Here is a 57,671-nt window from a genome sequence, read left to right as displayed (position 1 = left end):
CCAGGACATAACGGTGGATACACGTTATTAAACAATTTTATTGAGGCTCCTCTTTTTTTTGATTTTGAAGAGCAAACTTCACTATTTCACGCTGCTGTTTTTGCAGAAGAAGCCGGATATTATGGAGGTGAAGCATTAAATAGGGCCATTTCAAAACTAAGTAAATACTCAAATCAAGAGCAGGAAGCAAAGATAAACCGACATTTAAGTAGTCTAGAAGTAATAAGTCGATTTAGTTCATCCTCTATGGAACATTTTTTGAAGGAGTTGGAGCAGGCCGTAACTGATGGGTATTCAGTAAAAATTCTTTATTATAAAAGTGGGAAAAAGCAATTAAATTATAGATTGGTCGATCCGTACAGAATTATCTATTGGAATAATAAGTGGTATGTGATTGGATTTTGTCATCTTAGGAATGATATCCGTAGTTTTAGGGTAGATCGAATTGAAAATTTAATGCTAACCGAAAATAAGTTTAACCGGCCAGAAAATTTTTCAGCACGTGACTTTTTTATAAAAAATCTTCTTCCAACTATAGAAGATAAGGAAGGGATTATTTCTTTGGTTATTAGTGGGGATAAAAGTGTATTGGCTGATATTTGCCAACATTGGTTTTTAGGACATTATTTACAAGTGCGGACTTCAAATCAAGCAGTTTTTCTTCTTGAAAAAGATATGATACATACATATGTACCTTATTTACTTTTACCGTACAATAAATCTATTAAAGTTATTGAGCCAATAAGTCTTAAGAAAAGACTTATTGAAGTTCTGTCGGAATTAATAAAATTTCATGAAGTATGATAACTTCCCTGACGTTAACTGTCAGGGAAGTTATATTATAATATCCATATCAATTGTGATTGGAGTGATATGGGATACAAACAAAAAAAGTTTTTCTATATGTATTTAATACAATGTCGGACTGGGAATATGGATATTTAATTACCGAACTAAATTCAGGAAGATATTTTAAAAAAGATTTAGTACCTTTAAAAGTAATTACAGTAGGAGCTAATAAAGAAATGATTACTACTATGGGGGGACTGAGCATAAAACCAGATATTTCCCTTGATGAATGTACTCTTGAGAGTAAAGATCTTTTAATTTTACCAGGAGGGACTACTTGGAGTGAAGAAATTCATCAATCTATTTTAGAAAGAATTGGCCAAGCTTTAAAGATTGGCACTATTGTTGCTGCAATTTGTGGTGCAACTGATGCCCTAGCGAATATGGGATACTTGGATACTAGAAAGCATACAAGTAATAACTTAGAATATACTAAAATGGTATGTCCTAACTATAAAGGAGAAAAGTTTTATGAGTTGGTATCTGCGGTATCTGATGCAAATTTAGTTACTGCATCAGGGATAGCTCCTCTGGAATTTGCAATGGAGGTACTGAAAAAATTAGATGTATTTGCACCAGATACATTACATTCATGGTATAACCTAAATAAAACTCACAAACCTGAATACTTCTTCCAGTTAATGAATTCAATAAATTGCTGAACTAAAAAATCAACTAAGCAGATTTATATTTGTTTAAAAAATAACCATGCTCTAGACAATGTCAAAGCATGGTTATTGAATATAACTTAAAAATGGGTATAAAGTAATGAAAATTCCTTAACGTTGTATATTCGTATCTTCCTGACGTTACCTCTATAAAAGGAAATATGATAACAATCATATACCGAAAGTGATAGAACTGAGTTATAAAAAGTAGAAGAAAAGTGTTATGTTAATACTTTTTAGAGCACCCAATTGTTGAGTGCTCTTTTTGTTTAGGACATAATTGTTTCAAATGGAAATAAACTACCAATAGATGATATCTTTAAAGTATAGCATTTATTTTGAATGGGAGTTATTGGTTTACTCGCTTGTTATTTCTTAAAATACTATGTAGGTGTTGAGCATGTGGATGTTGTTGAGCCAAATAAAAATAGAAGAGAATTTGCAAAGAAGTTTGGTGCGAAAAACCTCTTTGATTCAGAAAAACAAATAATAGAAACATATAATTACGGTTTGGAATGTTCTGCTACAAATAGAGGGTTTCACACATTACAAAAGGCTATTAATAGTAATAGAGCGATATGTATTCTTTCTGATGGTAATATAGAAGACTTAACATTAACCGCCGAATTTTATCGAAAAGAATTGAAAATCATTGGTTCAAGTGATGGATATGGTTACCAAAAACATGCAGATTGGTTTTTTAGTCAAATAGAACAGACGCCATGGATAGAAGAGATTTTTCAATATGAAATTCATTATACTGCACTTGAAAAATGTTTTGAGGAATTAAGTCAAGGAATAATTACTCCTTTAAAAGTATTTGTCTCATATGAATAAAATGACAACGTACTTGTCACGTAGCTTACATATATTTTGTCATTAATATGATAATAAAACGAGGAGTAGCATGTACGTGTTAATTTTTAATAGGCACAACGGGTTGTTGCTCTTTCATTATGTACAAATCGTATATTATCTTTCTCAATGTACATATTAAGTAAAGTATTTAATATCACGTACATAAAAGGCGGGGTAATATGGATGGAAATAAGAAAAATGAAGAATTGAGTAAATTTAAGAAACAATGGTTTAATGAAGATAATCAACCAGTAGCTGGTATAGAGCTAGCTTTACCGCCTGATATAGGCAGCATGTTAGAATTGAAATCAGTTGATGATAAAAGTGGAGAAAGTAATAATGAATAAGTTTAATCTATAAGCATCCATTTGGGTGCTTTTGTTTTTTTGACAATAGAAAATAGATCATCAAATTCTTATTGAAAAAAGGTGGATCTAAATAGATCCATTTTCTATATATGTAAGTTTTAATTTTCACCAAAAAGTTTAAAGTGCATCTAGAATGCTAATAACATTTACCATTAAAGGATTGGGCTATTATGCATATTATTGTTGAAAGCATTACTTTAATTCTCACTGGGATTCTTGCATTAAAAATGACAGGTAGTAAATCTGTTAGCCAAATGACAAGAGTTGAAATCATTATAGTAGTATCAATTGCGCGTATTATTGTAGAGCCTGTATTAAGTAGGAAAGTAGTCCCATCTATATTCGCGGCCATCATATTTGCAAGCATACTACTTATCATTCATTTCTTTGAATTGAAATCAAGGGAGGTGGAACAATTTCTAAATGGAAGTAGCATTGGCTTTTTTTATTTTCTACAAGCGTAAGGATTAATAAAATAGGGTGGATTTTAAACCAGTCATTATAATAGATATAGACTTATAATTATGCTATATTCAATGGACCTAAAGTGAATGTGGTAAAAAATTAATTTGGCATAGGTAGCCGCAGTGTAAAAGTTGATAAGTTTTTAATGTGATACTAAAAATGAGATGAAAACAAGGAGATAGAAACATAATGGAATTTTGGGAATCAAGTTTTATTGAGAAACAAACAATGTGGGGATTTGAACCTACAGAATCTGCAATTTTGACAAAAGATTTTTTTCTAGAAAAGAACATTAAGGACATATTAGTTCCCGGTATTGGATATGGTAGAAACGCAAAGGTATTTATCGAAAATAGTATAAATGTAACAGGTATTGAAATTTCGAAAACAGCGATCGATTTAGCAAGAGAAAACGGACTAGAAGATGTTAGTATGTATCACGGTTCAGTAAACGAAATGCCTTTTGATAATAAACTGTATGATGGGATATTTAGTCATGCACTTCTTCATTTGTTGAATGGACAGGAAAGAGAAAAATTTATTGAAGATTGTTATAATCAGTTAAAACCAGGTGGATATATGGTTTTTACAACTGTTTCTAAAAAAGCTCCCATGTACGGAAAAGGAAAACAGTTGGATAAAGATTATTATGAGATAATGGAAGGTGTAAAAATGTTCTTCTATGATTCTGAATCTATAAAAAAAGATTTTAATCAATATGGATTAGTACAAGTTTCGGAAATTGATGAACCAAATAAGAACATAGTAAATAAACCTTCAATCAATTTCTTAATGATAAAATGTAAGAAAGAACGATAACTAAAAGTTATTAAGAATGATTAAAGATGTTTATATATTGATTATGCACAAATAAAAAGGACAAGCATATAATATAAATACCTTTTAACTTTAAGTAACCTTAACTTTCGTTAATAGGGTATCTCAAAATCCCCAAAAGAGCACTTGCGGAAACAAGTGCTCTTTTATTTTTTTGTTTCATAAATATTTATACTTGCAAATTTCGTGCAATAAAAATAAATCTGAGAGAAATAACCATATCTTTATTATACGATTATTTCTGAACTACAAACGTTATAGCATTTGTTTTTAATTGAATGTGTCTTTCATTACGAACTATATTATAAGCTAATTCTTTTATTTCAACTTTTACTTCTTTCCATCCTTTATAAATGCTTTTTAATAGACGTATCATTTCTTCGGTTGGGAGATTAATTTCAATTAAAGCTTTTACTTCTTCATTCGTTTTTAAAACAATTTCTTGTATGTTAGAGTTAATAATTAAACAATTAATACCGCCGTTTTTTGTCCCTTGTTTCATAGAATGGAGCACTTTTTTAAAAGCTTCTTTTGATTTAACATGCTCTAAACTTGATACTGCAACGATATAATCATAAGCGTTAGAGTCAATATGATAGTTTTCAATTTCTGCTTGTTCTGTTTTTATAACCTCGAATACATCATGTTCTTTACTATAAATTTTTAGCTTTGTTAAAGCGGAATCAAGTAAATCAACACATGTAACAGTGCCATTATAATTTTTTATTATTTGTGCAATTGGAATGCTATTTCTACCGACGCCAGATCCAAGGTCAAGTACTTGTAATTTGTTTTGCCCTTCAAAGTAGTTCATTAAGTCCATAACTGTTTTAACCGGTTTATAAAGCCAAGAGCCAGCTTCAAACAATTTATATTGTTCATAGCAACGATCGTGATATTTCTTTTCTTCTTGTCTTATGTAATCGATACGGTTCATATTGTTTCAGTTCCAATATTTTTATTACAAAATGAATAGGTGGGGCAGCCTTTAACATTTGTTTGAATTCGAAAAATACCACCAGCATGTGGATACTCTTTTAATTCGTCATCAGTCATTCTTGTTCTTGCTGTGGTGATATATAAATCTGTTAAATTAGGTCCTCCAAATGTACATGATGTTACATATAACGCAGGAATTGGAATGCTTAATATTTGTTCTCCAGTAGATGGATTCCATCTAGTTATTTTTGAACCTCCCCAATGTGCAATCCATAAACAACCTTCTTCGTCAATTGTCATACCATCAGGTAGACCATCATTTTCAGAGAAAATGATTACATCACTTGGATTATGAATTTCTCCAGTACGTATATTATATTGATAGCGAACCACTTTTTTAGTAGGTGTATCTATAAAGTAAAAGTATGTATGATCAGGTGACCAAGCAATTCCATTTGATGTATTTACATGTGAAACTTTTTTCTCTACACTTAAATTATGATGTAAACAATACAAGGAACCTACAGCATTCATACCGTATGTATCTGTAGAACCTGCCCAGAAACGACCAGCTGGATCACATTTTCCATCATTGAAACGATTTTCTATTAAATGTGGTTCAGGGTCAAAAATATGTGTCAGTTTTTCGGTATTTACATTAATAGAATAAAAGCCTTTTTCCATAGCTAAGAGTAGTACATCCTCTAAATATGGAACAACACAGCCAATTTTTTGATTGAGTGCAATTACTCGGTTCGTATTAGCGGTAGGATTGTATATGCATAATTTTCTCTCCATAATATCAACCCAATATAAAAGTTGCTTTTTTTCATTCCAACATGGTCCTTCAGCTAAACTTGCTTTAGCATCTAAAACTAATTCTATATCACTGAACAAGATGTTCACCTCGCGTTATAAGATATTAATATAATTCGATAAGAATAGAGGTAAACCTTTTAGTCAGAGGATATTAAGATTTATACTGTAGAAAAATGACCTTCTCACAAGTGATTAAAAAAGTGTATAAACAAGGAGAGGAAAATGCATATGATGTTTTACAAAATTGTTTGCTTTTCTTGTAAAAATATATTTCGTGTTTACGAAGGTAGTGAAAAATATAAGCGATTTAAAGAAAAACCAAAAGGGGTATATTGTTGTGATGAGTGTAGTCACAAAATTCAATTAGAAGCGATAAAGAATTTTTTTAGGTAATTAAACTAAAATTCCGGAAATCATAACTTAATTTTTATTTTAGAAGATTTTTTAAGAATAATGTCTAAATATAGAATGTAAATAAAGATGAAGTATACACAAAACAATTCGTTTAATCGATAAGTATATATTATGAAAATTGAGTTATAAAAAAAACGGCAAGCTAGAATTCGCTTGCCGTTTTTTTATAGTTTTGTATGTATTTGTATACCTTTTGCTTTTTCTTTTTCGTTCTTTACGCGTACAATTAAATTATAAGATCCAGATTTTGGTGCTTCAAAAGAAAGTAAACCTTCTTTTTGAGAGGTGACTTCTTCTTCGTAAATGACCTTATCGTCTTTAGTGATTTGTAATAAAATTGTACCCTCTTCAACGGTTGCATCAAAAGGGAATTGTACATTTCCTTGTTCAGTTTTGATCGTTTGTACATCGTAATACCCTTTCAGGGAGCCAATGTTTAAAGTTGTTTCGCCGTTTTTTGAACCTTGGTGACTTTTACTGCTGTATTACCACATGCGCTTAATAATACAACAAGAGTTAGAATGAGAAATAAACGTAGTAATTTCATAGTGATCCCCTTTTTATCATTATAAAATTTTTCCAATGCGTAAATTAGTTTATCATTTTTTTATAAACAAATATATATATTAAAACTAAAAGTTGTTATTTAGTGATAATCTCTTATATACCATTTGGTTTCTATTAGTCTAAGAAACTTCAGTACATGTTGAATATTCAATTAATAAAATGTTATAGGAGTTAAATATTTTATCTTACTATTAGATTACTTGAATAAAAAGAAAACACCGAAAGTATATATAAAAGCAGGTACTTTCAGTGTTTTCTTTTTTACTATTGTGAATACATTTTCGGACATTCATCACCACTTGGTTCATAAAAACAATGGCTTTTAAACTGTCCTACAAATGGCTGGTTATACCATTCAGGTGAACAAGCTCCAACTGGACGGAAATACCAAAGTGCCCATCGTGCGGGCCAGCGCCATTCACCTTGCAAAACTTTTCGTGCGATTTCTTTTTCTGATTCACGAGCGCGTTGGTAAAAATACCCGTATTGTACTGCTTCGAATCCGCCGGGGCTTTGATATACAGCGTCGCGTACGGTACGGAGTTGTTTGAAATCTAAGCAATCACAAAATACACGGTTTACTACAACGCATCCAACTAACTCCTCACCTTGGCGACCTTCGCCTTCAGCTTCAGCACGAATTAAACGAGCTAGTAAATCAACATCACTTTCGTTGTATGGAATAAGGGGCATAGCAATACCACCTTTCTGTTATAGTAAAGATTGTATGTTATAAAACAATCTGCGTGCTTTTTTACATAAAAATAATATTAACTTTAAGAGGAGCTTGTATAAAAAAAGCTAATTAGTAGTAGATAAATATAAAAGGGAGAGGTATTATGTATCGAATTCATAAAGACCATATCATTTACTCAATGTCACCAGATAATCAGCCTTGTATCGAAGTAGAAATAGGGAGTCGTCTTGTATTTGAAACATATGATTGCTTTGAAAATCAAATTGATTCTGAAGATGTTGCGTTTCAAGAATTAGATTGGAACCGAATTAATCCAGCGACTGGTCCAGTATTTATTAATGGTGCAGAACCTGGTGATATATTAGTCGTAACGATTGAAAAAATTAAAATTGCAGAGCAGGGCGTTTTAACTACAGGTGCAAACCTTGGTGTAATGGGGGATGAGTTAAATGAAAATACAGTGAAAATTGTCCCAATACATAACGAACATGTTTTGTTTTCAAGTGAACTACAAATCCCGATTAATCCAATGATTGGTGTTATTGGTACTGCGCCGAAAGAAGAGAGCATTTCATGTGGCACCCCGCATGATCATGGTGGAAATATGGATTGTAAAGAGATAAAAGAAGGGACGACATTGCTATTACCTGTAAATGTTCCTGGTGCTCTATTAGCATTAGGCGATTTACACGCAGCGATGGGGGATGGTGAAATTGGTGTTAGTGGTGTAGAGGTTGCTGGTGAGGTAACTGTAACAGTTCAAATTATAAAAGAAAAGAAATGGCCGTTACCAATGGCTATTCAAAAAGAAAAAATGATGACGATTGCTTCAGAGAAATTGTTAGATGATGCAGCAAGTCGTGCTGTACATAATATGGTGACATTTTTACATGAAGAATTAGCAATGTCTAAAGCTGATGCAACTCTTTTATTATCGGCAGCAGGTAATTTAAAAGTTTGCCAAGTTGTGGACCCGTTGAAAACGGCGCGTATGGAATTAGGGATGGATTATGTGGAGAAACTAGGATTTACTTTTAGTAAATTTCATATTAAATAGATAAGGGACGAAAAAGGATACTTTTGTATAAAAGCATCCTTTTTTTAATTTACGGATTTTGTGAAAAGAGGTAGTATTTATTTTATATAAGTATATTTGAGATTGTGCATTAAAAAGGAGTTCAATAATGGTCAAAATTATGATTGTAGAAGACGATATGAAAATTGCAGAACTATTATCAACATATGTTGCGAAATATGGTTATCAAGGAGTTATTGTATCGGACTTTCAAAATGTATTAGACATTTTTTTAGATGAACAACCAGAGTTAGTTTTATTAGATATTAATTTACCGAGTTTTGATGGTTACTTTTGGTGTCGTCAAATTCGTGGTGTTTCTACATGTCCGATACTATTCATTTCGGCTCGTGAAGGTACGATGGATCAAGTTATGGCGTTAGAAAACGGTGGCGATGATTTTATTCCGAAGCCTTTTCATTATGAAGTTGTAGTGGCGAAAATTCGTAGTCATTTAAGACGTGCATATGGAGATTATGCACCGAAACTAGAAGAGCGAATGGTTGAGCAAAAAGGCCTTTGTTTATATCCTGAAAGACTTGTATTGAAACTTAGAAACGAAGAGATTGATATAACGAGAAACGAAGCTATTTTATTAGAGACATTAATGAAAAATTATCCGCGTGTTGTGAGTAGGGAAGTGTTGTTAAATAAATTATGGGATAGCGAATCTTATGTTGATGATAATACATTAAGTGTAAATACAACACGTGTGCGTAAAAAGTTACAAACGTTACATATAGAAGGTGCGATTGAAACGATTCGTAGTGTTGGATATAGATTGCATATTACTTGGGATACTGGTATAGAAAAATGATAAGGTTGTTTATACGTGATCATATACCACTTATTTGCTTTACTATAATTCAACTACTAGCTATATTTCTCGTATATTGGTTTGATGGGCATAATCACATTACAACGGCGTTATATGCAATGTTTCTAGGGGTTTTCTTTATAGGAAGTTATTTAGTGTTTCGTTATTTTACACATCGTTCTTTTTATGAGCGCTTAGCAAACCCGATGCAATCTTTGGATGAATCTGTTCAAAAATCTGATTTTGCAGCTGTATCGGCTGCTCTTCAAGAACTACTTGAGGTGCAATATCGACATTATCAAAATCAGCTGCAAATGCAAGAGAGAAAAAATAATGACCATTTAACCTTTATGAATCAGTGGATCCATCAAATGAAAACACCTTTATCTGTAATAGAATTAATTACACAGGATGAAGTAGATTCACGTTTTGAAAGTATAAATGAGGAAACTGATCGATTAAAAAAGGGATTAGAAATGGCTCTGTATGTCGCACGTTTAGAAGCATTTACACAAGATTTTTATGTAGAAAGAGTACAACTACATAAAATAGTGAATGATTCGGTACATGAGCATAAACGGTTCTTTATCCGGAATTTTGTATATCCAGAGCTTGAAATTGATAAAGGCATTACTGTAGAAAGTGATGTGAAATGGTTACAATTTTTAATTGGGCAAATACTATCGAATGCGATTAAATATTCATCAGGAAGTAGAGAAAAGATTAAAGTGAAAGCTTGTAAGGAAGGTAATACCGTTATACTTGAAATTGCTGATAATGGCGTAGGTATACCGAAGCAAGATTTACCAAGAGTCTTCAAACCTTTCTTTACAGGAGAAAACGGTAGAGGTTTTAAAGAATCAACAGGAATGGGGCTATATCTTGTATATGAAATTACAAAACAATTAGGTCATAGTGTAGAGATTCATTCAGAAGTTGATAAAGGTACGGCAGTACGAGTAATATTTTTTAATGTGTAAAAATTGATCAAGGCTAAAGAACTTTGGAGATAAGTTTTTTAGCCTTGTTTTGTATTTTTTTTAAAGTTTTCATATGAATAAACGATACAAATTAGTAAAAATTAAAGATACGAGCACATGAAATTGTAGAAATGAAAAATAATGGTTTTTGTAGTACAAATAATAATATTTACGCATACAGTATTATCATGGTACAATATGGTTACTAATGACGGAAAGGAATGATGGGTGGACGATGATTAACTAATCTTATTTTTAAATGTTGAAATTCAATAAATTTCAATTTCTAAAAAATAGGATTAGTCTGCCCAATTTCCATAGAACGGTATTGCTATTTATGTTACGTAATAGCTTATTTGGGTGTAAATATTTTAACGACTAATCCTGCCAAATTTATTTGGGAGGATTTTTTTATTCTCCCTTAATGAAAGGGATCGGTATTATGAAAGAACTATTAAAATTAAATGATGTTTATGTTGAAATAAAAGAAAATATGTTGTTAGAGAAAATGAATGTGACAGTAAAACAAGGGGATGTTATCGGACTAATTGGTAAAAACGGTGCTGGTAAATCAACGTTACTTCAATTAATAAATGGAAAGATTGAGCCTTCAAAAGGGATTGTTGAATGGCAGCAAATGAATATGACAACCGCATATGTTGAGCAAGAAATAGAATCTTTTATTAGTAATGATGTAATTGCAAAAGAAGCAGAACTTCTTGCGAAATGGGGTGTGCCAACGAACGATTTTCATACTTTAAGTGGTGGTGAAAAGCTGAAAATTCGATTAGCAAAAGGATTTGCTGAAAATCCTAATGTCTTAATATTAGACGAACCGACAAATCATTTAGATGAGATCAGTACGGGATTTCTCATTAAACAAATAAAAAACATGAAAGGTACAGTTATTGTTGTATCGCATGATCGATATTTTTTAGATGTTGTCGCAACAAAAATATGGTCAATTGAGGACAAAAAATTAATTGAGCATAGTGGTAATTATACGAGCTACATGAAAGCACGTGAGCAAAGAAGGAAGTCGCAGCAGCGTGAATATGAAAAGCAGCAAAAAAAGATAGAACAAGTAGAAACACATATAAAAGAATTGAGTTCATGGTCACAAAAGGCACACGCGCAGTCTACAAAACAAGAAGGTGTGAAAGAATTCTATCGTGTAAAAGCGAAGCGAATGGATGCACAAGTGAAGTCAAAACGAAAACGACTCGAAAAAGAGCTGGAGAAAACGAAAGTAGAACGTGTGAAAGAAGAGTATTCAGTTGAGTTTTCTATTCAAGCGAACAAAAAAGTAGGAAAACGATTTTTAGAAGTAAAGCAATTAAAAAAAGACTTTCATGGGAAAGTATTATTTGAAAACGTTAATTTTACAATTCAGCACGGTGAGAAAGTTGCGATTGTTGGACCAAACGGTAGTGGGAAAACAACATTACTGAAGATGATTATGGGAACGGAAACTGCTGAAGGAGAAATATGGATTTCACCTTCAGCAAACATCGGCTATTTAACACAAGAAGTTTTTGATTTACCGCTTGATAAAACACCAGAAAATTTATTTTTTAAAGAGACGTTTGAAGAAAGAGGAAAAGTCCAAAATTTAATGAAACATTTAGGATTCCAAGCGTCTCAATGGAAAGAGCCGATTGAGCATATGAGTATGGGAGAAAGAGTAAAGTGTAAGCTAATGGCTTATATTTTAGATGAAAAAGATGTACTCATTTTAGACGAACCGACGAATCACTTGGATCTACCTTCACGTGAACAACTTGAAAATACATTAGCTGAGTATAACGGAACATTAGTAATTGTATCTCACGATCGATATTTTCTGGAGAAAACAACTAACACAAAACTCGTGTTTTCAAACAATACGATACAAAAGCAGCTAGAAGAACCTACTAAAACAAGAGATGATATTGAAGAGCTACGTTTAACGTTAGAAACAGAGAGACAAGAAGTATTAGGAAAATTAAGCTTTTTAACTTCTAAAGACAAAGAATATAAAGCACTGGATGAACGGTTTATTGAACTTACGAAGCAGATTAAGGAGCTATAACGTAAGTAAGGGGGATTAACATGGGAGAAGAGAGATTCACTAAGTTATTTAAAATAGATTGTAGAGATATATACTTGCAAGAGTTTACTGTCAAAGATGCAGAGAGTATTTATAAAATAGCAAATCAACCGGAAATAGCAAAATTTTTACCAGACTGGAAATCAACGAAAGAACAAAGGGTGGATTGGATTGCAGATTATGAAATACCAGCAAACAAAGCATTTCTTGATGCAGTGAAAACTACGAATAACATAGATAATCATATGTTAAAGCTAGGAATATTTAAGAAAGCTACAAATCAACTCATTGGATGGTGCTGCACAGGTATGAAAGAAGAACTCGCTTCACCAAACAGAGAGATAATGTATGCTATCTCAAATGAATATCAAAATCATGGCCATGCTACAAAAGCGACTAAAGGTTTAATTGACTAATTGTTTAAAGAAACAAATTTAAATGTCCTTAACGCAATTGCTTTAATTAACAATGTAGCATCAAATAAAGTTATTGAAAAATGCGGGTTTATTTATAAGAGCCAACAGAGGATAGAAAATCAAATATATAATCATTATATATTGAGAAAATCTGAGTGGATAAAAATATAACGTTTGGTAGTAAAAGACCGATAGCAATCGGTCTTTTCTCATTTATATAATAAAGATTTATTATATATTATATTTCCTACTACTATACAATTATTATAAGATAGTTATGCGTTAATTTTAGTTTGAAATAATTATGTTGTCAGTTTTTTTAGAAATCTTACAAGCGTGTAAGGTAAATGAAAGGTGAATCAATATGAGCTGTAAGATAATTCATTTACACTTTATAGTGAGCAGTGGAAATGAAGGGAGAATATACATGGAAATTTTACAGGCTAAAAGTATTAGTAAAGTATATAAAGGGAAAGTACCTTATAAAGCATTAGTAGATATTGATTTATCAATTCAAGAAGGTGAATTTGTAGGAATTATGGGTCCATCAGGTAGTGGGAAAACAACGTTATTAAATATGGTATCTACTATTGATTCTCCATCATCGGGAGAAATATTTATTAATGGCACAAATCCTTTTCAATTATCATCAGAAGAATTAGCGTTATTCCGCAGAAAACAATTAGGATTTGTTTTTCAATCATTTAATCTTCTTAGCACACTTACTGTAAAAGAAAACATCGTATTGCCGATGACTTTAGATGGTGTTTCCGTGCAAGAAATGAACAAGCGATTGGAAGAGATTGCAGAGAAGTTAAATATTACAGATATATTGAATAAAAGAACGTTTGAAATATCAGGGGGACAAGCTCAAAGAACAGCAATCGCTCGTGCGATCGTTCATAAGCCGCAATTATTACTTGCAGATGAACCAACAGGGAACTTGGACTCTAAATCTTCAAATGATGTAATGGAGATGCTGGATACTCTAAATAAAGAAGAAAAAGCAACGATGATGTTAGTTACACATGATCCGTATGCAGCGAGCTTTTGCAGCCGAGTAATCTTTATTAAAGATGGTCAACTATATAACGAAATTTATTGTGGTGAAAGTAGGCAAACTTTTTATCAAAAGATTATGGATGTCCTTTCTTTGTTAGGAGGGAAAAGGCATGACTTTTCGTCAGTTCGCATTTAATAATATTTTTCGTAATAAGCGTACATATGCTGCCCATTTTTTAAGTAGTGCATTTTCTATTATGATTTTCTTTACGTATGCTCTTTTATTATTTCATCCTGATTTACAAGGTGAGTTGAAATCGACAAGTGCAACAATAAGTGCATTTGGTACATTGGGATTTTCAGTTTCGCAAGGATTGATTTTTGTATTTTCATTTTTCTTCATTTTATATTCAGTTAGTTCGTTTTTAAAAACGCGTAAGAAAGAATTTGGCGTTTTATTGATGCAAGGTATGTCAATGAGACAGCTTAAGAAATTATTATTAATTGAAAATATGTTGATTGGACTTGGTTCAATTTGTATAGGGATTTTCATTGGACTCATATTTTCTAAACTAGTCTTATTGATAAGTGCAAGTGTATTAATGATTAATAATGGTTTACCTTTTTATATACCAGTGCGGGCTGTATTATTAACAGTTATCACATTTCTTTTCTTGTTTTTAATTGTTTCATTATTTACATTTAAAATGATAAAAGTAACGGAACTTGTGGAACTTATTCGAGCAGAGGAAAAGCCAAAACCTGAACCGAAATCTTCAGTTTTATTATCGCTACTTTCTTTAATTAGTATAGGGTATGGATATTTTTCAGTATTTCGCTTCATACCAAGTACCAATTTTATTACGCTTGGAATAGGTGTGCTCCTAGTAATTATAGGAACGTACTTTTTATATACACAGTGTAGCGTGTATATATTGCGCCTTGCTAAAAGGAGGGACTCTTTCTTTTTAAAGAGAACAAATATATTAACATTTTCTGAATTAATTTACCGTATGAAAGATAATGCAACGATGTTTTTTATAGTATCTATTGTTTCAGCAGTTGCATTTACAGCAATTGGTACAACAGCCGCAATTGGAAATAGGGATTTGGTAAGGATGACAAATCCGTATACATTTTTGTATGGAAGTCTTGAAAATGACAAAGTATTGAATAAAAATCTTTCTATTATAAAAAAGCACCTTTCTGATGCTAATATTCCGTATCGAATGGCTTCATCTTCATATATATACACAGAAAATGGCGTAAATGTAATGAAGTTAAGTGAATACAACGATCTTGCTAAAGCACTAGGTTATCAACAAGAAACAATTGAAAAAGAAGATGAAATTTTATTAATTCCTGGAGTCGTATCACAAAAACAAGAATTTAAAAATGGCGAGTATAAAAAGAATATAGAAGTCATTCAAGGTGACTGGACAAAGACATTTCATGTGAAAAAAGCTGTAGAAAATTTAGTTTTACCACACGATTCTAGAACTATTTATATCGCTGTTCAAGATCAGGTATATGATGGAATGCCTCTTACTAGTGACCCAGTTAATAAAGAAATTCCATATCGTACTTACGGATTTGTTGTAGATGATTGGATAAAAACGAAAGAGATTTCCAATCAATTAAAGAGTATATTCGATAAAGATCTTAGGGACAGAGATTTCTACTTTGAAGCTTTAACATTAAACTTGTTGGAAGCAAAGCAAAAGAATGGTTTATTACTTATGGTAAGTATTTTAGTCGGAATCGTCTTCTTTACATTCGCTGCTAGTTTTATTTATTTCCGATTATATACAGATTTGGATCGCGATCAGCAGCAATATAAAATGATTTCGAAAATGGGATTAAGTAAAGGTGAGTTAAAAAAAGTTGTAACGAGACAGTTATTATTAATGTTCTTTTTACCAATTGTCGTTGCAGTGATTCATACTGTAGTCGCTTATATAGCATTACAGCAATTAGTCGATTTTTCTATCATAAATAGCTCTATCGTTATTTTAATTTCATTTATATGTATACAAGTTTTATATTTCTTTATAACCCGTTGGCGTTATCTGCAAAAGCTTTATAAGGTTATGGAGCAATAGAATTTATTAGCTTGTAAGACTACAATAAAGTATGTAGAAAAATGAACTGTATGATGAAAGGAAACGAGATGAAAAGAACTTTAACTATTTTTATGTTAACGATACTACTATTAATAAGTTTTAGTGCATGTTCTAAAAAGGAGAATCCATTTCCTGCAAACGGTGTATTAATTATTGGAGATGAAAATAATATTTCACCAATTATTAATCGTTATCAGGGAATTACGGAAGAAAATGAAGTGTTTTCTGTGAAAAAAGGGGAAGTTGGAAATGGAAATGGAAATGTCTTAATTTTAAATGAATCTACAGCACAAGCATTGATTAAAGAAAAACTTTTTCGAAAACAAGATAATGGCTCCAATTATATTATAGATACGTTACCGAAATTCCCAAAAGAAGGAGCACTATTATTTACAAGTGAAGCCGATAAGACTATGAAAAGTATTAAAATAGGAGAGGAAGAGATTCCTGTTACATACGATAGTGATGCTTGGATAGGCAACAATCGTAAATATTCAACGGAATGGTATATGATTGTAGCAAAAAATAGTGTTTATAAAGAAATAAAGGCAAATGAAATGAAAATGCATCTTCTTCATTTGAAAAAATCTCTAGGTGACGAAAAACCTAAAATGTCGACAGATAATACATTGATTAATGAAAATGTCAAAGTAAAAAAGTTAATTAAAGGTTTGGAAAGAGAAGTATCTTTTCAATTTGTAACGATTGGCGAAAAACCTTAAAAAAGAGTTCGGAGTTGATAAAAATTTCATCAGCTTCGAACTCTTTTTAGTTTATAGACAAATCAATTATTATGCTTTACATTACTTCATTTAATCGAGTCTCGTTTGTTTCCTCAATCGCATTTGAATTTTGAACTGAATTATTTTGGGCTTCTTTTTCTTTACGAGCCTTTTGTAGCATTTCAAGGATGATCCATAAAGGAACACCTTTATCCTTTAACATCTTCCATAAATCTAATTCATTAAATTTATGCTCAGGCTGTTTCATTTCTTTTTCAGATGAACGAATATCAAACTTGATAGGATCATTTACTTTCTTACTTTCAAGTTTAGTAGAAGAGATAGTATTATGCTCAAGAGTAGATGGAGTTATTTTAGTAGGTTGAGATAATGTATGAATATTTGATCCGATTTGCATGCTTTTTCCTCCTTTTCAAGCAATGAGATTAGTTTTCTTATGATTTTTAAATCTTTTTAACATGAGGAAACTATATCTAATTATAAATCCTAATAAATAGATTTACAAGTTATATTGTAAAAAGTAAATATTCGCTTGAATTAATATTTATCAACATTTGTATATGTTTTCTATATATACAACGTATATAAAATACTTTACATTATGTTTAAGTTGTTAAATTATTCTGTTAACTTTTTAAAAAGAAAAATGTAAACGTTTTATTAGGGGGGGAGAAAGTATGGGGAAGTTATTTTTAAAAATATGTTTTTTTGCATTAGTGACCGTATGTTCATTCGCAGCGAAAATATCATACGCTGAAGAGAGGCAGCAAAATAATTATCCTATCATATTGGTGAATGGATTTGCTGGATGGGGTAGAGAAGAAATGCTTGGCGTAAAATATTGGGGTGGTGTTTATGATATACAGGAAGATTTGAAACGAAATGGTTATACGGTACATACCGCAGCTGTTGGACCTGTTTCTAGTAACTGGGATCGTGCATGTGAATTGTATGCACAAATTAGCGGTGGGACAGTAGACTATGGTGCAGTACATGCTGAGAAACATGGACATAATCGTTTTGGCAGAACTTATAGTGGTTTTGCGCCGAATTGGAGTGAAACAAATAAAGTTCATTTAGTTGGACATAGCATGGGTGGACAAACGATTAGAACATTAGTACAGCTATTAAAAGAAGGGAGTTTTGAAGAAAAGAATTATGTGAAAAATCATCCAGACACCAAAATATCACCACTATTTGAAGGCGGAAAATCATATGTTCATAGTGTTACAACATTAGCAACCCCTCACAACGGTACAACACTTGCGGATGGTAGTCTTCTACTGCCGTTTGTTAAAGATTTACTCATTACAGCTGCAAGCTTTGGGGGAAACAATAATTTATCATTATATGATTTTAAATTGGATCAATGGGGTATAAAGAAGAATGCTGGAGAGTCCTTTTTCCAATATAGTAATCGTATTCTAAATAGTTCACTTTGGAAAAATACAAAAGATATAAGTCAATGGGATTTAAGTACAGATGGTGCAAAGGAGTTAAATAATTGGGTAAAGACGCAACCAGATGTGTATTATTTATCCTATAGTGGACATGCATCACAAGCAGCACCTATAACAGGTTTACATTTGCCTCATATAACGATGAATAAAGTGTTAATGGGAAATGCATTTTTCTTAGGTTCTTATGCGAGATATGAAGAAAACCGTCCGCTAGTTGATACTTCTTGGTGGCAAAATGATGGTGTAGTAAATACAAATTCTATGATTGCACCATCTTCTAATGTTACTGTAAATAATAATGAGTCATTACAGATTGGAAAATGGAATCATATCGAAACGAAAGCGAATTGGGACCATCTCGACATGGTAGGGTTAAGTGTTTCAGACTCGTTAGGTTTTTCTAGCATTCAAGAGTTTTATAGAACAATTGCTGAAAAGCTATCACGTTTACCGAAATAGGTAATAATAAAGCGCTCTCGATGGAATTCGAGAGCGCTTTATATTATATTGAAAGAGGGATTTGGTAGAAAAATATGGGGGGATATTATGAAAATTCAAGTTGTATTATCAGGATACGGAACAGTAGGCAGAGAGTTTATAAAATTATTAAATGAAAAATATTCATATATATATGAAACATATGGGATTCAATTAGTTGTAAGTGGCGTATTAGGGAGAAATATTGCAATACATAATGAAGACGGCTTATCACTTCATCATTTATTAATGTATGGTGGCGGTACCGCTGCAATTGAAAAATATTTAGAGTATCATCCGAAGGAACGTGCAACAACTAGCATAAGTGGTACTGTATTGGTAGAATCAACAGTTACAAATCTTAAAGATGGAAATCCAGGGAAACAATATATGAAACAAGCGATTGAGAAACAGATGGATATAGTAGCAATTTCTAAAGGTGCGCTCGTTACAAACTGGAGAGAAATAAATGAAGCAGCAAGAGGCGCAAATGTACGAATTCGATATAGCGGTGCAACAGCCGCTGCACTACCGACACTAGATATCGGACAATTTAGTTTAGCTGGTTGTAGTATTGAAAAAATAGAAGGAATATTAAATGGAACAACTAATTATATTCTTACGAAAATGTATGAGGAAGATATGACATTTGAAGAAGCACTGAAAGAAGCACAAAATAAAGGAATTGCTGAGACAAACCCTATATTAGATATAAGTGGTTCAGATAGTGCGTGTAAATTGTTACTTTTGACAAACCGCTTAATGGAAACAGATAAAACACTTACTGATATACATATAAAAGGAATCGAGCACGTTACAAAACAGCAAATTCGAAATGCTAAGGAACAACATAAAATTATTAAATTAATAGCATCAACATATAAGGATGAGGGTGGCAATATCAATTTAAATGTTGAACCGTGCGAAATAGAAAAAAAACATCCGTTAGCAAAAGTAAATGGAACTGAAAAAGGAATTACGTTCTTTACAGATACGATGGGACAAGTTACTACAATTGGTGGGGCTTCTAATCCAAGAGGCGCTGCAGCTGCAGCTTTAAAAGATGTAATTAACTTATATCGAAAAGATTTGTAAGACCGTACCGCCCTTTATAAAAAATACATATGTCGTGGACCTTTTGAGAATGAAATAAATATGCAAAAATGATTGCAGGGGGGAAGAAATTGTTTAAGGATTTTAAAGTTGTTAAAGATCGTCCCGTTTATATTCAATTGAAAGATTATTTGAAGAAGATGATTATGAAAGGGCATTTGCTCGGGGATCAAAAAATTCCATCAACAAGAGAACTAAGTGAATTACTAAGCGTGAGTAGAAACACTGTACTCGCTGCTTATGCAGATTTAGAGCAAGAAGGACTCATTTATGCAGTTAAAGGAAAAGGGAACTTTGTTGCGAAGGTGGATATATCTAACACTTCGTCTGTTGAAATAGATTGGAAAAATAAACTTAATACAGTGACCGCATTAGCGGATGAATTAGATTTAATGAAACATGGTGTTCGTTGGGAAAAAGGAATGATTGTTTTTAATAGTATAGCCCCGGATGAGAAGCTATTTGATGTTGAAAATTTCAAAAGAGCTTTTCTTACTCGTATGTCCATTGAAGGGGACATCGTATTGAACTACGGATATGCAAAGGGATATAGACCGTTAATGAATTATTTACTTCATTACATGGAAATGAAAGGTGTAGACATTTCCAATAAAGATATTCTAATTACAAATGGATTTACAGAAGGATTGGATATTGTACTTTCTTCTTTATCAAAAAAATCCGGGCGTGTCATTTGTGAGAATCCAACTCACCACGCTGCACTTAAGCTTTTCCGCTTACATGGACTTGAAGTTCATGGGATTGATATGGATGAGGATGGTATTGATACGAATGAAGTTGAAAAAAGCTTGCGTGAAAAAGATTTTGATTTTGCTTATTTAATTCCTTCTTATCATAATCCAACCGGTATTGTTACGAGTTCAGAGAAAAGAACGGAATTGATGAGGTTATTCTCAAAATACAACGTTCCTATTATAGAGGACGGATTTAATGAAGAACTACGTTATTCAGGTTCACATTTAGCTCCATTATTAACTTTTGCTGGAGCTGGCAATAATGTGATTTATATTAGTAGCTTTTCAAAGGTACTTTTCCCTGGTTTACGTGTAGGCTGGATTATTGCAGATAAAGAGCTGATTCATTATTTAGAAAGCGTAAAAAGAGCAAGAACGATTCACACATCTACGCTAGATCAAGCTGTTCTGTTTCAATATTTACATGAGGGATATTTTGAAAAATATTTAAAAAAGGCAAGATCTGTTTATAAGAAAAAATATGAGTTAGCTGTCGGGACATGTAACCAGTACATTCCTTTTAAAAGAATGACTGGAGATGGTGGACTTCATTTATTTATAGAGCTAGAAGAGCATATGAACGCCCGCACACTTTTACAAAAGTGTTATGAGAAACGCGTTACGTTTTCACCTGGAGATGTTTTTTACTCTGATGGAGAAGGAGCGAACACTTTCCGATTAGGATTTTCGCGCTTGAAAGAAGAAGAAATAGTTCGGGGAATTAAAATAATTGGTGATACATTAAAAAATGAAATTTGGAGTTGAGAAAATGAAAATCGGTGTTATTATGGGCGGGGTATCGTCTGAAAAACAAGTTTCAATTATGACGGGGAATGAAATGATTGCTCATTTAGATAAAAATAAGTATGAAATAGTTCCAATTACATTAAATGAAAAAGTGGATTTAATTGAAAAAGCGAAAGACATTGACTTTGCGTTGCTCGCGTTACACGGAAAATACGGAGAAGATGGGACAGTTCAAGGAACACTGGAGAGTTTAGGGATTCCTTATAGCGGAAGTAATATGTTATCTAGCAGTATATGTATGGATAAAAATATTTCGAAAAAGATTTTACGTTATGAAGGTGTAGAAACACCAGATTGGATTGAACTTACAAAAATGGAGGATCTAAATCTTGATGAGTTAGATAAGTTAGGATTTCCATTAGTAGTAAAACCAAACTCTGGCGGATCGAGTGTCGGAGTGAAAATCGTTTATAATAAAAATGAATTGATCTCAATGCTAGAAACTGTATTCGAATGGGATTCTGAAGTAGTAATTGAGAAGTATATAAAAGGTGATGAAATTACATGTTCAATTCTGGATGGAAAACAGTTACCTATAGTTTCAATTCGACATGCAGCCGAGTTCTTTGACTACAATGCAAAATATGATGATACTAGTACAGTTGAGGAAGTTATTGAACTTCCAGCAGAAATTAATGAACGTGTAAATAAAGCGTCACTTGCTTGTTATAAAGCATTAAAATGTAGTGTTTATGCAAGAGTTGATATGATGGTGAAGGACGGAATTCCATATGTAATGGAAATTAATACATTACCAGGGATGACACAATCAAGTTTATTGCCAAAAAGTGCAGAAGCAGCGGGAATTAGTTATAGCAAACTATTAGATATGATTATTGAAACATCATTAAAAGTTAGAAAAGAAGAAGGGTTTTAAGGGAATCATATAACGAATTCTTTTGATAGTTTCACGAAGTATGCTATGATGAATACATTATAAAAACAAAATATTTATCCACTAGGGGGGCCTTTTATAGGCTGAGATCAAATGTGATTTTGAGACTCTTAGTACCTGATCTGGTTAATGCCAGCGTAGGGAAGTGGGAAAGACGTTGCTATTTAATGAGTAAATAAATACTGTCAATTTCACTTTCTTTACGCCTGTAAAGAAAGTTTTTTTATTTTACAGCTTTAATAATTGTGGATAAATACTTATATTTTATACATTATTGGAGGGATTTAAATGACTTTTTCACAATCATTACGTAAAGAAGTAGATTCAATTTGGGAAGCGAGTTTTAACCATCCCTTTGTAAAAAAACTTGGTGAAGGAACGTTAGATTTAGCTAGTTTTCGCTATTATGTGCTTCAAGATTCATATTATTTGAGTCATTTTGCTAGAGTGCAAACTTTAGGAGCTGCAAAAGCTCTTGAATTAGAGACGACAGCTCGTATGGCACACCATGCTCAAAATACATATGAGGCCGAGTTATCTTTACATGAGAATTTTGCTAAAAAGCTAGGGATAACAAAAGAAGAAAAAGATAATTTTATTCCTGCGCCAACTGCATATGCGTATACTTCACATATGTATCGTGCTGCCTATGAAGGACATTTAGGAGATATCATTGCAGCAATTTTACCTTGTTATTGGTTGTATTATGAAATTGGCGAACGCTTAAAAGAGTGTCAGCCGGAAGAGCCAATTTATAACGAATGGATTTCTGCTTATGGATCTGATTGGTTCCGTACGCTAGTTGAAGAACAAATTACACGTTTAGATACTATCGCTGAAAAAGTAACAGAGGCAGACCGCAAGCGTATGAAACAGCATTTTATTATTAGCAGTCAATATGAATATTCATTTTGGGAAATGGCTTATACATTAGAAAAGTGGCCAGTGGATACAGACGTAAAAGACGTAATTGGATAAAGAATAGAAGTAATGTTATAGATAGGTATGGATCATACCTATCTATATATTTTTTCTTGTTAAATTTGCGTAAAGTCATTAGTGCTACGGATATGGCGAAATAGAATATCGATAAGTTAGCTCATTTAATTGTCTACGAATTAACTGGATAAAATTCTGTCACACTTATTTTACAATCAAAGAACGTAAAGATTGGTGGTATGAAGTTAAATAAGAAAAGAAACCGGCTCTGTTAATTGTAACGGATTTACTTTTTCTTTACGGGAATTTCTAAATCATCATGGAATGCTGTTCATACAATATGCAAATATGCATATTGTATCTTTTTGAGTTCTTTATGTGTTAAAATTAAATATAGGGATATGGAAATATAAAGAAGCAAAAGCAGGAATATCCAATGAATTTTGAGAGGTGTTATATGTTTACAAATAAGAAATTAATTCGATTTGGTTTATCTTTGTTTGTGTTTTTAGGGATAATTAATTTTACAATAAGCTATTTCCAAACATATCTTGAAACAGCAGCAGATATCAAATGGGTAATTCCAGAAATTTGGAAAACTATTTTGCTAGATGTTCCTCAAGGTATACTTGTCCTTTTAGGCGCAATTGCTTTATATGATTTCACAAAAGAGGCATCACAAAAAGACGCATCAATCTAAGTGTGTCTTTTTTGATTAGCAATTTCATAGAGAGCTTTGCTGGAGAAATAGAAAAAAAAGCCCTAATCAGGGCTTTTTTTTGTAGAAATTTCTTAACCATCATAGAAACCGGTTACTAGGAGGTGTTGGCATTTATAGTACAGAAAAATCTAAGCGGCAGACGGAAATATATAGGAAATGGCACCATAATTATTGAGAAATTAATTGAACTTAGTAAGTATAAAGATATGAAACTAGAATTTATATTTTTTAATTTTTATTTATCCCACCAATCGGGCTGTCCGTAAAAGCCCGATTGGTGAGGACTAATTAAAGTTTCACTTTATCAATTAAAAAACATTAGTTTTATATATGTACGTGCCAACAAAGAATATAGCCATTATTAATGGATATATTCAATCATTCAAGTGAAAGAGTAACAATAAGATATATAGGTGTAATGAAGATGTGATGGATAAAGCAATGACTAGATTTAAAATCTAATCATTGCTTTTTTTATGGTTTTACTATCAAATATCTGTCTAGATTAGCGATTGATTTCTTCTAGCTAATGAATTTATTACAACTTTGTAAGGTTAATGTAATGTTAATCGATAGTAAATGAAGATGCTTGAGTGTAATTTAAATAAGATTAAAAAGTACTGTTTATCTATAAAATAATTGGGTAAATAATATGTAATTAGGAAGTGTATGAATATGATTGAACTAAAATCTATTATCCATTCGTATAAACTAAAGAGAAAAATAGCTAAAGATTTATACGGAAAAAGAGATGAATTGACACTATTATTAAATGAATTTAATAATATGAAATGTACAGTAACATCTGAAAAGAAGAAAAACAATATATTATCTCGTTTGCAACTAATTTATCAAAATATGAAATTAGATAAGCAGTACCCTCTAGCAGTTGCTTTTGATAGTAAATTATTGGAGCGGTTAGAAAAAGAATCTCTACATACTATTGAGGATGGTGTAACATGTCTACATTTAATGTTAGATATGAATTATGAGAAAATAAAACAATATGGGTCGAGTACAAGTAGGTCATTTGTTCCATTATCGCAGTCTTCTATTTGTCTTGCTGATTGTATTTGTTTAACAGGATTTGTAGTAGGTTTACTAGGAGCAATTTCATTTGGAGGATTCATGTTATCTATATGTTCAATTACATAAAGGTTAATATTTGTAAAAAGGGCACCGATTTAAGGTGTTCTTTTTTGTTTTTCTGTAAAGTTATTGTAAATGATAAGTACAATACATCACATAAAATGTATAATTTAAATGTATTGAAATACAAATATACAGAGGTGTTGTAAATGATAATTACTTTAAATTTTTAAAAGAGTTGTTTTGATAAAATTTTATTTATATAAACAGTTTTTACTTTTCTTTTAAATACTTGGTTTGAATGGATTAGATTAAGTAACTATTGTTCTAGCATTTTGATAATCAAGACAACTACAGAAAGGAAGGAATCATTTTATGAAAAAATTAAGGCTGTTAACATTTGAAAATATAGTAGAACCCCTTTTAAATGAAGAGGTATCATTTATATACTTTCCTATTGAATGGCTTGACATCGTAGAGATACATTATAAGACGTTTTTATTAACGAGTAAGTTGAAACGTTTAAATGAAAGATTGTATGATATGTTTTCCGATATATTGTTTATTCAGCATAATCCGTACGTATTAAATGAAAATACACCATGGATTGTATCGAAAGAACCTATTAAACAAGAGCAGCTCGATTATATTTTTCAAAGTTGGTATGAGATTATTCATGATTGGAAGCCAAATAGATTAGTAGAGCCACCAAAATATGAATGGCAATCCGATTTGATTTCTAATTTGCCAGTACTACATGATAATGAAACGTATTCTAAGTGGGTGCCCGCTTTAATCTCACATATTTTTTGTGAGCGCCCTATATATTTAGAAAATACAAATGAAGAAGAAATCTATTTTTCTCCTCTTAGATCACAAAATATTTGTGAGGCGATGTCAGGACCGATAAAAGATGAAAAAACAGAAGATTTTTTCTCCTATGTATATCGATTCGAATGCATAACCCGCGGTGGTGAGAACGCTCCATTATTAAATATTTCAATAGGGATCCGGAGATTTTATCAAGAATATAAGATGATAGGTCAAACAAACCTTGATATGACAACATTTGTTTGACTTTTTTTGATAAAATGCAAACATTTTGCAAACATAGGTTATCCAAAGATACTTTTACCGAAGTTTTTAACTGCTTCTTCCTGCATATTCGGTAAAACATGAGAATAGACACTTAATGTCATTGAAATATCTGTATGACCTAATCGCTCACTGATGATTTTAGGGTTAACTCCTTGTTTCAATAGTAGAGTTGCGTGTGTATGTCTTAAATCATGGAATTTAATTTCTTTTATACCTACTTTGTGTGTCATCCTAATGAAACTTTTTCTGAAATGTGCTCTTTTTATTATTCTTCCAAACTCATTACAATTTATTAAATCTTGATCTAGATAAGCAGAACCAAACCTTAATTTCTCTTTATTGATTAAAATTTTATGTTTTTTTAAGGCTTCTATTGTTTCATTAGGTACAGGAATTGTGCGTTTTGATGAATTTGTTTTTGCAGTTTTTTTGATTTTATTGTCATGACCGGATGTTTGATTTATTGTAACAGTATGTTTTTCAAAATCAATGTCCTGCCATCGTAAACCTAGAACTTCTCCTAGACGCATACCTGTAGTTATTGCAAGTAGATATCCAATGTGATATCGTGATTCTTGTGAATGAGCTAAAAACTTTTTTACTTCTTCCTCTGTCCAAGTCTGGATAGGGGTTTTTTCTTTTTTAGGTGTCTCAGCAAAATCTGCTGGATTTCGAGAAATAATATTTTGTTTTACAGCTAGGTTTAAAGCGCTCTTTAAAATTCTATGCATAAGCAGAATAGAATTGTTTGCAATCCCTTTATCTATCGCAGTCTTATAGCATTTTTGAATGTGTATAACATTTAATTTATGGAGCGCGACCATTCCTATACTAGGTATAACATGTTGGTTGATAAATGCCCTATAGCAAGCAAAGGTACTCTTTTCTATGCTCATACTTTTAATTTCTAGCCAATGATTTAGGTAGTCTTTTAGCGTAACTTTAGATGGCTCTATAAAAGTTCCTTCATTCAATTCTGTAATCTTCTTTGCTACATCGGCCTGTGCTTCTTTTTTTGTCTTATATCCAGAAAACCACTTCTGTCTTCTTTTTCCTGTCTCTGGATCAGGACCGATATCAATAACGATACAATATTTATTTCCTCTTTTTCGAATATGTCCTTTCACTTAAAACACTCCTTCATTTTGTTTTGAATCATGTTGTATAAGCCTAGTTGTAATTTTGTTGCTATGAAAATTACCTGTTTGGACATATCAGCGATGGGTATATTTTACCATATTTAGATTGTTATTAAGGGATAAAAAAAGAGCCATAGGGCCTCTTTTTTGCTATATTTATGGAAATAAAATTAAAAGCATTTGATAAATAGCTACAATAGTACATGTGATGTGGTTGTTAAAATACTAGCTAACCATTATATATATTATATTAAGTTTAATGAGTGGAAGAAATATTATTATCCAATATAAAAGAATACTTTGTTATATTAATTATTAAACTTTCTCAATAATTTTCAGATTAGCAAATGAATAAAATTCTTAATTTTTGTGATATTATGAAAATAACTAAAAAATGGACATAAAAAAAGACCCATGACTGTGTAAGTGGTGCTGCAACACCCCTACACCGTCTCCCTAACCACAGTAGGGAAAACAACTGTCATAAGTCTTCGTACATTAGTATAACACACAACCTAGATATAATGACACGTTTCTCTTAAATGTAAAAACTAGGGATGACGTGTCTTTTGTCCATAAGGAGGACAAAGATTGTGCAAGTTTTATTGGATTTTAACGATATGCAAGAAAGTCTAAAATTATCCGGTTATACAAATAGGAAGTTAGCGATGCGTTTTAAAGTAACACACACAACTGTAAATAGTTATTTTAATAAAAAGGGTAAATTTGATTTTATGCACTTTGTGGATGCACTTAGGTTATATAAGCCTAAAGATATTAAGTTTAGAAGAAACTGCATCAAAGAGTGTATACCAACACTTTCACACAAAAATTTAAAATTGGCATTAGAAGTGTTAGATATGTTTGGAGAATATGAACTTCAAGATATGATTATGCAACAGATAAATAAATTTAAGAGCAACCAATCAGAGACCGAAAAAGAAATGAAAAAAGGTATTTCGAAAACAGTACGAATAAACTTAAACTTGGTTCCTTTATACCAAACATTGCGAGAAAGAAGTGAAAATACGATTACACCTAAGGTGTTCTTTGAGAAAGTTGAAAAAATGAGAAAAAATCAAAAATATATTGATAATGAACTTGTAATAATGTTGATTCTAAACACAATATATTCTTTTTTTGATTTAGGTAATTACAAGATGGTAAATGAATATATTCAACAATTATTACCTGATATTATAAAAATTAAATGTCGCTCTTTAAGAGATTCATTTTTGTTAAGAATAAAAGAAATGGAGATTTTTGTGAATCTTCACGAAAATAAGTTAAGAGAATCTCGTCAACAATGTTTTGATATAATAAACGATGAGACGAATTGTTATGTCAGTACTAAGGCGGTAGCGTATTGTAAAATTGGAGAAAGTTATGTTTTCTCCGATTATCAGAAAGCTAAAGAGTACATGGAAAAGTCACTAAAAGCTATTGGTGATCCACCTAATAAGAAACTAGAATTAAGGAGAGAAAAAGTCCTTAATACACTTTTGTTTTTAAGGATATACCATAAGAGAGATTTACATACTATTAACTTTGATGATTTAGATGAAGCCGAGAGAGCGTTTTTATATGTAAGGTTAGGCGAGAATGAAAAAGCAATTAGAATTTTACAGACCTTAAAAATTAACAACGGTTATCTTAGTAGTTTTCAATTGTATTATATGGGGCTCGCGGTTGGAGGTAAAGAAGGGAAAAGATACCTAGAACTATCTCTTGAAAGTTTTTCTAAATCAGGTGATTTCTTCTATATGTTTCTACCAAAAGAAGCATTGGAATGTTATAATTAAACTATACATAAAAGGTGGTGAAGCACTTGAAAAATAAGTTTGTAAAAGTAGTGTTATCTATTGTAGTTGTAGCTTGTTTTTCTATCATAACTTTTCAAGTGACAGAAAAAGATAAAGTACAAAGCGCTAAAGAACAAAAAACAATTCTATACATGATTGATCCAGGTCCCGGAGGCGGATAATTATATAAATACAAGAAATGACACTATCTATTAGATAGTGTCATTTCTGCTTTAAAGGGAATGGAAACATTTTGACTGGAACGACAAAAACTTTCCACTTTTAGAAAGTCCACGTATAAATAACAGGATGCAAGGGGGAACTAGTGGTGACAAAAGAAGAAATTGTAATGCTATTCTTAGATACAGTAAAGGAATTCGCTCCTGAAAAATTAGATGAATATATTGCAGAGATTAAAAAAAATAGCCTATCCTAATTCGAGAGGCTATTTTTCCATTTTCTTATGATGTTTATTCAGAGCTTGAGCGATAGCTAACATCTGGTCTAATGCCATATCTTCTTTATCTTTTGGAAGAGGTTCTAGCCATGCCATAATTTCTTTAAATTTCTCGTATTTATTATCATCCTTGTTTGCTTCGTTATTTTCTCCATATAAGTAGTTCACAGGAACGGCAAATCTTTTCGCTATTTTTTCTATTGTCTCACGACTCGGGAAGGCTTTTCCATTTTCGAATTTTGAAACGGTACCCTTAGTAAGATCTACTTCTTTACCAAATTGTTCTTGGTTCATTTTATGTTCTAAACGAATTTGTTTTATTCTATCTTTCATATCCATAAAAAAACTCCCCTTATTAAGACTTTTCGATAATCCTAAATCCTATTAAGTTTATTATAAAGTTTCCTGACAAGAAACGTAAAGAACAAAAAAGTTTCCTATTCTGAAATTTTTTATAAAAAACACTTGAAGTTTCATGTAATGAAACATATAATGAACTTGTAAGCATCAGAAGGGAGTGATCAGATGCAAACCGATACACCTAAAACAGAACTTCAAAAAGCATTTGAAGAATCTGGACTTAAATATCATGAACTAGCTAAAAGGGTAGGGATATCGAAGTCATACTGCTATAAAATAATCAATTGGAATTTAAGGGTTTACTATGATGTGGCAGTTAATATATCTAAAGTATTGGGAAAGGAAACAACTATATTATTTAAGGAACAAGAAAAAAATTTTAAACAATAAGTTTCATTGTATGAAACTTATTCAAAAGGAGTGAAAGAAAATGGGTTTAGAACAATTTATTAAAGAATCTATTCGTGAAATTGTAAGAGAGGAAATCAGATCAGCAATAGCTGACTTACAACAACAATCACAACCAAATAAGGTTATGCGAGTGAAAGAAGCCGCAGCTTATCTCAACATTGCGGTTTGCAGAATGTATGAATTAGCAAATCACCCTAGGTTTCCAGTAATAAGAGAAGGGCGTAAACTACTTTTTCTGCAAAAGGATTTAGAAGCTTGGCTTGAGGCACAAAAGGAGGTGATTTAGTGGAAGATATAACATCATTAGTTATATTCGCAATGTTTATCGTATGTAGTGCATGGTTGCTTTACATTACTTACGAACCAATAAAGCAATGGGCTTGGAGTGACGTAGAACAAAATAAAAAGACCCACGGCAATGGGTCCTTTTCTAAAAAATAAGTTGTTCTAAGTATACCACGGAAAATAGGGAAATAGTACATGGATTTAATCGAATATCAAGTGCTAGTACCTAATAAGTTTTGGGACTTAGCAAAAAGAAAAGATGAATTAAAACAGATGATACAGCAGTATTTCAGTGTTTGTTATCCGCATTATAGAATCCAAAGAATTATCAAAAGTGGACAAACATATATTGCAATTTGTACTAGGAGGTAAAAAGATGGCGATATTTAGACAAGTACACACTTCATTTTGGAATGATGTGAAAGTGCAAGAAGATTTCACACCAGAAGATAAGTACTTTTTCTTATATTTATTAACTAATCCACAAACTAAACAAATTGGTGTGTATCAAATAACAAAAAAACAAATGGCTTTTGAAACAGGTTATTCACATGAAACTATAAAGGCTTTGATGCAACGTTTCGAAGACTATCACAAGATAATAAAATACGATAATGAAACCAGAGAGTTAGTCATTTTTAATTGGGGAAAATACAACCTAAAAAAAGCTGGAAAACCAGTTGAAGATTTAATTAAGAAAGAATTAAAAGAAGTGAAAAATATATCTTTGTTGATTCCAATCTGCAAACATATAGAGCAAAAGTCCATAAAAAAGCTAATTGAAACATTTATTCACGACTCGTATAACGATACGTTAACGAACCGTGGCACGATAGGGGGACAAGAAGAAGAACAAGAAGAAGAACAAGAAAAAGAAAAAGAACAAGAAAAAGAAAAAGAAGGACCTTTAGTAGTAGAAAATCTCGCAATCGATTTTTATATGAAAAATTTCGGACATATCTCTCCATTCATGGGAGAAGAAATTAATCAATGGATAGATGAACTTAATCAATCGTTAGTAGTGGAAGCAATGAAAATTACTTTAGAAAACAATAAACGTAATTGGTCTTATACAAAAGGAATTTTAAAAGATTGGCACCAACAAGGCTTTAAAACAATTCAAGATGTAGAAGTAGCACAAGCATCATTTCGAAGACAACAACAAAGCAGAAAACGTACTGGTAAAGGTTATGCTAATCGAACTGAAGTTGTACCAGATTGGTTACATCAACAGAAAGAAATTAAACCAGTGCAACAACAACCACAGCAAGCTTCAGACGAGGATCTCGAGGATAATAAGAAACGTTTGGATGAGATTCTAATTAAATATAAAAATACTAAAGGGGAGTAAGGTATGAAAAACACAGGTGTTGCAAGAAAAGTCGATGAGCTAGGTCGCGTAGTAATTCGGATAGAGTTACGCAGAACTTTAGGGATTGCCGAAGGAACGGCACTAGATTTTCATATCGATGGTGAAAACATTGTTTTAAGAAAACATGAAAAGTCATGCTTTGTAACCGGTGAAATTTCTGAAACCAACATAGAGTTGCTAGGTGGCCGAATGTTTTTGAGTAAGGAAGGGGTAATTGAATTACTGAATCTTATTCAGAAGAGTGGGCTGGCACATGCCTAAGCAACTAAATATTTTCGATGTAGATCCAGCAATTTGTGAGTTCGATGTAATGAAAGCCAATGTTAAGAAAGGAAATGGACGCGTTACATATGCAGATGTACGTGTCCAAGTTCCTAAGAATGCAAAGTGTACGGATGAATTACCACGCACAACTAAACAAGATGATCGCTATGACATCTTTGAGCAATATGTAATGGCAATATGGAGATTTCAAAGAGCTGTAGATAAGTTTTTCAATTGGGATACAGCTGAAGAATTGTGTAAGGCAGCAAGGGATAAAAAAGAAATAATTCCGGTAAGGGTTTATTTAGGAAGTGGCTTTAAACCTAATGTTGTTGAGTACATGAGGTAGTAAAAGGGAGATGGGCATATGAAAAAAGTAGAAATTGATGTTAGTAACAACAAGCTTTTAATAGTAAAGGATGGAAATGTTACAGCATTCAATCCACCGGAGAGTGGTTTTGGTGAACAAGTTGCTGTTTGGATAAACGGTAAAGTTGATCGTGTAGATACTAAGTTTACTGAAAAGGTAAAATAATTATTTTTAGAAAGTAGGTTCGCTTATGAGTGTAGCGAGAAATCATGAAGCGATGAAGGAATCACGGTTGAAGGTATACATCGCTTTAGAAGAAGCTAACTTCATTTGGGATGAAAGAGATGTAGTTCGTTTTCGTAAAATGTGGAGTCAAGGTATGAGTTTGCCGAAGATGGCAAAAGCATTAAGGAGACATCAAGCGGAGGTTGCTCTCCTTGTAATAGATCAGGCTGATAAGTATTTAATTGAAAATCGTCCGATAGGATTAGGAATTTGCTAAATAGGAAGGGGAAATCAAAAATGAACATTATGGAAAATGGTGTATTAGAAGCAACTAAATTAATGAGTGAAGTAAAAAATGAGGGTCAAGTTATAAATGAAGCTACAGTTTTACAGATTGCAAGTATCTTATCGATTGATGAATTAAATGATTATCAGGAAGCAACTTTACGAACTTGGAATAACAAAACTGATTTTGGAGGACGAGTTTCAAATGCAGCTTTAGGACTTACAGGCGAAGCTGGTGAAGTTGCCGATATTGTTAAAAAAGCAATTTATCACGGACATGGTTTTCAACCATCGCATTGTCCAGGAGAAGAGGACGGAAACACTTATAAGTTAGCCTTAGAGCTTGGAGATATTCTTTATTATTTATCAATTATGGCGCATGAACTGGGATATACGTTACAAGATATTGCTGAAATGAATATTGCAAAATTAGCTAAAAGATATCCAGATGGTTTTAGTCGAGAAGCAAGTCAAGCACGTGTAGATGTAAAGTAAGACAAAATTTGAAATTTGTATAAAAAACGAAATATAAAATTGTGGCCATTAAAAATTCGAAAGCAAAATACGAACGAAATCATCAACTTTAATCCTTATATATTCGTAGTTTGGAAAGATGGCGTGAAAATGAAAAGTAAAGATTATCAAAAAGGATATTTGCGAGGGCAATTAGATGAAGCGGAAATTACTTATAAAAATATAGTTTCAATTATGGATGACATGATTGAAGATCCAACTAAATTCACTTTGGAGTGGATCAGTGAGCTAGAAAAGTTTTTAAAGAAGCATGGCAGATTATAAAACAAGACAAAAGCGTTATTATATAGTGATGCAAAAAGAGTACATATCGAATATGTACTCTTGAAAAAGGGAATTGTAAATAAGTTATGAAACACTATACTACAACATACGCTTGTCTCATTTAAAAGTGCAAGGAATATGATAAAATAGTTATTGTATTGAAGAAAAAACATGCACAAAAAATGTGCATGTAAAATAAAAAGCTATGTCTTGTCTATTTAAATATATGCTTTGTTTATATAAACCGTGAGTATGTTTGAGCAAAATGGTTATTTATTAGCAAATATAAAGAGCGTTTTTTTAAACGCTCTATGACCAAAACTAATATTGAAAATGAATGCCACATGATATTTTATGTATGTTTTTATTGAATGTGCAGTTTTTATACAAAAACGATATTGCGTTATGAAAAATAAAAAGGACAGTTAGTTACACTAATTGTCCTATGCATAAGAAGAATTCGATGGCTATTCATCTTGCACTTTGATGTATCTATAGTATTAACATATTTTCAAAAGTTATTCTTTAAACTAAGAAACAGCTAACTAAAAGCTAACTGCTTTGCGATCTAAAAGAACAATACACATACACGCTATGTTTTGTAACTTAAGATTACAGTTATAGTATAAACATTATTGTAGAATATATATAAAATGAAAACTTTTGTTAGCACAACGAAGCAGTCAGCTTAATTTGCTAACTACTCGTTGTATAAAGGAAATTAGGCCCTACAAGTACAGATATGTAACTTGAAGTTACAGTTATAGTATAAACGTAATTGGAAATGTTATTCGGGAGTAAAAAGGAACCTGAATTTTATTTTGTAACAAAAACTTAGTCAAAGAGCAATGTATATAAGTGCCCTTTGACTAAGCTTTTATGAAATGAAGTTTGAATACCTTTTCAATATTAAGGTATGACAAAAACGCTTCGTTGGTGAAGCCGATATAAAAAAGAGCGCTCGTTTACGGCGCTCTAAAGATAGGAGGTAACTAATTCTGTGAACATAACGAACTTACTAACAATGTATGTTGTATGCAAAAAATAAGAACAAAAAAGCTAACTGCTCCAATCTTAAAGAAATATTAACTGAAATGTCTTAGAAGTTTCTGTACTTAAAGTATATTTAGTGTATTAAAAAAGGATTCTTCGAAAAATTTCTTTTCTCGGAGTAAATATTCAATGATATTATTTAAGGTTTTAAGAAATTTTATTGGAAATTGTTCAAAAAAGTATACAGATTTCATATAAAATTGTTGAAATAAAAAAGAGTACCATTATATGGTACTCTTTTATGAATCAGTACACCATTTAAATATTGTTGATGTTTGTGAGTCATGAACAATTAAATGGTTTAACAAGTAAGGATTCAAGATAATGTATGTAAGATGAGTATAAGTTGTTACAAAGAAATAAAAAAGAGCACCATTATATGGTACTCTTTTGTGAATCAGTACACCATTCAAATATTGTTGATGTTTGTGAGTCATGAACAATTAAATGGTTTAACAAGTAAGGATTCAAGATAATGTATGTAAGATGAGTATAAGTTGCTACAAAGAAATAAAAATTAGTCAGCAAAAGCAAAATGATTAGCTCTTAATGGAAAATGAAATGCATTATTAGAAACTCTTGATATAAACAACTAGGTTGTGAAGATTAAACTTTTTCAAAAAACTTCATTTGATATTACTCTAGAATGGCATTATTGAACTTATAAATTAATATGTCTTTTCGTTTATTGACAAAATAAAAACGTTGATAGGAGTAATAACGTATTCCCTTAAAAATACGCTTTTTCATTAGGGAATTAATCTAAGCACTAGATAAATAGATGCGTATACTTATATTATGTGAGTTGTGAAAGTAATTAAGCTGAATTTTTATAGTTTAATTATTAGTAACTATTTTTATTCTAAGAAAAATGAATATTTAAAAATATTCAACGCTATTACAATTGAGTGTTTCTTAGTATAAGAGTATTCTCTCAAAATTATTAAATAAGGAGGAAATAAATGAAACATAATGATTGTTTTGATCATAATAACTGCAAGCCGATTGTTTTTTCAGCAGATTGTTGTAAAAATCCACAGTCAGTTCCTATTACTAGGGAACAATTAAGTCAATTAATTACTTTACTAAACTCATTAGTATCAGCTATTTCAGCATTTTTTGCAAATCCAAGTGATGCAAACAGAGTAGCGTTATTCAATGTGTTTAATCAATTTTTAATTTTCTTAAATTCCTTATTACCTTCCCCAGAAGTTAATTTTTTGAAACAATTAACTCAAAGTATTTTAGTTTTATTACAATCTCCAGCTCCTAATTTAGGACAATTGTCAACATTATTGCAACAATTTTATAGCGCCCTTGCACAATTCTTCTTCGCTTTAGATCTTATCCCTATATCCTGCGACTCAAATGTTGATTCTGCAACTTTACAACTTCTTTTTAATTTATTAATTCAATTAATCAATGCTACGCCAGGGGCGACAGGTCCAACAGGCCCAACAGGCCCAACAGGTCCTGGAGGTGGAGTAACAGGTCCAACAGGCCCAACAGGTCCTGGAGGTGGAGTAACAGGTCCAACAGGCCCAACAGGTCCTGGAGGTGGAGCAACAGGTCCAACGGGAGCAACGGGTCCAACAGGAGCAACAGGTCCAACAGGAGCAACAGGTCCAACAGGCCTAACAGGAGCAACAGGCCTAACAGGAGCAACAGGAGCAACAGGTCCAACAGGTCCAACAGGTCCAACAGGTCCAACAGGTCCAACAGGCCTAACAGGAGCAACAGGCCTAACAGGAGCAACAGGAGCTGGAGCGGTTATTCCGTTTGCATCAGGTGGACCAGTAGCATTAGCAACTGTTTTAGGTGGATTGGCAAACACAGGAGCACTTCTTGGATTTGGAAGTTCATTCTTCCCAGTAATTGTCCCACCTGGTGGTCCAATTACTATAGGTCCTGTACCTCCAGTATTTGATTTTGCATTTGTAGCCCCTCGCGCAGGTACAATTACTTCGTTAGCAGGCTTCTTTAGTGTAAGTGTAGCGGTTGCTTTAGCATTAGGAAGCATACAAATTCAAATGCAGTTGTACAGCGCGCCAGCAGCAAGTAATACTTTCACTCCAGTAGGTGTGCCATTACTATTAACACCAGCATTTAGTGGTCTAATTGCTATCGGTGCTACTTCAAGTGGTATTGTTGGAGAAGCAATTGCGGTAGCTCCACAAGATAAGATATTACTTGTTGTTTCATCAACTACACCTGGTTTCGATATAGCTACTGCTATTACAGGATTCGCAAGTGCGGGTATAACATTCGTATAATCGCTTATAAGTTTCTTGTTTGAAAACTTTGAAATAAGGAAAGAGAATGTCAAAAAAGTATCCACAGATTAACTTTTGAAGACATTCTCTTTTTTTAATGTTTTTTATTTTCGGTACTATACTATATTTTATGTTTAATGAAAATGATTAAATATGCTATGAGAATGTGATTGTGTTAAATTAAATGATCACTGCTAGTAAATTACATAGTAATAGACATAAAAGATGCACCAAGTAGATGAAGAAATCCCACCTACGCAATTCGATACGTGGCTGGGACAATTTGAATTTTAATAATAAATGGGGAATGAGAAATGGCAATTGAAGCACATAGATGTAATGTTAAAGGGTGTAATGGTCTTGTAGTTTTCGAAAATGCTAATTATGATTTGCAAAATCCAGACACATTTAAAGGAGTTTATGTATTTGATGATCCTTCTTGTAATGTTTGTGGAAAAGAATTTTTAGTAGTTCCCAGCTATGCTGTCATTGATTTTGATGAAGAAAAAGGAGATTTTGAAGAAATTGAATCAGCTTGTATTACTGAATGGCAGAATCAAAAATTTTAATCAAAGCGTTATTTTATTATAGATAAATAGGTGACTCAGCAATTGTGTCAGCCGAGTCACCCAATATTATTGATCTAGAAAATATTCTTTTTCTAGATGTAGTTATAGTGAGTTTTTAAAGGTTAACTCCAAACCGCAGTTAAAGGACAAAGAATTTTATTTTAGAAAGTATTAGATTTAACTATGTTAATGCTACAACAGCAAGAGTTAAGCCCAACGTATTTAATGGACTAGAATATGGTCCTACATTAACAGTAAGTGTACTTGGTAAACCTGGAGGTGTAGTGAAAATTGCGGGTGCTGATATAGAAGTAAATCCTGCAGTATATCCTAGTGAAGTACCTGAGCCAATGAGTGCATTATTATTCAGATACATAGTGATACCTGCCAAATTACCTCCTGGTTGAATAATAACTTGCACTTCATAGATTGCTAAATAGGTTCTTCCACCTTCAAGTAAAACGGTTGTTGGTGGTGTGAATGAGATTGCGGTGCCATTAGAATTTACCACGGTATCTAGTGGAATCGCAGAATTTACAGACACTATTGTTGGGTTAGTTTGAACAACATTTAAACTGTTAGCCGTGGGGGATGGACAAGTGCAAGGTTTGTGAATGTTAGAGTTGTTATCATTTTGGAAATTCAAAAATAATCAAGCTCCTTTGCGTAAGATAATTTTTTATCCTATATAAAACGTAGCTTTTTTGTATCTAAGTTATTTTTAATAAATTTTTAAAAATAAATCGAATATTGTTGGTCAGTCGACTCATAAAAGTATTCGATACTCTGGGATTTCAAAGTGCATCTGATAAATATATATGAATGTTTTTTTAAGGACATTACTGTAAGTTAGGAAAACATAAATCTGGAAATAAAACTTGATATTCCGGGTTTAACCGAAGATCAGTAGTTGAGGTTGTAAAGTGTATATAATTTTTTTCTAATTTATCTAGTGTTGCCAGATGATGAGTACCTAAGCCACGCTGGATGCTATGTTTAGAAAGAGTAGGCCCAATTTGTAATTTTCGATTTTTCATAGCTGTATTCCAGGGGCTGTAAAAGAATTTTAAAATGAAAGCAGGATACATGTAAATGATAAATGGATGAGGTGACCAATGCCGCCCTGCCCAATAGTTACCATGCGAATAATGGTGGATTAATCTATCGCCATAGTATGGAGCAGGTGGATTAGGTGGGATTATTCTCCCGTGATAACGCTGTTTGACAAGGGGAATTCCGTATCTCGGATTGGTATAACCGTGAGCAGGGTCATCCACCATCAGAATAGTCCTAATAGCATACATGTTTTGCCCTAAAGTGGCAAGAGATGAGAAAAAGGCTTCCTTATCAACACAGCAAAGAAATTCAGTGGTATTTAGCGCCATTTTCCATCCCGTAATTTCTTTTTCTATGTTCATTACTTCTTGATCAACTAAAATGGCATCAAACTCTAATACCTTTGATTCACGGATTTCCCAATGAGGTGCAAATAATTTGCATAATTCAACCGAACGATCAGTAGACCCACGATTAATAAGAATGCCATGATCAAATAATTTTGTGTGGTGCATTAACCACCACGGAAGCAGATACTCTTCGTTATAAAAATGAGAAATTAAAGTTGTGTTAATAAAAAGTCCTCCTTTCAAAATTTTGTGGAATATATCCTTATCTAGTAAGATATGTTACTTGATCTAAAAAGAATGAAGAAAGATTTTTAACAAAATAGTTATTTTAATAAAAAACGGGAAAATGAGGGGGAGTTAAAGGAGAAGAACCCTTTATATAAAGGGTTCTTCTGGTGATTTAATATATCAATTACATTCGTGGTAATATTCATCACATGAATCGTTATTATCGTTACAGCATATACAAAATGTTTTTTGAACAAATAAACTAACTACACTATTAGAACCTTCCTGCTTTGTAAGAGTAAGACTTTGAAAATCTTCAACTTGAAATATTTTTGTTTGAACAGGTTGTAATGTAGTAGTAATTGGTACGCTAGATCTTCTTGTTAGAATAGTTACTTGAACGGGTGCACTCATACCGACAACGAATAATTGAATTAATGTTTTATTATGATTGTTTGTAAAATCCTCAAATACAGTTTGTGGAGCGGTGGTTTCAAGGAAAACAGACACAGGTATATTTCCATTTGTATTTTCTGCAAAACCAGCTATCGTATGAGTTTCAATAAAACAGTTGTTTTTTTGATTATTGGAATGCGATTGGTTTTTATAATATTTTTTACCATCTTTATAAAAGTAATCAGCCATATGAATTTAAAGCTCCCTTCTTTTAGATATCTATATAGTCTATTTAATAAAGTGAAGTAGTGCTTGTACAACATAATAAAATCCGCTCTCGTAATTACCTGAAAATGTTATTTAGAAATTAAAGAGCACCATTCAAGGCGCTCTCGGATAAACAATAATATTGAAAAAGAATACCACATTATATTTTATGCATGTTCTTAATAAATGTGCAGTTTTTTAACAAAATCCTTATTTGAAAACAAGAAGCCTTAGAGTTAGGGCTCTAGGGCTTCTTGTTTTGGTATTCTCACATGGTTTTTCAAAAAGAATAGAACATATTGAAGATAACATGTGAATGTTTCATAAATGTATCAAAAAGGTGAACAAAATTGCTATTGCAGAAGAAGCGGAAATGAAGTTTCTAATACGTAAGTACGTGAAAGGTATTATTTCCAGTGGATAAAATGCGCATGGGACACCTAATCATTATTTTATCGGGGGAAAAGAATATGTTATGAACTTGGTTGAATGAAAAAATGAAAATTTTACTTTTAGAGTGAAACTGAACAAAATTTTCATTTTACGAGCAAAAATAAAAGAACCCGTTTGTTATAAACGGATTCTTCCCTTAAGGTGTGCAAGGAATACAAGGTAATTGGCCTAGGGAAACCTGTAGAATTCCTTGTGATTATAATGTATGCAAAGGAATCAATAAGGTTAATGAAAATTAAACAAAATCCTTATAAGAATAGAAAAGAGCACCATTAGGGCGTATGGCGCTCTTTGACCAAGAACTATATTGTGTATTTTTTTATAGTCCGTAAAAGTATATGGAAGTTGAAAAATAAAGAGTGAAACAAATTTTAAGAAAACCTTTATTTGAAATAAAAAAATGCCTTAGAGAACTAGGGCAAAGATTGAAGTATCATCTTTAAAGTGAAAGTAAAAAGAATGATATGAGGTTATTTTAACATGAATATTTAAATCTAGAAAACACGATATTAATAAAATCGTATTTGAATAGGAAAATACAGCTGAAATGATAAGTATATCTACTGAACATTTCAGCTGGTATTCAATGTTTTAGAAACCAACTTTTTTAAACATCTTAGTATATGTAATTACAAGTACAGCTTGTACAATTACGAATAGTGAACCCATGAACATTTTGTGGTTATGATCTAATGCAGCAAATATTGCCATTGATACTCCAATTAAGATAAAAAGTACACTTAGGAAGGGCGTGATTTTCATTAACACATTAAGTCTTTTATTCATATACGGACCTCCTGTTCTCAATAGATTTAAGTATTAAACGAACTTATAAATGTATTTTACTATATTTTTGTTTTTGGATATACACGGACATATATAAGTACAGTAGAAATTTGAACAAAAACGCTATTTGGTATGTAAATGTAAGAGCACTTCTGGAAGTGCCCTTCTGTAATGACTATCCACTCTAAAAAGAAAGAATGCAATATATCATATGAAATTATGTTTGTTTAAGTGTGGATCTTTTATATAAAAATTTCATTTTATAGTAATGCAAAAAGAGTACATATTCGATATGTACTCTTGAAAAAAGGAATGTGATGAAACATAACAATATAACATATGCTTTCCTTGTTTAAAAGTGTAAAAAATGTAAAAAATGGTTATTTTGTTGCATGAAAAACATGCACAAAAATTGTTCATGTATAGTAAAAGCTATGTCTTGTCTATGTAAATATATGTTTAGTTTATATAAATCGTGTGTATGTTTGAACGAGATATTTATTTGCAAATATAAAGAGCGCTTTTTAAGGCGCTCCATGACCAAGACTAATATTGAAAAAGAATCCCACATGATATTTTATGTATGTTCTTAATAAATGTGCAGTTTAAAAAATATTTCTTTTGCACAACAAAGCAGCTAGTTAATAAAACTAACTGCTTGTTGTACAAAAGAAACGCTGCGCTTACAGAAATAGTTTGTAACATTAAGTTACAAAAATAGTATGAACAGGGTTAAAAATATTATTCAGAAGTGAAATAAAAAATAAAAAAGAGCACCATGCATAAGTGCTCTTTAAGATAGGAGGTAACACTTTGAGCTGGATGTTTAGGTTAAAAGTATATGATGTAGAAAAGGAATAAGACCTAAAACTTATTTTTAACTAAATACAAAAGAGCAGCTAGCATAGGCTAACTGCTATAAGAACATTACATCCACGAATTTAAGGAGTATAAATATTTCGTGAGTTTTGTATAGTATGGACAAAAATATCAAGTTTATGTAATGAAAATTAAAATTAAAATAGAGCAGTCATTTGCATTAACTGCTCCCTTCAATACAACCTGGGTAAGAAGCAGATTGTATTGTGATTAGTATTAACGGAATATTGAATTTTATTCAGTTCTTCAATAAAATCCTTATTTGAAAATTAAAGAGCGCCTTGGGAGAAAGGCGCTCAATGACTAAGAATTGTATCGAGAAGGATACTAAATGATTAATAATCAGATGTTCATGATTATTGTATGTACATTTCTAATGAATGTGAAGTCTTTAAATACAATAAAAAAGAGCACGCATATAAGCATGCTCTTGGACAAGAAAGGTAGATTTCTATGAGTGGATTCCTCCATACAATAATATATGCTTGTCCAGTTAAAAGGTGAAAAGTTTTAATAAATGTATTATGTAATCATGAAATAAAAAAGAGCACTTACAAAAGTGCTCTGATTAAAATGCCTATCCCTTTAGCTGGTTAAGGGTACATGTTATTATATGCGATGTTTCTAGGCATGTGAAAAATTTTTTGGAAATATATTTTACACAACAAAGCAGCTAGCTAATCTAGCTAACCGCTTCATTGTAATACACTGAGAAATTTTACTAAGCATACATATTATGAGTTGTAACTATAAGCTACAACTATAGTATAAACAAAATCGAAAGTATTATACAAAAAAGAAAACTAAATAACATTTCATTTTGTATTAAATTGGAACATAAAAAAGATCACTTAATAAAGTGCTCTCGTGACAAGAATCATTTTGTAACGACTTTTTATAAAGAAAGGAACACAGAATAATTTATGAAGTTATTTTCGGTTAAATGTGTATCTTTCCTAGAAAATTTAATTTTATAAAAAATGAAAAAGAGCACCGTTTGTAGATGCTCTTTGACCAAAACTTTCAGGAGAAAACAAGTAATGTGAGTTCACTCATTATAAGATATGTATAATATTCTTTTCTTGTGTAGTGAATATACAAAAAAGCAGCTAGCAAAAGCTAACTGCAATGAGAAATTACACCCATAAATTTAAGAGTACAAAATCTTATGCTTGAGTATAGTATTGAAAAAAATATCAAGTTTATGTAACAAAAATTAAAATAGAGCAGTTAATTATAGTAACTGCTCTATTTAATACAACCTGGGTAAGAAGCAGGTTGTACTGTTTAGTATGGATGAAATATTAGGTTTTATTCAAAAAGTGGACTGTTTTTAACTTGTTACTACTTGATCTTGGTCTGCAACATCACTATCAAACGTATTTGTTGCACTTACACCATTAAAAGTATTAACGATAAAACCAACATTGGATGCACCTGAGCCATTATAACCTTTTGTATTTTCTTTCGGAGAAACATTATAAAAATCACCTAAATTAAAAGCACCATTGCTATTTTGAACAAGAAGGTTAGCTACAACAGACGGCATAATTCTCACCACTCCTTAAGTAATTATTAAAAGTAATATATGGGGAAAGAAAATTTAGGTGAATTTTTGGGGTGATTACAATAAAAAAAGCAGCTAGCAAAAGCTAACTGCTCTCCAGAAAAGCATTAAGAAGGAAGTTCAGAACTCAAGTGTATTTATAGTATGAACAAGGTTTATGGATTTATTCAAGGAGGGATGGATAATGTGCACTTATTGGGAAAACGCAGTTAAAGAATACTTTAAGAAGCAAGAGTCGGAACGCAATAAAAAAGCAGTTAGCAAAAGCTAACTGCATAGTGAATAAGAAGAACGTAATGGTCATTCGTATTCAACCTTGGTGTATCTATATTGTTAACATGTTTTAGAAATTTATTCAATAAAAGAGCAGCTAGCAAAGGCTAACTGCTCACGTAAGAAAATTGGAGAAAAATTCACCGTGTCACTTGTAGTATTGACGGAATATTGGGTTTTATTCAGTGGATTACGTGATATGCTTGACGATATAGTCTTTTAGTATCAAAAAAGCTGCAAGGAGAAACATTACTTCAATAGAGAACCAAAACATATCTTTTTGAGGCTTTTGAAACTCCGTTATTATGGAAAATATCAAAAATAAGGAAACGACTAATACAATACAGAGTTTAATTACATCGGACATTAAGAGCACTCCGAAAATGTAGTCATTTTTATTATATAGCTATTTCCAATGTTAAGGAATTTCAAAATTGTTTTATGAGAATTTAAACAAAATAATCCTTTTAAAGCGAACCAAACAGAATATAGTCCGGCTAGAAAACTAGAGGACACCAATTCATTAAAGCAGCAATTAAAGCTGTTTTAGGAATCGGTGTCCTTTTTATTTTAAAAAGGGAGATGGGGTAATGAAGGGGTTAAAAGATCAGTTACATGAATGGAAAAAGAAATCCAAGCAAGAAAAGAGGAAAAAATCAAAAGAGAAATTAAGTACTCGTGAAATTGAGGATTTAATGGGGATGCATAGACCTTGTTATGAACGTAGACGCGGAGCATTAAGACAAAAGTAATAAAAAATAATAAGGAGTGGTCTTACATGACTAAACAATTATCTTTCTTACCAAAAATCGATAGAGTAGCAACGCAGAAAAAATTAGAAGGTGTTCTCGAAAATGTACGTTTATATAGACAGTTTGGAATGATGCGTGAAGAAATGAAAGTCACCCATTCTTATGAAATTAGATATCACGGACCTACAAATGATGTAGGGAAGCCACTAGAAGATGTAGCGATAGCTAATATTCAACAAAATAAAAGAGAAGAGTGGATTAAGCAAACATCATTTCGTATTGACCAGTTTCTTAGTCGTTTGGGTAATGGGCGTGCAGGAAAGGATCAAAGAGACATCATCATTAAGCGTTATTTAGAAGATGAAGATGTATGTGATTATATGGTATATAACGAAATCGGCATGAGCGAGCGCACTTATCGACGTGTTAAGTCTAGAGTATTTTATAAACTTGCTTTTGCTCTTAGATTAGAAGTTTGTGAGACTGAAGAAACTGGAGGTAATGAATAATGAATTTTGTTCAGCCAATACGTGACCCAGAGCAAATACAGCAGTTAAAAGAGTATTTTAAGGAAAAGAGCTTACGTAATTACATTCTCTTCATTATGGGAATCAATACAGGTCTGAGAATCTCGGACATTTTGAAATTGAAGGTAGGAGATGTCAAAGGTAGTCATATATCTATGAGAGAAAAGAAAACAGGGAAACAGAAACGAATACAAATTACTGCAACACTGAAAAGAGAACTTAAATGGTTTATTGAAGAAAGAGAAGATAAAGAGTACTTATTGCAAAGTAGACAAGGTAGGAACCGTCCAATTGGTCGTAGCATGGCATATAAGATATTAAGTGGAGCAGCGGCAGAATTCGGATTAGATGAAATAGGCACACATACCTTAAGAAAGACGTACGGGTATCACATGTACATGCAAACGAAAAACATAGCATTACTCATGGAGATATTCAATCATTCGTCAGAGAAGGTCACGTTACGTTATATAGGTGTTAACCAAGATGCAATGGATAAAGCGATGACTAGGTTTAAAATCTAATCACCGCTTATTTCTTTTTAAATCTAGGGGTATTATAGCATTTTTGAAAAAACTCAGGCTAAGAGTATGCAAGATTTTATACAGTTCTAGTAACAAACAAGAACCCTAAAACTGCGCTAGGGTAGGAATGTATAAAAATGTATAGATCCATAGAACAAAAAAAGGTTTCTTGGTGAGAGTATAGTTTCCTCCCTACCGATAATGAAACGTTATGTCAACTTTTTGTTTTGAGATATTTGTTTTTCTTAGCTTGATGGGTGTGGAATAAACACATCAAGTTTATGACAGCGACCCTGTCACTACCCAAAATATGAAATCAAAGCTAAGCAGCCAAAACGAGAATCTAATTTCTGGTAAACACCCTGTATCAAATAGCAATTAAAAGTATGTAGGTATTTCTAGAATTACAAATATCAACAAAACAAGGGGATGAAGATAGTGTAATACTTCTCGAATCTTTAATAAAAGAGACCCCATTATTGGGGCACTCAAAATATAGACGACGTATATTACTATAATTCGTACTTCGAACCACAGATTCAAACCGGACGGTTCGGTCTGAAATAGAGTTAAGATATTAACAAATTATTTTTCTTAGTATTCACCTGTAGCATATTCCCTCTTATTCTTTTATTTAAAAATAGTAAATAGCAATCACTGCTAGCGAATTATTAATCATGTGCATTATAATTCCCACATACAAACGCCCGGTTAACTTATAAGTACAACCTAAACCAATTCCCAGAAGGAAATATGGAATTGCTTCTAAAGAAAGAAGACTAACATGCAAACTTGCAAAAATAGCTGAAGAAACAAATACACCTAACCAGGAATTTTTAAAAATTCCATGCTGTATAACACCACGATGGACAATTTCTTCACCAATGGGTGCTACCAGAGCAACAGAAAATGCGAAAACTAAAATGGGTAACGTTACTTGGCTTTCTAGTTCAACTTGATTAGATGACTGAAAACTTATAAAATCTGCTAGTAACAGCGGTAGGAATTTACATACTACAGTTAGTACTAGACCTAAAAGTAAGCTTTTTGGCAAACTCATCGTAAAATTATTTTGATTTGTAAAAGGCTCTTTAGATATACGATAATAAAAATAAATTATTAGAACAACTAACAAATCAATTGCGTCAAACGAAATGCTCATCCCGCTAAACTGTTCATCACTAATGAAATAAACTAGTGTGATAAATTGCTTTAAAATCATATAAAGCACAAAAATCCCTAACGATATTGCCGACATCTTATTGAATCGACAGTGTTTTTTTAATATACCAAACACAAAAAAACCTCCTTGAAATAATTTTAATTCGTAGAACATGATAACAAAGCCTAACTTCTTTTGCACTACTTATATAATTAAAATATAATTTAAATATATCTGAATTATGTAATATTAACTTAGAGATAATTAAATAAATGGTAATAGGGGTTACCATACATGCTCATCAAGCTAATATTTTGAGTACCCCAAAACAAAAAAAATCTTCCCACAGTTAATTGTCTATGAGAATCCAGTTCATTTATTTGTTTTGAGATATTTGTTTTTCTTAGCTTGATGGGTGTGTGGCGAGACCCAAAATATTAAAAATTAGCTTGCTATAACGATAATCATGTAAATAAGCTGTCCACATAGGCAGCTTATTTTATTTTTACGCATAGCGTAGGTTATTTTGCAAAATGTTGGTGGTATCACTATACAGTTACTCATAATTTTCGTACTGTGTAACTCAAAAGAGAAAGTTAAATAAAATCAATGATACCAAGGGATTTGGCGAAGGGGTCAGTTACACACAATATAAGATATGGGTAAGTCATTAAGATAAAATAAATAAGAGAAGAATATAAAAATAAGTGGCAGAGTCGTGACCGCTTTTTGGCAGGAAATATGCCGGTTGTTTTGGAATTCACGTGATATATTTGTATTGTGAGAAATGGCGGAAAACATTTTTCACGTTCCTTTATAATTCAAATGGATCGTTAGGCTATGGGTGATGGTAGAGGATTAAATGAGATGTTGTTTCTTGTTCTCAATTCCGAAGTCAAAATCTGTTGTGTAAACGGGGAAGAGTTTTTGCTCTTCTTCCAGTTCCTTAATAATATAGGCGCAGATGAGTGCAAAAACATTAGGTAACTGGAAAAAGAATAAAACTTCAAGTACCACAATTGAAGCATAAATGAATATTTGTAAGAAAAGCATCCATTCGGGTGCTTTTTTATTTTGTAGATAAAAATTCACTTTAAACATTTATTATAGCGAAGAATACTTATGTAAATATGGGGATAGAAACAGTTTTGATTCTTAGGATGCTGGAGGGTAATCAATGTGGACATAACTCAAAGTATGGCAAGAGTAGTTGTTAATGGGATAGATCTTCCGTTTATTTCAGTTAGAACAACTGTATGGATTAATGGACCTGCAAATGATTTGATTGTTACGACCAGGAAAAGAGTGAATGAGTTTTATCATTTTATGTGGTCACGGGTGCCAGTCATGCTAACGATGTATTTCGTTCAGGGGGCGGACATCGTGAGATTTGCTAGGGTTGCAGGAGTTGATGAAAGTATAACGGGAGAATATATATATCATTTTATTTGGTGATAAGATGAACTTAAAGTAGCCTAACAGCTGCTTTTTTATTTTACAAAAAAAGAACCTGCAAACATGCAGATTCTCCTGATAATGATTTATGGAGCAAGACCCGAAAATATAATACATCGAGTTTTAGAGAATTTCAAGATTAAAATAGAGTTATTTTGGAGGAGGATGAAAAATGAAACTAAATAAACAAGAACAAACAGTAATTATCGGTAAGTTAATCAATAATTTTATCGGTGTGGAGTTAGCAAAGCAACACATTGATCCACAAAAATTAGAGAAGGCTGTAGCATTGCATAACGAAATGAATGATGATATGACACCGAAGCAAGTACGAGAAGCGCTTATAAATGTATTGGATAAAGCAATAGATGAATTCCTAATTCCTAGGGCGTAAGGAGTGAGCATAGATGCAATTAACTAAACTTGAGAAAGCAATTGCTATTGGTTCAATACTTTCAGGTATCAAAGAGGAAAAATTTAAAGAGTATGTTGAAGTGGAGAAGATACCACAAGTAATTAAAGAAGTGGAAGCGCTAGCTGATAAGACAACAAGAAAGGTGAAGAAAGAAGCTGATATAAGTTTAATTAGTAAGCTTATCGATTCATTCTTAGAAGAAAGTAAATGGGTGGAGAGCAATGAAAGAATACAAAACCAAACAACAGAAGCGTAAGTTCTATGACAGTGGTGAGTGGAAGAGTATACGCGAACAAGTAAAGAAGCGTGACAACAATGAGTGCCAAGAGTGTAAGCGCAATGGTCGAGTACAAACAGATACGAATGAATACAGTGAGAGTGCAAAGCGTAAGAAGATTCAACTCGTTGTCCATCATATAAAAGAACTAGAACATCATCCAGAACTTGCATTAGAAATGGATAATCTCGAAACAATCTGTGTGGATTGCCACAATAAAGAACACGGTAGAACATTCAAAAAGAAAATCAACAAATGGGAACACGATGAAAAGTGGTAAAAATGATTCAGAAACAATACCCCCCGGCTCGAGAATCCGGCTCTTTTTCGCCTAAGGGGCACCGGAGGAGGGGGTTAACTGTCAGGTTTTTTTCGATTTTACGCACGTAAGGGGGGTGGGTAGATGGCTGTTAGTATTGTGAGGTTAAAAGAACAGCTTATGAATAGTATTGATATTACAGATTTAGTCGAAGTTGAAAAAGTAGAAAGATATATTGATCTTGTAAAAGCATTTAGAAAAATAAACAAAACTATTAATAAAGAAGGCGAGTCCGTAACGATAAAAAACGGTTCTCAAGTTTTTGTTAAAGCTCACCCTCTTATAAGTGAGAGGAATAAAATTAACAGTTCATTAATTGCTTTGGGAAGAGATATAAAACTTTCTCCTAAAGTTGGTACTTCTAATTCGGGTTACAGTCCAAGTGATTTAGTATGATTAGGCAAAAATATGTAGATGAATACATTGAACTTTATAGAAGTGGTAAAATAAAGTTCAACAATGAAAGAGAACTGTTAATTGAATACCTGGAAAAATACGTTTTAAACAGAGACGACTTGTATTTTGATGATGAAATGATCGAGAAGTGTATCCGCTTTGGTGAAAAGTGGTACTTTCCATTACAATCATTTCAAAAATTCTTAATAGCATTCGTCTTTTTATTTTATAAGAAAAATGGTCGTGTATTTTATCGTAAATTCTTGTGGATGCTTGGCCGTGGCGGCGGTAAAAATGGTTTAATGACAGTTATTCTTCACTTTTTAATAAGCGAATTACATGGAATTCCTGAATATAACATTTCCGTTGTTGCAAACAGTGAAGAGCAAGCAAAAACAAGCCCAGATGAAATTCATAAATGTATTAAAAGAAATGAAGTTTTACAAAGAGCTTTTAAAACAACATTAACACAAACCATTTCGAAATCGACTGGAAGTGTAGTGAAGTTTAGAACATCAAACGGAGACACAAAAGATGGTCTTCGCGATGGCGCTGTAATGTTTGATGAAGTCCATCAATATGAAAGCAATAAAGATGTCCGTGTTCACATCAGTGGTTTGGGAAAAAAGAAAAATCCGCGTGAGTTTTACATTGGTACAGATGGATATGTAAGAGATGGATTCTTAGATAAATTAAAAGGAAAGGCAATGAAAGTTTTAAAGGGCGAAGCCCGTCCGAATGCGCTGTTCCCTTTCATCTGTAAATTAAATGATGAAAAAGAAGTTGATGAAGTCGATAATTGGGAAATGGCGAACCCAATGTTATCTCAGCCGTTAAGTGAGTATGCTGAAGGCTTACTTGAAACAATAAAAGAAGAGTATGAGGATCTAGAGGACGATCCAAGTAACCGAGAAGAGTTCATGACAAAGCGAATGAACTTACCTGTTACAAATTTAGAACGGTCCGTTGCAAAATGGTCAGAAATTCTTGCTACAAATCGTCCTTTTCCTGATTTATATGCTCAAGAATGCATAGGGGCGTTAGACTTTGCAAGTATTCGGGACTTTGCAGCATGTGGTCTTTTATTTAGACAAAATGGGGAATACATTTTTAAAACACATTCCTTCGTACGAAAAGAATTTGTTGATATCTATTACGGGTATTCTAAAAAAGCAGGCGAGTTCAAGAAACAAAAATTTGCTCCAATTAAAGAGTGGGAAGAGCAAGGATTACTAACAGTTGTTGATGAACCGACTATTAATCCTCAACACATTGTTGATTGGTTTGTAGAAATGCGAGAACAATATGGGATTAAAAAAATTATAGCGGATAACTTCCGTATGGAAGCAATAAGACCACTATTAGTAGCAGAAGGGTTTGAAATAGAAGTTATACGAAACCCAAAAGCAATTCATAGTTTGTTAGCTCCACGTATTGAAATGGCGTTTGCAAATAAACAAATTATTTTTGAGGATAATCCACTAATGCGTTGGTATACGCAAAATGTGTTGGTTGTTATCAAAGCTGATGGAAATAAAATATACGAAAAGAAAGAGCCTGTTCGTCGAAAAACAGATGGATTTCAGTGTTTTGTTCATGCTCTTTATCGGGCGGATGAGATACAAGAAGCTACTGATTTTGTTATAGGCAATATTAAATTCTAATAAAGGGGGTGATGATAATTGGATGGATCAGTGATGTATTAAACAAAAACAAGGAAATTAAATTTATGTTTGATGTAGATATGTTCATTGATACAGCGAACAGAGTCCACATGAAGCGATTAGCTATTGATACTTGTATATCTTTATTAGGGAGAACAATTAGTCAATCAGAATTTAGGGTGAAAAATGGTGAAGGGTTCGAAAAAAACGAACTATATTATCGGTTAAATGTTAGGCCGAATAAAAACATGACAGCAAGTACATTTTGGGAAATATTCATTCGAAAGCTTGTTTATGATAATGAATGTTTAGCTATTCAAGCTGATGATGGCGATTTACTTATTGCTGATGACTTTGAACATAACGAATATGCTGTGTTTGAAGATACCTTTACGAATGTCACAGTAAAAGATTATCAGTTTAAGAGAAGTTTTAAACAAAGTGAAGTTATCCATTTGAAATATCGAAATGATAAGTTATCACCACTTATCGATGGACTATTTGCTGATTATGGCGACTTATTCGGAAGAATTTTAAGTTCTCAGAAACGAAAAAATCAAATTCGTGGCGTAGTTGATATGGATATGATCGGTGCTAAAACACAAGAACAAGTGGATAAGTTACAGAAATTCATAGATGACATGTATCAAGCAATTGGTAAGAAAGATATTGCTATTGTTCCGCAGCAAAAAGGAATTGAGTACAAAGAAGTTTATAATGGATCTGCTAATGGCCCTAGTGTGGAAGAAATAAATAAAGTTACAAATGGTTTTTTAAATCAAGTAGCAATGGCAATGGGGATACCTACAGCTTTAATCTATGGTGAAATGGCTGATGTAGAAAAACAAACTAAAAACTACATGCTTTTCACAGTGAAACCTTTGTTGAAAAAGATTTCTGATGAAGCTAACGTTAAATTTTTTGAAAAAGAAGAGTATCTTTTAGGTAAAAAAATTGAAGTTAAAGCTGTATCTTATCAAAGTATATTTGATCTCGCTACAAGTATTGATAAACTCATTTCTTCAAGTGCATTTACAGGAAATGAAATTCGATTAGAAGTAGGATATGAAATTTCAGATGATCCTAATTTAAATACACATCATATTACGAAAAACTATACGAAATTAACTGAATCTGAAGGAGGTGAGAAACAAAATGACGGTGAAAATTGACGTTAAAGGCCCAATCATTTCAAATGATGAAGCGTGGATTTATGATTGGTTTGAAATGGATGCTGCAAGCCCAGGTAAGATTTCTAAAGCGCTTGAAGATGCAAATGGCGATGACTTAGTTGTATCAATTAATAGTCCTGGTGGTTATGTACACGAAGGTTCAGAGATTTACACAGCGTTGAAAAATTATCCCGGTCATGTGGAAGTTCAAATTGTTGGTTTGGCTGCAAGTGCGGCTTCTGTTATTGCAATGGCTGCTGATAAAGTCCGAATTTCTCCAACTGCACAAATCATGATTCATAACGCTTCAATGTGGAATGGTGGAGATCATCGCGATATGTCAAAGGCTGCCGAAATGCTAAAAACAACAGATCGAGCAATTGTAAACGCCTATGTCATTAAAAGCGGTAAATCAGAAAAAGAACTACTTAATATGATGGCTGAAGAAACGTGGATGGGTCCACAACAAGCGTTAGAAAATAATTTTGTGGATGAAATTATGTTTATGGATAATCAGGTAAAAATGACAGCTTCAGCTTCTACTGCTGCCATGCTTCCACAGAAAGTAATCGATGGCTTTAGAAATGGAACCATGAACAAAGGCCAAGGGATTACAAAAGAAGATTTAAATGCAGCATTATCAGGTTTGAAAAATGAAATTCTGAATGATTTACAAACAAATACAAATCCAAAAGAGCCTATTCAAAAACCTGTTCATACAAAACAGAATTTGAGTACGCTCTTTTTAAATTTAGGAGGAAAATAAAATATGGTTATTAAGTTTAATAATTTCGAAGAGAAAAAACTAGCTTTTGCAAAAGCAACACAGGATGGTACCGCAGAAGAACAATCAGTAGCATTAAACTCCATGATTGAAGCACTTGCTACAGATGTACGAGCAGATATTTTAAATCAAGTGAATGAATCAATGGTAGATCGTTCTATTATGCAATCTCGCGGTGCTAATGTACTAACAAGTGAAGAAATGAAGTTCTTTAATGCCGTTGTTGAAGAGGGTGGTTTTAAATCTACTGAGACTTTGCCTAAAACAACACAAGAGAGAATTTTTGATGATTTAGTTCAAGGTCATCCGTTGCTAGAGCATATCGGTTTAGAGAATTTAGGAGCCGTGACAGAATTTATTTATGGAGATCCAGAGGGTGCAGCTGTATGGGGACCGCTATTTGGTGATATTAAAGGACAATTAAATGCTACATTCCGAAAAGAGTCAATTACTCAACTGAAATTAACAGCATTTATTCCATTAGCGAATGATATGTTGAAGCTTGGTCCAATATGGGTAGAACGATATGTTCGTACTATGATTACAGAAGCGATGTCAGTAGGTTTAGAACGTGGTTTTGTAGTAGGGACAGGTAAAGAAGAACCAATTGGGTTATTAAAAGATCCTAGCGGAAGTGTTGTGAATGGAGTATATCCAGATAAAAAGCCAGCAGGAACTTTAACGTTTGAACCAGGTCGTAAAACAATTAATGAATTAAAAGGCGTGGTTAAATTATTGGCTAAAAAATTAAATCCTGATGGTAAAACAGATGCAGATAGACCTAAAAATATTGCTGGTAAAGTAGTTATGGTAACAAATCCATTCGATACTTTTGATATTCAAGCAAATGCTACAACTCAAAATGCGGCAGGTGTATATGTAACGAGCTTACCTTTTAATCCAATCCCAACAGAATCTGTATTTGTACCTCAAGGACAAGTGGTGTTCTTTGTTAAAGGGGAGTACATTGCAGCGATGGGTGGAACGGAGCCAATCCAAAAGTATAATGAAACACTTGCTTTAGAAGATGCAACACTTTATATTGCCAAACAACACGCTACAGGTAAGCCGAAGGATAAATACACTTCACAAGTTTATACATTGAAACTTGAAGAAGTAAAGCCACCGACACAAGGATGATGTGAATGGATACAGTAATTTCAGATGTAACTATACAGGAGTTTAAAGAGAGGATGCATTTAGGTGATGAGGAAGATGATAACCTAAAGCGCATCCTTTCTACGTCTAACAAGGCATTACTTAGGGTTTGTGGGAATTATGATTTAAATAAAGACGAGGAGTTCAAAGAATTAGTCTTTGAACGTTCTCGTTATGTTTATAACGATGCATTAGAGTATTTTGACAAGAATTTTTTAAGCCAAATTAATAGTTTAGGTATCGATAAAGCATTAGAAGAAATTAAATTGGACGGTGATTAATATGCGTCCTTTTCAGTACAAGAAACCACTGAATACAGGCGATTGTAGAAATCGAATTATCATTGAACAACCTGAAGTAATAAAAGATGAATTAAATCAAGAAGTTGAAACAGGTAATTGGCAAGAAGTAAAAAAAGCATGGGCAATGATAAAAACGGTAAAAGGTTCGGAGTACATTGAAGCTTCAGCATCACAATCTACACGAATTTATCGGTTTGTGATGCCTTATACAACAGGTATTACAGAATTAATGCGAATCAATATGAAAGGTCGTATCTTTGACATTATCGAACCGCCAATGAATGATGATGAAATGTATCAAACATTGACTATTATTGCAAAGGAGCATGTTTAATATGAATGATTTTGCGAGCGAACTTGCTAGAGAATTGCAAAGATATGCAAATGTTGTGGAAGAAGAGTTAATGATAGCAGGAGAAGAAGTAGCTGATGTCGCTGTAGAAAAATTAAGGCAAGGCAGCCCTAAAAAAACAGGTGCTTACCGTAAAGGGTGGCGTAAAAAAAAAGAAGGTAACGGTTTTGTCGTTCACAATACAAAAGGTCAATTAACACATCTTTTAGAAAAGGGACATGCAAAAGTGGATGGTGGCCGTGTACCAGCACAAGTTCATATCCTTCCAGTTGAACAGTATGTCATTGATGAGTTGCCAAGACGTATTGAAAGGGTGATTCAACAATGACATTAGGTGAATTAACAAAAATTCTTGAAGCTACAGGTTATCCTGTGGCTTATTCGCATTTCACAGCAACACCAACGAAGTCAGTTCCAGCGCCACCTTATATTTGTTTCCTTGTGGATGGATCAGCAAATTTAATGGCTGATAACAAGGTGTATCACAAGATAGACGATGCAAATATTGAGCTTTATACAACTAAAAAAGATTTAGTTGCAGAAGCCAAACTAGAACAAATCCTAGACGATCATGAGATTCCTTATGACTCGTATGAGACTTTTATTGAATCTGAAAAGATATATCAAAAAAATTATGAAACGAGGTTGATATAAATGAATGAAAACAAAGTAGCTTTTGGTCTGAAAAATGTCCACTATGCACTCTATGACATTAAAGATGGTGTAGTTACATTCAGTACACCGATACGATTACCAGGTGCGGTTGAATTAACATTTGATCCACGAGGGGATTTAATTGAGTTCTATGCAGATGACATGCTTTACTACGCAGCAAGTAATAACCAAGGGTATGATGGCACTCTATCAATCGCTCATATTCCAGAGCAATTTGCAATTGATGCATTAGGTGAGGAATTAGACGAAGAAGATGGTGTGTTAAATGAATTAGCCGATGCAAAAGGAAAATCATTTGCGTTATTATTTGAATTCGATGGCGATGTAAGAGCGACTCGACACGTTATGTTTAACTGTTCAGCAAGTCGTCCAACACTTGCATCTAAAACGAAAACAAATTCAGCAGAGCCTAACACAAATGAACTTAAATTTGTATCAAGCCCTATTGATATTAATGGAAAACGTATGGTTAAAACGAAAACTACAACTAAATCAAAACAAGAAATTTATGATAATTGGTACAAAAAAGTGTATACAAAAGTACCTGCATTACCAAAAGGGGCGTAAGTGAATGGAAAAGACAATTACAATAGACGGAAAAAAAGTTAGATTAAAAGCTACAGCAGCAACAGTTAAACGATATAAAGCGCAATTCAGACGTAATTTATTTGCAGATTTGATGGGTTTAGGGGCAATTAGTGCATTAACTTCACCAGATGGCTCACAACAACCTCTTGATATGTCTAATGTTGATTTAAGTAATGTGGATTTTGAGCTTATTTATGATTTAACTTGGTTATATGCTAAAACCGCTGATCCCAATATTCCTGATCCTATGGCCTGGTTGGATGAATTTGAAGAATTCCCAATTGAAGAAATTATGCCCGAAGTCATGGAATTAGTTCAACTCACTATGGGAGCAAAAAAAAAATAAAGAAAAATAATGGAGAGCAGGGGACATTTAGTGATGAAGAATTTACTACTGAATTGTTTCTTGCTCTTTGTTATAAAGCAAATTTAACACATGGTGATTTAGAAGAAATGACCGTTGGTGATTGTTTTGATTACATTTCTGAATTTGCCGAACTAGAAAATCCAGATAAAGAAAAAGTTAGAAAAGCAAATCAAACAGACTTCGATTCATTCTAAGAAAGGGGTGAGATGATGGCAGGAGGAAGAATTAAAGGTATTACAATAGAAATAAATGGTAATACTCAGCCGTTACAGAATGCTTTAAAAGATGTAAATAAACAAAGCGATTCTTTAGCTAAAGAACTAAAAGATGTCGAGCGTTTGTTAAAGTTTGATCCAGGTAATGTGGAAGCATTAGCACAAAAACAAAAATTGCTTACACAACAAATTGAAAATACAACTCAAAAATTAGATAAGTTGAAGGCAGCGGAACAACAAGTACAAGCTCAATTCCAAAACGGTAAAATTTCTGAAGAACAGTATCGTGCATTTAGGCGTGAGATTGAATTTACAGAAGGGTCACTTAATGGTCTTAAAAATAAACTAGGAAACATGAAAGCTGAGCAGGAGAATGTAGCGAGTTCTACAAGGCAATTAGAAACATTGTTTAGAGCTACAGGAAAAAGTGTTGATGATTTTGCAGGAGCATTAGGAAATCGTCTTGTGAATGCAATTCGAAATGGAACAGCTACAAGTCGTCAGTTAGAGCAAGCAATTGGAATCATCGGTCGTGAAGCATTAGGGGCAGGAACAGATATTGATAAATTGCAACGAGCACTCCGATCTGTGGATGCTGGCAACTCAATACGGCAAGTGCAAAATGAATT

The 57,671-nt window shown here is 32.5% G+C and carries 63 protein-coding genes, 7 pseudogenes and 1 riboswitch (1 of these 71 running past the window's edge); of the genes and pseudogenes, 57 read left to right on the top strand and 13 right to left on the bottom strand.

Annotated features, from left to right (window positions below; all coding sequences use genetic code 11):
* The 6 genes and pseudogenes from CGQ22_RS28325 to CGQ22_RS28300 all read left to right on the top strand — a co-directional run.
* A protein-coding gene (locus tag CGQ22_RS28325) for a helix-turn-helix transcriptional regulator (protein ID WP_001124114.1) crosses the window boundary here: on the top strand, window positions 1-804 show its 3' portion. The gene continues 159 nt to the left of window position 1, outside the view; only the last 804 of its 963 coding nucleotides appear in the window; its start codon lies beyond the left edge, outside the window; it ends in the stop codon at window positions 802-804.
* 74 nt (window positions 805-878) lie between these two features.
* Window positions 879-1,511: a type 1 glutamine amidotransferase family protein gene (locus tag CGQ22_RS28320; RefSeq protein WP_033672617.1), complete on the top strand. Its 633-nt coding sequence runs from the start codon at window positions 879-881 to the stop codon at window positions 1,509-1,511.
* Between the two features lie 348 nt (window positions 1,512-1,859).
* A pseudogene (locus CGQ22_RS28315) lies at window positions 1,860-2,354 on the top strand (MDR/zinc-dependent alcohol dehydrogenase-like family protein); the annotation flags it as partial.
* A gap of 200 nt (window positions 2,355-2,554) precedes the next feature.
* Complete coding sequence (locus tag CGQ22_RS32200; RefSeq protein ID WP_089149663.1) at window positions 2,555-2,722, top strand: hypothetical protein; 168 nt, start codon at window positions 2,555-2,557, stop codon at window positions 2,720-2,722.
* Window positions 2,723-2,913: 191 nt separating this feature from the next.
* Window positions 2,914-3,180 (top strand): annotated as a pseudogene (locus tag CGQ22_RS28305) (DUF421 domain-containing protein); the annotation flags it as partial.
* Between the two features lie 217 nt (window positions 3,181-3,397).
* Window positions 3,398-4,027 carry a class I SAM-dependent methyltransferase gene (locus CGQ22_RS28300; RefSeq protein ID WP_000397589.1) on the top strand — a complete coding sequence of 210 codons (630 nt, stop codon included), beginning with the start codon at window positions 3,398-3,400 and terminating at the stop codon, window positions 4,025-4,027.
* A gap of 253 nt (window positions 4,028-4,280) precedes the next feature.
* On the opposite strand, the gene CGQ22_RS28295 is transcribed toward CGQ22_RS28300, so the two are convergent.
* Together CGQ22_RS28295 and CGQ22_RS28290 are read right to left on the bottom strand one after the other, a co-directional pair.
* Window positions 4,281-4,982 carry a class I SAM-dependent methyltransferase gene (locus tag CGQ22_RS28295; RefSeq protein ID WP_089149662.1) on the bottom strand — a complete coding sequence of 234 codons (702 nt, stop codon included), beginning with the start codon at window positions 4,980-4,982 and terminating at the stop codon, window positions 4,281-4,283.
* Window positions 4,979-5,881, bottom strand: coding sequence for an SMP-30/gluconolactonase/LRE family protein (locus tag CGQ22_RS28290; RefSeq protein ID WP_074593685.1), 903 nt, complete (start codon window positions 5,879-5,881; stop codon window positions 4,979-4,981). Before CGQ22_RS28290 ends, CGQ22_RS28295 begins: the two co-directional genes overlap by 4 nt.
* A gap of 144 nt (window positions 5,882-6,025) precedes the next feature.
* Between CGQ22_RS28290 and CGQ22_RS28285 the strand changes: the two genes are divergently transcribed.
* Window positions 6,026-6,196, top strand: coding sequence for a DUF2197 domain-containing protein (locus CGQ22_RS28285; RefSeq protein ID WP_089149661.1), 171 nt, complete (start codon window positions 6,026-6,028; stop codon window positions 6,194-6,196).
* A gap of 185 nt (window positions 6,197-6,381) precedes the next feature.
* Here CGQ22_RS28285 and CGQ22_RS28280 read toward each other — a convergent pair.
* Both CGQ22_RS28280 and CGQ22_RS28275 read right to left on the bottom strand, forming a co-directional pair.
* A pseudogene (locus CGQ22_RS28280) lies at window positions 6,382-6,764 on the bottom strand (BA_1872 family lipoprotein).
* Between the two features lie 284 nt (window positions 6,765-7,048).
* Window positions 7,049-7,477: a cell wall hydrolase gene (locus CGQ22_RS28275; protein ID WP_089149660.1), complete on the bottom strand. Its 429-nt coding sequence runs from the start codon at window positions 7,475-7,477 to the stop codon at window positions 7,049-7,051.
* 146 nt (window positions 7,478-7,623) lie between these two features.
* Here CGQ22_RS28275 and CGQ22_RS28270 point away from each other — a divergent pair, with 146 nt between their 5' ends.
* The 8 genes and pseudogenes from CGQ22_RS28270 (at window position 7,624) to CGQ22_RS28235 (ending at window position 16,705) form a co-directional block, all read left to right on the top strand.
* Window positions 7,624-8,538 (top strand): acetamidase/formamidase family protein, encoded by a 915-nt coding sequence (locus tag CGQ22_RS28270; protein ID WP_000285656.1) that lies wholly within the window; start codon window positions 7,624-7,626, stop codon window positions 8,536-8,538.
* Between the two features lie 127 nt (window positions 8,539-8,665).
* Window positions 8,666-9,373: a response regulator transcription factor gene (locus CGQ22_RS28265; protein ID WP_089149659.1), complete on the top strand. Its 708-nt coding sequence runs from the start codon at window positions 8,666-8,668 to the stop codon at window positions 9,371-9,373.
* Window positions 9,370-10,353 carry a sensor histidine kinase gene (locus CGQ22_RS28260; protein WP_089149658.1) on the top strand — a complete coding sequence of 328 codons (984 nt, stop codon included), beginning with the start codon at window positions 9,370-9,372 and terminating at the stop codon, window positions 10,351-10,353. Before CGQ22_RS28265 ends, CGQ22_RS28260 begins: the two co-directional genes overlap by 4 nt.
* Before the next feature lie 442 nt (window positions 10,354-10,795).
* Entirely contained in the window at window positions 10,796-12,424 is a 1,629-nt protein-coding gene (gene abc-f / locus CGQ22_RS28255; protein ID WP_089149675.1) for a ribosomal protection-like ABC-F family protein, read from the top strand.
* Window positions 12,425-12,444: 20 nt separating this feature from the next.
* A pseudogene (locus CGQ22_RS28250) lies at window positions 12,445-13,029 on the top strand (GNAT family N-acetyltransferase).
* A gap of 256 nt (window positions 13,030-13,285) precedes the next feature.
* A complete protein-coding gene (locus CGQ22_RS28245) occupies window positions 13,286-14,056 on the top strand; it encodes an ABC transporter ATP-binding protein (RefSeq protein ID WP_000404440.1) in 771 nt (256 codons plus the stop codon).
* Window positions 14,031-15,962: an ABC transporter permease gene (locus tag CGQ22_RS28240; RefSeq protein ID WP_000144157.1), complete on the top strand. Its 1,932-nt coding sequence runs from the start codon at window positions 14,031-14,033 to the stop codon at window positions 15,960-15,962. The genes CGQ22_RS28245 and CGQ22_RS28240 overlap by 26 nt, the downstream gene beginning before the upstream one ends.
* 50 nt (window positions 15,963-16,012) lie before the next feature.
* On the top strand, window positions 16,013-16,705 hold the full coding sequence (locus CGQ22_RS28235) for a lipoprotein BA_5634 family protein (protein WP_139032751.1): 693 nt from the start codon (window positions 16,013-16,015) through the stop codon (window positions 16,703-16,705).
* Between the two features lie 76 nt (window positions 16,706-16,781).
* Here CGQ22_RS28235 and CGQ22_RS28230 read toward each other — a convergent pair whose 3' ends face one another.
* Window positions 16,782-17,123 carry a DUF3914 domain-containing protein gene (locus tag CGQ22_RS28230; protein ID WP_001165517.1) on the bottom strand — a complete coding sequence of 114 codons (342 nt, stop codon included), beginning with the start codon at window positions 17,121-17,123 and terminating at the stop codon, window positions 16,782-16,784.
* A 280-nt stretch (window positions 17,124-17,403) separates the two neighbouring features.
* Here CGQ22_RS28230 and CGQ22_RS28225 point away from each other — a divergent pair, with 280 nt between their 5' ends.
* The 9 genes and pseudogenes from CGQ22_RS28225 (at window position 17,404) to CGQ22_RS28190 (ending at window position 26,059) form a co-directional block, all read left to right on the top strand.
* Window positions 17,404-18,645 (top strand): esterase/lipase family protein, encoded by a 1,242-nt coding sequence (locus tag CGQ22_RS28225; RefSeq protein ID WP_000517077.1) that lies wholly within the window; start codon window positions 17,404-17,406, stop codon window positions 18,643-18,645.
* Window positions 18,646-18,732: 87 nt separating this feature from the next.
* Window positions 18,733-19,758, top strand: coding sequence for a homoserine dehydrogenase (locus CGQ22_RS28220; protein ID WP_000701765.1), 1,026 nt, complete (start codon window positions 18,733-18,735; stop codon window positions 19,756-19,758).
* 89 nt (window positions 19,759-19,847) lie between these two features.
* A complete protein-coding gene (gene pdxR / locus CGQ22_RS28215) occupies window positions 19,848-21,296 on the top strand; it encodes a MocR-like pyridoxine biosynthesis transcription factor PdxR (protein WP_089149656.1) in 1,449 nt (482 codons plus the stop codon).
* Between the two features lie 4 nt (window positions 21,297-21,300).
* The gene (locus tag CGQ22_RS28210; RefSeq protein ID WP_001999863.1) at window positions 21,301-22,215 is read left to right on the top strand and encodes a D-alanine--D-alanine ligase; all 915 of its coding nucleotides are present in this window, start codon (window positions 21,301-21,303) and stop codon (window positions 22,213-22,215) included.
* A gap of 73 nt (window positions 22,216-22,288) precedes the next feature.
* Window positions 22,289-22,394: riboswitch (TPP riboswitch) on the top strand.
* A gap of 127 nt (window positions 22,395-22,521) precedes the next feature.
* Window positions 22,522-23,211: a thiaminase II gene (gene tenA / locus CGQ22_RS28205; protein WP_000144509.1), complete on the top strand. Its 690-nt coding sequence runs from the start codon at window positions 22,522-22,524 to the stop codon at window positions 23,209-23,211.
* Window positions 23,212-23,608: 397 nt separating this feature from the next.
* Complete coding sequence (locus tag CGQ22_RS28200) at window positions 23,609-23,872, top strand: DUF3937 domain-containing protein (RefSeq protein WP_002082716.1); 264 nt, start codon at window positions 23,609-23,611, stop codon at window positions 23,870-23,872.
* Between the two features lie 351 nt (window positions 23,873-24,223).
* Window positions 24,224-24,355: pseudogene (locus CGQ22_RS31735) on the top strand (site-specific integrase); the annotation flags it as partial.
* Between the two features lie 207 nt (window positions 24,356-24,562).
* A complete protein-coding gene (locus CGQ22_RS28195) occupies window positions 24,563-25,048 on the top strand; it encodes a hypothetical protein (RefSeq protein WP_002164034.1) in 486 nt (161 codons plus the stop codon).
* 309 nt (window positions 25,049-25,357) lie between these two features.
* A complete protein-coding gene (locus CGQ22_RS28190; RefSeq protein WP_046946260.1) occupies window positions 25,358-26,059 on the top strand; it encodes a pPIWI_RE module domain-containing protein in 702 nt (233 codons plus the stop codon).
* Window positions 26,060-26,097: 38 nt separating this feature from the next.
* Here CGQ22_RS28190 and CGQ22_RS28185 read toward each other — a convergent pair whose 3' ends face one another.
* Window positions 26,098-27,207: a site-specific integrase gene (locus CGQ22_RS28185; RefSeq protein WP_089149655.1), complete on the bottom strand. Its 1,110-nt coding sequence runs from the start codon at window positions 27,205-27,207 to the stop codon at window positions 26,098-26,100.
* Between the two features lie 605 nt (window positions 27,208-27,812).
* Here CGQ22_RS28185 and CGQ22_RS28180 point away from each other — a divergent pair.
* Window positions 27,813-29,021 (top strand): AimR family lysis-lysogeny pheromone receptor, encoded by a 1,209-nt coding sequence (locus CGQ22_RS28180; RefSeq protein WP_089149654.1) that lies wholly within the window; start codon window positions 27,813-27,815, stop codon window positions 29,019-29,021.
* A 26-nt stretch (window positions 29,022-29,047) separates the two neighbouring features.
* Window positions 29,048-29,203, top strand: coding sequence for a hypothetical protein (locus tag CGQ22_RS32195; RefSeq protein WP_175423348.1), 156 nt, complete (start codon window positions 29,048-29,050; stop codon window positions 29,201-29,203).
* A 263-nt stretch (window positions 29,204-29,466) separates the two neighbouring features.
* Here CGQ22_RS32195 and CGQ22_RS28175 read toward each other — a convergent pair whose 3' ends face one another.
* Window positions 29,467-29,817: a helix-turn-helix transcriptional regulator gene (locus CGQ22_RS28175; protein ID WP_000367267.1), complete on the bottom strand. Its 351-nt coding sequence runs from the start codon at window positions 29,815-29,817 to the stop codon at window positions 29,467-29,469.
* A 186-nt stretch (window positions 29,818-30,003) separates the two neighbouring features.
* Between CGQ22_RS28175 and CGQ22_RS28170 the strand changes: the two genes are divergently transcribed.
* From CGQ22_RS28170 to CGQ22_RS28105, 12 genes are all read left to right on the top strand, one after another.
* Window positions 30,004-30,228, top strand: a complete 225-nt coding sequence (locus CGQ22_RS28170; RefSeq protein WP_001192731.1) for a helix-turn-helix domain-containing protein — start codon at window positions 30,004-30,006, stop codon at window positions 30,226-30,228.
* Between the two features lie 40 nt (window positions 30,229-30,268).
* A complete protein-coding gene (locus CGQ22_RS28165) occupies window positions 30,269-30,535 on the top strand; it encodes a helix-turn-helix domain-containing protein (protein ID WP_000522182.1) in 267 nt (88 codons plus the stop codon).
* Window positions 30,535-30,690, top strand: a complete 156-nt coding sequence (locus tag CGQ22_RS32190) for a hypothetical protein (RefSeq protein ID WP_089149653.1) — start codon at window positions 30,535-30,537, stop codon at window positions 30,688-30,690. The genes CGQ22_RS28165 and CGQ22_RS32190 overlap by 1 nt, the downstream gene beginning before the upstream one ends.
* Before the next feature lie 220 nt (window positions 30,691-30,910).
* Window positions 30,911-31,885 carry a DnaD domain-containing protein gene (locus tag CGQ22_RS28150; protein WP_089149652.1) on the top strand — a complete coding sequence of 325 codons (975 nt, stop codon included), beginning with the start codon at window positions 30,911-30,913 and terminating at the stop codon, window positions 31,883-31,885.
* 3 nt (window positions 31,886-31,888) lie between these two features.
* A complete protein-coding gene (locus tag CGQ22_RS28145) occupies window positions 31,889-32,167 on the top strand; it encodes an AbrB/MazE/SpoVT family DNA-binding domain-containing protein (RefSeq protein WP_089149651.1) in 279 nt (92 codons plus the stop codon).
* Entirely contained in the window at window positions 32,160-32,519 is a 360-nt protein-coding gene (locus tag CGQ22_RS28140; protein WP_001125948.1) for a hypothetical protein, read from the top strand. Before CGQ22_RS28145 ends, CGQ22_RS28140 begins: the two co-directional genes overlap by 8 nt.
* Window positions 32,520-32,537: 18 nt before the next feature.
* Window positions 32,538-32,705: a DUF3954 domain-containing protein gene (locus tag CGQ22_RS28135; protein ID WP_000754942.1), complete on the top strand. Its 168-nt coding sequence runs from the start codon at window positions 32,538-32,540 to the stop codon at window positions 32,703-32,705.
* Window positions 32,706-32,730: 25 nt separating this feature from the next.
* On the top strand, window positions 32,731-32,982 hold the full coding sequence (locus CGQ22_RS28130) for a hypothetical protein (RefSeq protein WP_000109497.1): 252 nt from the start codon (window positions 32,731-32,733) through the stop codon (window positions 32,980-32,982).
* Between the two features lie 20 nt (window positions 32,983-33,002).
* A complete protein-coding gene (locus CGQ22_RS28125; protein ID WP_046946251.1) occupies window positions 33,003-33,485 on the top strand; it encodes a nucleoside triphosphate pyrophosphohydrolase family protein in 483 nt (160 codons plus the stop codon).
* Window positions 33,486-33,524: 39 nt separating this feature from the next.
* On the top strand, window positions 33,525-33,788 hold the full coding sequence (locus CGQ22_RS28120; protein ID WP_000267631.1) for a hypothetical protein: 264 nt from the start codon (window positions 33,525-33,527) through the stop codon (window positions 33,786-33,788).
* Window positions 33,789-35,803: 2,015 nt separating this feature from the next.
* Window positions 35,804-37,114 (top strand): exosporium glycoprotein BclB-related protein, encoded by a 1,311-nt coding sequence (locus tag CGQ22_RS28115; RefSeq protein WP_089149650.1) that lies wholly within the window; start codon window positions 35,804-35,806, stop codon window positions 37,112-37,114.
* Window positions 37,115-37,428: 314 nt separating this feature from the next.
* Window positions 37,429-37,683 carry a hypothetical protein gene (locus CGQ22_RS28105; protein WP_089149649.1) on the top strand — a complete coding sequence of 85 codons (255 nt, stop codon included), beginning with the start codon at window positions 37,429-37,431 and terminating at the stop codon, window positions 37,681-37,683.
* A 181-nt stretch (window positions 37,684-37,864) separates the two neighbouring features.
* Here CGQ22_RS28105 and CGQ22_RS28100 read toward each other — a convergent pair whose 3' ends face one another.
* The 5 genes from CGQ22_RS28100 to CGQ22_RS28080 all read right to left on the bottom strand — a co-directional run bounded on the left by CGQ22_RS28100 (window position 37,865) and on the right by CGQ22_RS28080 (window position 43,647).
* Entirely contained in the window at window positions 37,865-38,329 is a 465-nt protein-coding gene (locus tag CGQ22_RS28100; protein ID WP_089149648.1) for a hypothetical protein, read from the bottom strand.
* Window positions 38,330-38,522: 193 nt separating this feature from the next.
* Window positions 38,523-39,254, bottom strand: coding sequence for a glycosyltransferase family 2 protein (locus tag CGQ22_RS28095; RefSeq protein WP_254704108.1), 732 nt, complete (start codon window positions 39,252-39,254; stop codon window positions 38,523-38,525).
* 243 nt (window positions 39,255-39,497) lie between these two features.
* Window positions 39,498-39,962, bottom strand: coding sequence for an exosporium protein D (locus tag CGQ22_RS28090; RefSeq protein WP_089149646.1), 465 nt, complete (start codon window positions 39,960-39,962; stop codon window positions 39,498-39,500).
* Between the two features lie 1,062 nt (window positions 39,963-41,024).
* The gene (locus CGQ22_RS28085; RefSeq protein ID WP_089149645.1) at window positions 41,025-41,219 is read right to left on the bottom strand and encodes a hypothetical protein; all 195 of its coding nucleotides are present in this window, start codon (window positions 41,217-41,219) and stop codon (window positions 41,025-41,027) included.
* A gap of 2,212 nt (window positions 41,220-43,431) precedes the next feature.
* Window positions 43,432-43,647 carry a spore germination protein gene (locus tag CGQ22_RS28080; RefSeq protein WP_001141549.1) on the bottom strand — a complete coding sequence of 72 codons (216 nt, stop codon included), beginning with the start codon at window positions 43,645-43,647 and terminating at the stop codon, window positions 43,432-43,434.
* An 881-nt stretch (window positions 43,648-44,528) separates the two neighbouring features.
* Between CGQ22_RS28080 and CGQ22_RS32185 the strand changes: the two genes are divergently transcribed.
* The 3 genes from CGQ22_RS32185 to CGQ22_RS28060 are packed head-to-tail and all read left to right on the top strand — an operon-like array spanning window position 44,529 to window position 45,741.
* The gene (locus CGQ22_RS32185) at window positions 44,529-44,690 is read left to right on the top strand and encodes a hypothetical protein (protein ID WP_089149643.1); all 162 of its coding nucleotides are present in this window, start codon (window positions 44,529-44,531) and stop codon (window positions 44,688-44,690) included.
* A 26-nt stretch (window positions 44,691-44,716) separates the two neighbouring features.
* Window positions 44,717-45,199: an ArpU family phage packaging/lysis transcriptional regulator gene (locus CGQ22_RS28065; RefSeq protein WP_089149642.1), complete on the top strand. Its 483-nt coding sequence runs from the start codon at window positions 44,717-44,719 to the stop codon at window positions 45,197-45,199.
* Window positions 45,199-45,741, top strand: a complete 543-nt coding sequence (locus CGQ22_RS28060; protein ID WP_089149641.1) for a site-specific integrase — start codon at window positions 45,199-45,201, stop codon at window positions 45,739-45,741. Before CGQ22_RS28065 ends, CGQ22_RS28060 begins: the two co-directional genes overlap by 1 nt.
* 634 nt (window positions 45,742-46,375) lie before the next feature.
* Here the strand turns inward: CGQ22_RS28060 and CGQ22_RS28055 are convergent.
* Entirely contained in the window at window positions 46,376-47,038 is a 663-nt protein-coding gene (locus CGQ22_RS28055; RefSeq protein ID WP_254704101.1) for a CPBP family intramembrane glutamic endopeptidase, read from the bottom strand.
* Window positions 47,039-48,033: 995 nt separating this feature from the next.
* Here CGQ22_RS28055 and CGQ22_RS28040 point away from each other — a divergent pair.
* From CGQ22_RS28040 to CGQ22_RS27960, 16 genes and pseudogenes are all read left to right on the top strand, one after another.
* A pseudogene (locus CGQ22_RS28040) lies at window positions 48,034-48,358 on the top strand (hypothetical protein).
* A gap of 172 nt (window positions 48,359-48,530) precedes the next feature.
* Complete coding sequence (locus tag CGQ22_RS28035; RefSeq protein WP_089149637.1) at window positions 48,531-48,752, top strand: hypothetical protein; 222 nt, start codon at window positions 48,531-48,533, stop codon at window positions 48,750-48,752.
* A gap of 13 nt (window positions 48,753-48,765) precedes the next feature.
* Window positions 48,766-49,029, top strand: coding sequence for a hypothetical protein (locus tag CGQ22_RS28030; protein WP_089149636.1), 264 nt, complete (start codon window positions 48,766-48,768; stop codon window positions 49,027-49,029).
* On the top strand, window positions 48,995-49,330 hold the full coding sequence (locus CGQ22_RS28025; RefSeq protein WP_089149635.1) for an HNH endonuclease: 336 nt from the start codon (window positions 48,995-48,997) through the stop codon (window positions 49,328-49,330). Before CGQ22_RS28030 ends, CGQ22_RS28025 begins: the two co-directional genes overlap by 35 nt.
* A gap of 123 nt (window positions 49,331-49,453) precedes the next feature.
* Window positions 49,454-49,765: a P27 family phage terminase small subunit gene (locus tag CGQ22_RS28020; RefSeq protein ID WP_089149634.1), complete on the top strand. Its 312-nt coding sequence runs from the start codon at window positions 49,454-49,456 to the stop codon at window positions 49,763-49,765.
* A complete protein-coding gene (locus CGQ22_RS28015; RefSeq protein ID WP_089149633.1) occupies window positions 49,762-51,429 on the top strand; it encodes a terminase TerL endonuclease subunit in 1,668 nt (555 codons plus the stop codon). Before CGQ22_RS28020 ends, CGQ22_RS28015 begins: the two co-directional genes overlap by 4 nt.
* Before the next feature lie 11 nt (window positions 51,430-51,440).
* On the top strand, window positions 51,441-52,601 hold the full coding sequence (locus CGQ22_RS28010) for a phage portal protein (protein WP_089149632.1): 1,161 nt from the start codon (window positions 51,441-51,443) through the stop codon (window positions 52,599-52,601).
* Window positions 52,585-53,367: a head maturation protease, ClpP-related gene (locus tag CGQ22_RS28005; protein ID WP_089149631.1), complete on the top strand. Its 783-nt coding sequence runs from the start codon at window positions 52,585-52,587 to the stop codon at window positions 53,365-53,367. The genes CGQ22_RS28010 and CGQ22_RS28005 overlap by 17 nt, the downstream gene beginning before the upstream one ends.
* A gap of 3 nt (window positions 53,368-53,370) precedes the next feature.
* Complete coding sequence (locus tag CGQ22_RS28000) at window positions 53,371-54,525, top strand: phage major capsid protein (RefSeq protein ID WP_089149630.1); 1,155 nt, start codon at window positions 53,371-53,373, stop codon at window positions 54,523-54,525.
* Window positions 54,526-54,530: 5 nt separating this feature from the next.
* The gene (locus CGQ22_RS27995) at window positions 54,531-54,824 is read left to right on the top strand and encodes a hypothetical protein (RefSeq protein ID WP_000381900.1); all 294 of its coding nucleotides are present in this window, start codon (window positions 54,531-54,533) and stop codon (window positions 54,822-54,824) included.
* Window position 54,825: 1 nt separating this feature from the next.
* On the top strand, window positions 54,826-55,179 hold the full coding sequence (locus CGQ22_RS27990; RefSeq protein ID WP_002024166.1) for a phage head closure protein: 354 nt from the start codon (window positions 54,826-54,828) through the stop codon (window positions 55,177-55,179).
* Between the two features lies 1 nt (window position 55,180).
* Window positions 55,181-55,525, top strand: coding sequence for an HK97 gp10 family phage protein (locus CGQ22_RS27985; RefSeq protein ID WP_089149629.1), 345 nt, complete (start codon window positions 55,181-55,183; stop codon window positions 55,523-55,525).
* Window positions 55,522-55,851 carry a hypothetical protein gene (locus CGQ22_RS27980; protein WP_089149628.1) on the top strand — a complete coding sequence of 110 codons (330 nt, stop codon included), beginning with the start codon at window positions 55,522-55,524 and terminating at the stop codon, window positions 55,849-55,851. The genes CGQ22_RS27985 and CGQ22_RS27980 overlap by 4 nt, the downstream gene beginning before the upstream one ends.
* A complete protein-coding gene (locus CGQ22_RS27975) occupies window positions 55,852-56,439 on the top strand; it encodes a major tail protein (protein ID WP_001004911.1) in 588 nt (195 codons plus the stop codon).
* Window positions 56,440-56,443: 4 nt separating this feature from the next.
* Entirely contained in the window at window positions 56,444-56,806 is a 363-nt protein-coding gene (locus tag CGQ22_RS27970) for a hypothetical protein (protein WP_000415911.1), read from the top strand.
* A 230-nt stretch (window positions 56,807-57,036) separates the two neighbouring features.
* Window positions 57,037-57,671 (top strand): annotated as a pseudogene (locus CGQ22_RS27960) (hypothetical protein); the annotation flags it as partial.

This window comes from Bacillus sp. M13(2017), assembly GCF_002218325.1.
GTDB classification, from domain to species: Bacteria; Bacillota; Bacilli; order Bacillales; family Bacillaceae_G; genus Bacillus_A; species Bacillus_A thuringiensis_K.
Note: the sequence above shows the minus strand (reverse complement) of the source record. Positions and strands in the feature narration are given on the sequence as shown.

Coding starts and splice junctions, on each gene's coding strand:
- CGQ22_RS27980 (WP_089149628.1), top strand. CDS start 55,522: ATGACATTAGGTGAATTAACAAAAATTCTTGAAGCTACAGGTTATCCT.
- CGQ22_RS28200 (WP_002082716.1), top strand. CDS start 23,609: ATGAATTTTGAGAGGTGTTATATGTTTACAAATAAGAAATTAATTCGA.
- CGQ22_RS28285 (WP_089149661.1), top strand. CDS start 6,026: ATGCATATGATGTTTTACAAAATTGTTTGCTTTTCTTGTAAAAATATA.
- CGQ22_RS27995 (WP_000381900.1), top strand. CDS start 54,531: ATGGATACAGTAATTTCAGATGTAACTATACAGGAGTTTAAAGAGAGG.
- CGQ22_RS28245 (WP_000404440.1), top strand. CDS start 13,286: ATGGAAATTTTACAGGCTAAAAGTATTAGTAAAGTATATAAAGGGAAA.
- CGQ22_RS28035 (WP_089149637.1), top strand. CDS start 48,531: ATGAAACTAAATAAACAAGAACAAACAGTAATTATCGGTAAGTTAATC.
- CGQ22_RS28190 (WP_046946260.1), top strand. CDS start 25,358: ATGAAAAAATTAAGGCTGTTAACATTTGAAAATATAGTAGAACCCCTT.
- CGQ22_RS28170 (WP_001192731.1), top strand. CDS start 30,004: ATGCAAACCGATACACCTAAAACAGAACTTCAAAAAGCATTTGAAGAA.
- CGQ22_RS28175 (WP_000367267.1), bottom strand. CDS start 29,817: ATGGATATGAAAGATAGAATAAAACAAATTCGTTTAGAACATAAAATG.
- CGQ22_RS28095 (WP_254704108.1), bottom strand. CDS start 39,254: ATGCACCACACAAAATTATTTGATCATGGCATTCTTATTAATCGTGGG.
- CGQ22_RS27975 (WP_001004911.1), top strand. CDS start 55,852: ATGAATGAAAACAAAGTAGCTTTTGGTCTGAAAAATGTCCACTATGCA.
- CGQ22_RS28145 (WP_089149651.1), top strand. CDS start 31,889: ATGAAAAACACAGGTGTTGCAAGAAAAGTCGATGAGCTAGGTCGCGTA.
- CGQ22_RS28140 (WP_001125948.1), top strand. CDS start 32,160: ATGCCTAAGCAACTAAATATTTTCGATGTAGATCCAGCAATTTGTGAG.
- CGQ22_RS28130 (WP_000109497.1), top strand. CDS start 32,731: ATGAGTGTAGCGAGAAATCATGAAGCGATGAAGGAATCACGGTTGAAG.
- CGQ22_RS28060 (WP_089149641.1), top strand. CDS start 45,199: ATGAATTTTGTTCAGCCAATACGTGACCCAGAGCAAATACAGCAGTTA.
- CGQ22_RS28260 (WP_089149658.1), top strand. CDS start 9,370: ATGATAAGGTTGTTTATACGTGATCATATACCACTTATTTGCTTTACT.
- CGQ22_RS28150 (WP_089149652.1), top strand. CDS start 30,911: ATGGCGATATTTAGACAAGTACACACTTCATTTTGGAATGATGTGAAA.
- CGQ22_RS28230 (WP_001165517.1), bottom strand. CDS start 17,123: ATGCAAATCGGATCAAATATTCATACATTATCTCAACCTACTAAAATA.
- CGQ22_RS28065 (WP_089149642.1), top strand. CDS start 44,717: ATGACTAAACAATTATCTTTCTTACCAAAAATCGATAGAGTAGCAACG.
- CGQ22_RS28020 (WP_089149634.1), top strand. CDS start 49,454: ATGGCTGTTAGTATTGTGAGGTTAAAAGAACAGCTTATGAATAGTATT.
- CGQ22_RS28085 (WP_089149645.1), bottom strand. CDS start 41,219: ATGAATAAAAGACTTAATGTGTTAATGAAAATCACGCCCTTCCTAAGT.
- CGQ22_RS28090 (WP_089149646.1), bottom strand. CDS start 39,962: ATGGCTGATTACTTTTATAAAGATGGTAAAAAATATTATAAAAACCAA.
- CGQ22_RS28265 (WP_089149659.1), top strand. CDS start 8,666: ATGGTCAAAATTATGATTGTAGAAGACGATATGAAAATTGCAGAACTA.
- CGQ22_RS28135 (WP_000754942.1), top strand. CDS start 32,538: ATGAAAAAAGTAGAAATTGATGTTAGTAACAACAAGCTTTTAATAGTA.
- CGQ22_RS28225 (WP_000517077.1), top strand. CDS start 17,404: ATGGGGAAGTTATTTTTAAAAATATGTTTTTTTGCATTAGTGACCGTA.
- CGQ22_RS28010 (WP_089149632.1), top strand. CDS start 51,441: ATGATAATTGGATGGATCAGTGATGTATTAAACAAAAACAAGGAAATT.
- CGQ22_RS28220 (WP_000701765.1), top strand. CDS start 18,733: ATGAAAATTCAAGTTGTATTATCAGGATACGGAACAGTAGGCAGAGAG.
- CGQ22_RS28195 (WP_002164034.1), top strand. CDS start 24,563: ATGAATATGATTGAACTAAAATCTATTATCCATTCGTATAAACTAAAG.
- CGQ22_RS28240 (WP_000144157.1), top strand. CDS start 14,031: ATGACTTTTCGTCAGTTCGCATTTAATAATATTTTTCGTAATAAGCGT.
- abc-f (WP_089149675.1), top strand. CDS start 10,796: ATGAAAGAACTATTAAAATTAAATGATGTTTATGTTGAAATAAAAGAA.
- CGQ22_RS28105 (WP_089149649.1), top strand. CDS start 37,429: ATGGCAATTGAAGCACATAGATGTAATGTTAAAGGGTGTAATGGTCTT.
- CGQ22_RS28125 (WP_046946251.1), top strand. CDS start 33,003: ATGAACATTATGGAAAATGGTGTATTAGAAGCAACTAAATTAATGAGT.
- CGQ22_RS28115 (WP_089149650.1), top strand. CDS start 35,804: ATGAAACATAATGATTGTTTTGATCATAATAACTGCAAGCCGATTGTT.
- CGQ22_RS27970 (WP_000415911.1), top strand. CDS start 56,444: ATGGAAAAGACAATTACAATAGACGGAAAAAAAGTTAGATTAAAAGCT.
- CGQ22_RS32200 (WP_089149663.1), top strand. CDS start 2,555: ATGGATGGAAATAAGAAAAATGAAGAATTGAGTAAATTTAAGAAACAA.
- CGQ22_RS28165 (WP_000522182.1), top strand. CDS start 30,269: ATGGGTTTAGAACAATTTATTAAAGAATCTATTCGTGAAATTGTAAGA.
- CGQ22_RS28015 (WP_089149633.1), top strand. CDS start 49,762: ATGATTAGGCAAAAATATGTAGATGAATACATTGAACTTTATAGAAGT.
- CGQ22_RS28235 (WP_139032751.1), top strand. CDS start 16,013: ATGATGAAAGGAAACGAGATGAAAAGAACTTTAACTATTTTTATGTTA.
- CGQ22_RS28025 (WP_089149635.1), top strand. CDS start 48,995: ATGAAAGAATACAAAACCAAACAACAGAAGCGTAAGTTCTATGACAGT.
- CGQ22_RS32185 (WP_089149643.1), top strand. CDS start 44,529: ATGAAGGGGTTAAAAGATCAGTTACATGAATGGAAAAAGAAATCCAAG.
- CGQ22_RS28005 (WP_089149631.1), top strand. CDS start 52,585: ATGACGGTGAAAATTGACGTTAAAGGCCCAATCATTTCAAATGATGAA.
- CGQ22_RS28030 (WP_089149636.1), top strand. CDS start 48,766: ATGCAATTAACTAAACTTGAGAAAGCAATTGCTATTGGTTCAATACTT.
- CGQ22_RS27985 (WP_089149629.1), top strand. CDS start 55,181: ATGAATGATTTTGCGAGCGAACTTGCTAGAGAATTGCAAAGATATGCA.
- CGQ22_RS28000 (WP_089149630.1), top strand. CDS start 53,371: ATGGTTATTAAGTTTAATAATTTCGAAGAGAAAAAACTAGCTTTTGCA.
- CGQ22_RS28080 (WP_001141549.1), bottom strand. CDS start 43,647: ATGCCGTCTGTTGTAGCTAACCTTCTTGTTCAAAATAGCAATGGTGCT.
- tenA (WP_000144509.1), top strand. CDS start 22,522: ATGACTTTTTCACAATCATTACGTAAAGAAGTAGATTCAATTTGGGAA.
- CGQ22_RS28300 (WP_000397589.1), top strand. CDS start 3,398: ATGGAATTTTGGGAATCAAGTTTTATTGAGAAACAAACAATGTGGGGA.
- CGQ22_RS28210 (WP_001999863.1), top strand. CDS start 21,301: ATGAAAATCGGTGTTATTATGGGCGGGGTATCGTCTGAAAAACAAGTT.
- CGQ22_RS28270 (WP_000285656.1), top strand. CDS start 7,624: ATGTATCGAATTCATAAAGACCATATCATTTACTCAATGTCACCAGAT.
- CGQ22_RS27990 (WP_002024166.1), top strand. CDS start 54,826: ATGCGTCCTTTTCAGTACAAGAAACCACTGAATACAGGCGATTGTAGA.
- CGQ22_RS28275 (WP_089149660.1), bottom strand. CDS start 7,477: ATGCCCCTTATTCCATACAACGAAAGTGATGTTGATTTACTAGCTCGT.
- CGQ22_RS28295 (WP_089149662.1), bottom strand. CDS start 4,982: ATGAACCGTATCGATTACATAAGACAAGAAGAAAAGAAATATCACGAT.